Origin of the sequence: Mycolicibacterium flavescens (assembly GCF_001722335.1) — a bacterium.
Lineage (GTDB): Bacteria > Actinomycetota > Actinomycetes > Mycobacteriales > Mycobacteriaceae > Mycobacterium > Mycobacterium flavescens.
Map to the genome: position 1 here is coordinate 112,983 of NZ_MIHA01000015.1, position 52,088 is coordinate 165,070.

53 protein-coding genes and 1 pseudogene (1 of these 54 only partly in view) are annotated in these 52,088 nt (G+C 68.8%); 20 read left to right on the forward strand and 34 right to left on the reverse strand.

The window, feature by feature from the left end:
- A protein-coding gene (locus BHQ18_RS19770; RefSeq protein ID WP_011562218.1) for an MMPL/RND family transporter crosses the window boundary here: on the forward strand, positions 1–344 show its 3' portion. Its footprint begins 2,725 nt before the window's first position; only the last 344 of its 3,069 coding nucleotides appear in the window; its start codon lies beyond the left edge, outside the window; the stop codon is at positions 342–344.
- Between the two features lie 705 nt (positions 345–1,049).
- Positions 1,050–3,092: an ATP-binding protein gene (locus tag BHQ18_RS19775; protein WP_011562219.1), complete on the forward strand. Its 2,043-nt coding sequence runs from the start codon at positions 1,050–1,052 to the stop codon at positions 3,090–3,092.
- Between the two features lie 284 nt (positions 3,093–3,376).
- Here BHQ18_RS19775 and BHQ18_RS19780 read toward each other — a convergent pair whose 3' ends face one another.
- The 4 genes from BHQ18_RS19780 to BHQ18_RS19795 form a co-directional block, all read right to left on the reverse strand.
- The gene (locus BHQ18_RS19780; RefSeq protein ID WP_011768395.1) at positions 3,377–3,676 is read right to left on the reverse strand and encodes a hypothetical protein; all 300 of its coding nucleotides are present in this window, start codon (positions 3,674–3,676) and stop codon (positions 3,377–3,379) included.
- A 436-nt stretch (positions 3,677–4,112) separates the two neighbouring features.
- Complete coding sequence (locus BHQ18_RS19785; protein WP_234794243.1) at positions 4,113–5,219, reverse strand: protein kinase domain-containing protein; 1,107 nt, start codon at positions 5,217–5,219, stop codon at positions 4,113–4,115.
- Positions 5,216–5,692: a hypothetical protein gene (locus BHQ18_RS19790; protein ID WP_225503735.1), complete on the reverse strand. Its 477-nt coding sequence runs from the start codon at positions 5,690–5,692 to the stop codon at positions 5,216–5,218. Before BHQ18_RS19790 ends, BHQ18_RS19785 begins: the two co-directional genes overlap by 4 nt.
- Positions 5,693–6,301: 609 nt before the next feature.
- Positions 6,302–6,547 (reverse strand): hypothetical protein, encoded by a 246-nt coding sequence (locus BHQ18_RS19795; protein ID WP_205866144.1) that lies wholly within the window; start codon positions 6,545–6,547, stop codon positions 6,302–6,304.
- Between the two features lie 139 nt (positions 6,548–6,686).
- Here BHQ18_RS19795 and BHQ18_RS19800 point away from each other — a divergent pair, with 139 nt between their 5' ends.
- Positions 6,687–7,706, forward strand: coding sequence for an iron-containing redox enzyme family protein (locus BHQ18_RS19800; RefSeq protein ID WP_069415342.1), 1,020 nt, complete (start codon positions 6,687–6,689; stop codon positions 7,704–7,706).
- Here BHQ18_RS19800 and BHQ18_RS19805 read toward each other — a convergent pair.
- Together BHQ18_RS19805 and BHQ18_RS19810 are read right to left on the reverse strand one after the other, a co-directional pair.
- Entirely contained in the window at positions 7,686–7,934 is a 249-nt protein-coding gene (locus BHQ18_RS19805; protein WP_205866145.1) for a CDGSH iron-sulfur domain-containing protein, read from the reverse strand. The genes BHQ18_RS19800 and BHQ18_RS19805 overlap by 21 nt on opposite strands.
- The gene (locus tag BHQ18_RS19810; protein ID WP_069415343.1) at positions 7,931–8,626 is read right to left on the reverse strand and encodes a HemK2/MTQ2 family protein methyltransferase; all 696 of its coding nucleotides are present in this window, start codon (positions 8,624–8,626) and stop codon (positions 7,931–7,933) included. Before BHQ18_RS19810 ends, BHQ18_RS19805 begins: the two co-directional genes overlap by 4 nt.
- A gap of 136 nt (positions 8,627–8,762) precedes the next feature.
- Between BHQ18_RS19810 and BHQ18_RS19815 the strand changes: the two genes are divergently transcribed.
- Entirely contained in the window at positions 8,763–9,434 is a 672-nt protein-coding gene (locus tag BHQ18_RS19815) for a phosphodiesterase (RefSeq protein ID WP_069415344.1), read from the forward strand.
- Between the two features lies 1 nt (position 9,435).
- Here the strand turns inward: BHQ18_RS19815 and BHQ18_RS30150 are convergent, their stop codons facing one another.
- From BHQ18_RS30150 to BHQ18_RS19825, 3 genes are read right to left on the reverse strand one after another with little or no spacing between them, the layout of a single operon-like run.
- Positions 9,436–9,597, reverse strand: coding sequence for a hypothetical protein (locus tag BHQ18_RS30150; RefSeq protein WP_165614576.1), 162 nt, complete (start codon positions 9,595–9,597; stop codon positions 9,436–9,438).
- Positions 9,598–9,609: 12 nt separating this feature from the next.
- On the reverse strand, positions 9,610–10,596 hold the full coding sequence (locus tag BHQ18_RS19820; RefSeq protein WP_069415345.1) for an LLM class F420-dependent oxidoreductase: 987 nt from the start codon (positions 10,594–10,596) through the stop codon (positions 9,610–9,612).
- 48 nt (positions 10,597–10,644) lie between these two features.
- Positions 10,645–11,109: a GatB/YqeY domain-containing protein gene (locus BHQ18_RS19825; RefSeq protein ID WP_069415346.1), complete on the reverse strand. Its 465-nt coding sequence runs from the start codon at positions 11,107–11,109 to the stop codon at positions 10,645–10,647.
- 93 nt (positions 11,110–11,202) lie between these two features.
- Between BHQ18_RS19825 and BHQ18_RS19830 the strand changes: the two genes are divergently transcribed.
- From BHQ18_RS19830 to BHQ18_RS19850, 5 genes are all read left to right on the forward strand, one after another.
- A complete protein-coding gene (locus BHQ18_RS19830; protein WP_205866146.1) occupies positions 11,203–12,369 on the forward strand; it encodes a hypothetical protein in 1,167 nt (388 codons plus the stop codon).
- A 1-nt stretch (position 12,370) separates the two neighbouring features.
- Positions 12,371–13,021 (forward strand): DUF4129 domain-containing protein, encoded by a 651-nt coding sequence (locus tag BHQ18_RS19835; protein ID WP_069415348.1) that lies wholly within the window; start codon positions 12,371–12,373, stop codon positions 13,019–13,021.
- The gene (locus tag BHQ18_RS19840; protein ID WP_069415349.1) at positions 13,018–14,160 is read left to right on the forward strand and encodes a DUF4350 domain-containing protein; all 1,143 of its coding nucleotides are present in this window, start codon (positions 13,018–13,020) and stop codon (positions 14,158–14,160) included. The genes BHQ18_RS19835 and BHQ18_RS19840 overlap by 4 nt, the downstream gene beginning before the upstream one ends.
- Before the next feature lie 146 nt (positions 14,161–14,306).
- The gene (locus BHQ18_RS19845; protein ID WP_069415389.1) at positions 14,307–15,230 is read left to right on the forward strand and encodes an AAA family ATPase; all 924 of its coding nucleotides are present in this window, start codon (positions 14,307–14,309) and stop codon (positions 15,228–15,230) included.
- Positions 15,230–16,552, forward strand: a complete 1,323-nt coding sequence (locus BHQ18_RS19850; RefSeq protein ID WP_069415350.1) for a DUF58 domain-containing protein — start codon at positions 15,230–15,232, stop codon at positions 16,550–16,552. The genes BHQ18_RS19845 and BHQ18_RS19850 overlap by 1 nt, the downstream gene beginning before the upstream one ends.
- Here the strand turns inward: BHQ18_RS19850 and BHQ18_RS19855 are convergent.
- Positions 16,549–17,541 carry a stage II sporulation protein M gene (locus BHQ18_RS19855; protein WP_069415351.1) on the reverse strand — a complete coding sequence of 331 codons (993 nt, stop codon included), beginning with the start codon at positions 17,539–17,541 and terminating at the stop codon, positions 16,549–16,551. The two genes, BHQ18_RS19850 and BHQ18_RS19855, sit on opposite strands and share 4 nt — an antisense overlap.
- Before the next feature lie 29 nt (positions 17,542–17,570).
- Here BHQ18_RS19855 and BHQ18_RS19860 point away from each other — a divergent pair, with 29 nt between their 5' ends.
- Positions 17,571–18,413, forward strand: a complete 843-nt coding sequence (locus tag BHQ18_RS19860) for an RDD family protein (protein WP_069415352.1) — start codon at positions 17,571–17,573, stop codon at positions 18,411–18,413.
- Between the two features lie 85 nt (positions 18,414–18,498).
- On the opposite strand, the gene BHQ18_RS19865 is transcribed toward BHQ18_RS19860, so the two are convergent.
- Complete coding sequence (locus BHQ18_RS19865; RefSeq protein ID WP_069415353.1) at positions 18,499–19,833, reverse strand: carotenoid oxygenase family protein; 1,335 nt, start codon at positions 19,831–19,833, stop codon at positions 18,499–18,501.
- Between the two features lie 75 nt (positions 19,834–19,908).
- On the opposite strand from BHQ18_RS19865, the gene BHQ18_RS19870 reads away from it, so the two are divergent.
- Positions 19,909–20,430: a PadR family transcriptional regulator gene (locus BHQ18_RS19870; protein ID WP_109789347.1), complete on the forward strand. Its 522-nt coding sequence runs from the start codon at positions 19,909–19,911 to the stop codon at positions 20,428–20,430.
- Positions 20,431–20,437: 7 nt separating this feature from the next.
- On the opposite strand, the gene glpK is transcribed toward BHQ18_RS19870, so the two are convergent.
- Positions 20,438–21,955, reverse strand: a complete 1,518-nt coding sequence (gene glpK, locus BHQ18_RS19875) for a glycerol kinase GlpK (protein ID WP_069415390.1) — start codon at positions 21,953–21,955, stop codon at positions 20,438–20,440.
- A 37-nt stretch (positions 21,956–21,992) separates the two neighbouring features.
- On the opposite strand from glpK, the gene BHQ18_RS19880 reads away from it, so the two are divergent.
- Positions 21,993–22,784, forward strand: coding sequence for a methyltransferase domain-containing protein (locus BHQ18_RS19880; RefSeq protein ID WP_069415355.1), 792 nt, complete (start codon positions 21,993–21,995; stop codon positions 22,782–22,784).
- A 106-nt stretch (positions 22,785–22,890) separates the two neighbouring features.
- Here BHQ18_RS19880 and BHQ18_RS19885 read toward each other — a convergent pair whose 3' ends face one another.
- Both BHQ18_RS19885 and BHQ18_RS19890 read right to left on the reverse strand, forming a co-directional pair.
- Positions 22,891–24,051 (reverse strand): acyltransferase family protein, encoded by a 1,161-nt coding sequence (locus BHQ18_RS19885; protein ID WP_069415356.1) that lies wholly within the window; start codon positions 24,049–24,051, stop codon positions 22,891–22,893.
- A gap of 12 nt (positions 24,052–24,063) precedes the next feature.
- On the reverse strand, positions 24,064–24,897 hold the full coding sequence (locus BHQ18_RS19890) for an MBL fold metallo-hydrolase (protein WP_069415357.1): 834 nt from the start codon (positions 24,895–24,897) through the stop codon (positions 24,064–24,066).
- A gap of 112 nt (positions 24,898–25,009) precedes the next feature.
- On the opposite strand from BHQ18_RS19890, the gene BHQ18_RS19895 reads away from it, so the two are divergent.
- A complete protein-coding gene (locus BHQ18_RS19895; protein WP_069415358.1) occupies positions 25,010–26,491 on the forward strand; it encodes a glutamate-cysteine ligase family protein in 1,482 nt (493 codons plus the stop codon).
- A 200-nt stretch (positions 26,492–26,691) separates the two neighbouring features.
- Here BHQ18_RS19895 and egtE read toward each other — a convergent pair whose 3' ends face one another.
- From egtE to BHQ18_RS19935, 8 genes are all read right to left on the reverse strand, one after another.
- Positions 26,692–27,810, reverse strand: a complete 1,119-nt coding sequence (egtE, locus tag BHQ18_RS19900) for an ergothioneine biosynthesis PLP-dependent enzyme EgtE (protein WP_069415359.1) — start codon at positions 27,808–27,810, stop codon at positions 26,692–26,694.
- Positions 27,807–28,772, reverse strand: coding sequence for an L-histidine N(alpha)-methyltransferase (gene egtD, locus BHQ18_RS19905; protein WP_069415360.1), 966 nt, complete (start codon positions 28,770–28,772; stop codon positions 27,807–27,809). Before egtD ends, egtE begins: the two co-directional genes overlap by 4 nt.
- Positions 28,769–29,461, reverse strand: coding sequence for an ergothioneine biosynthesis protein EgtC (egtC, locus tag BHQ18_RS19910; protein ID WP_069415391.1), 693 nt, complete (start codon positions 29,459–29,461; stop codon positions 28,769–28,771). Before egtC ends, egtD begins: the two co-directional genes overlap by 4 nt.
- On the reverse strand, positions 29,461–30,747 hold the full coding sequence (gene egtB / locus BHQ18_RS19915; RefSeq protein WP_069415361.1) for an ergothioneine biosynthesis protein EgtB: 1,287 nt from the start codon (positions 30,745–30,747) through the stop codon (positions 29,461–29,463). Before egtB ends, egtC begins: the two co-directional genes overlap by 1 nt.
- Entirely contained in the window at positions 30,744–32,036 is a 1,293-nt protein-coding gene (gene egtA / locus BHQ18_RS19920) for an ergothioneine biosynthesis glutamate--cysteine ligase EgtA (RefSeq protein ID WP_069415362.1), read from the reverse strand. Before egtA ends, egtB begins: the two co-directional genes overlap by 4 nt.
- A gap of 113 nt (positions 32,037–32,149) precedes the next feature.
- The gene (locus BHQ18_RS19925) at positions 32,150–32,785 is read right to left on the reverse strand and encodes a sensor domain-containing protein (protein WP_109789353.1); all 636 of its coding nucleotides are present in this window, start codon (positions 32,783–32,785) and stop codon (positions 32,150–32,152) included.
- A 54-nt stretch (positions 32,786–32,839) separates the two neighbouring features.
- A complete protein-coding gene (locus BHQ18_RS19930) occupies positions 32,840–33,268 on the reverse strand; it encodes an organic hydroperoxide resistance protein (RefSeq protein WP_205866147.1) in 429 nt (142 codons plus the stop codon).
- Positions 33,269–33,314: 46 nt separating this feature from the next.
- Positions 33,315–33,665, reverse strand: coding sequence for a hypothetical protein (locus BHQ18_RS19935; RefSeq protein WP_069415364.1), 351 nt, complete (start codon positions 33,663–33,665; stop codon positions 33,315–33,317).
- A gap of 139 nt (positions 33,666–33,804) precedes the next feature.
- Between BHQ18_RS19935 and BHQ18_RS19940 the strand changes: the two genes are divergently transcribed.
- Positions 33,805–35,022, forward strand: coding sequence for an oxygenase MpaB family protein (locus BHQ18_RS19940; RefSeq protein ID WP_069415365.1), 1,218 nt, complete (start codon positions 33,805–33,807; stop codon positions 35,020–35,022).
- Here BHQ18_RS19940 and BHQ18_RS19945 read toward each other — a convergent pair whose 3' ends face one another.
- The 5 genes from BHQ18_RS19945 to BHQ18_RS19965 all read right to left on the reverse strand — a co-directional run bounded on the left by BHQ18_RS19945 (position 35,023) and on the right by BHQ18_RS19965 (position 40,026).
- A complete protein-coding gene (locus BHQ18_RS19945) occupies positions 35,023–36,111 on the reverse strand; it encodes a DUF4185 domain-containing protein (protein ID WP_069415393.1) in 1,089 nt (362 codons plus the stop codon).
- Between the two features lie 48 nt (positions 36,112–36,159).
- Positions 36,160–37,197 (reverse strand): aspartate-semialdehyde dehydrogenase, encoded by a 1,038-nt coding sequence (locus tag BHQ18_RS19950; protein ID WP_069415366.1) that lies wholly within the window; start codon positions 37,195–37,197, stop codon positions 36,160–36,162.
- A gap of 2 nt (positions 37,198–37,199) precedes the next feature.
- Complete coding sequence (locus BHQ18_RS19955) at positions 37,200–38,465, reverse strand: aspartate kinase (RefSeq protein WP_069415367.1); 1,266 nt, start codon at positions 38,463–38,465, stop codon at positions 37,200–37,202.
- 101 nt (positions 38,466–38,566) lie between these two features.
- On the reverse strand, positions 38,567–39,550 hold the full coding sequence (locus BHQ18_RS19960; protein WP_069415368.1) for a bile salt hydrolase: 984 nt from the start codon (positions 39,548–39,550) through the stop codon (positions 38,567–38,569).
- 23 nt (positions 39,551–39,573) lie between these two features.
- Positions 39,574–40,026: a hypothetical protein gene (locus BHQ18_RS19965; protein WP_234794245.1), complete on the reverse strand. Its 453-nt coding sequence runs from the start codon at positions 40,024–40,026 to the stop codon at positions 39,574–39,576.
- A 189-nt stretch (positions 40,027–40,215) separates the two neighbouring features.
- Here BHQ18_RS19965 and leuA point away from each other — a divergent pair, with 189 nt between their 5' ends.
- The gene (leuA, locus tag BHQ18_RS19970; RefSeq protein ID WP_069415369.1) at positions 40,216–42,042 is read left to right on the forward strand and encodes a 2-isopropylmalate synthase; all 1,827 of its coding nucleotides are present in this window, start codon (positions 40,216–40,218) and stop codon (positions 42,040–42,042) included.
- A 96-nt stretch (positions 42,043–42,138) separates the two neighbouring features.
- On the opposite strand, the gene BHQ18_RS19975 is transcribed toward leuA, so the two are convergent.
- On the reverse strand, positions 42,139–43,158 hold the full coding sequence (locus tag BHQ18_RS19975; RefSeq protein WP_234794246.1) for a DEDDh family exonuclease: 1,020 nt from the start codon (positions 43,156–43,158) through the stop codon (positions 42,139–42,141).
- An 84-nt stretch (positions 43,159–43,242) separates the two neighbouring features.
- On the opposite strand from BHQ18_RS19975, the gene BHQ18_RS19980 reads away from it, so the two are divergent.
- Both BHQ18_RS19980 and BHQ18_RS19985 read left to right on the forward strand, forming a co-directional pair.
- On the forward strand, positions 43,243–44,481 hold the full coding sequence (locus BHQ18_RS19980) for a Mur ligase family protein (RefSeq protein WP_069415370.1): 1,239 nt from the start codon (positions 43,243–43,245) through the stop codon (positions 44,479–44,481).
- A complete protein-coding gene (locus BHQ18_RS19985) occupies positions 44,474–45,190 on the forward strand; it encodes a type 1 glutamine amidotransferase (protein ID WP_069415371.1) in 717 nt (238 codons plus the stop codon). Before BHQ18_RS19980 ends, BHQ18_RS19985 begins: the two co-directional genes overlap by 8 nt.
- Here BHQ18_RS19985 and BHQ18_RS19990 read toward each other — a convergent pair whose 3' ends face one another.
- Genes BHQ18_RS19990 through BHQ18_RS20005 form a run of 4 tightly spaced genes read right to left on the reverse strand, consistent with a single transcriptional unit; the run spans position 45,191 to position 47,412 of the window.
- A complete protein-coding gene (locus BHQ18_RS19990; protein ID WP_069415372.1) occupies positions 45,191–46,015 on the reverse strand; it encodes a type IV toxin-antitoxin system AbiEi family antitoxin in 825 nt (274 codons plus the stop codon).
- 45 nt (positions 46,016–46,060) lie between these two features.
- Entirely contained in the window at positions 46,061–46,456 is a 396-nt protein-coding gene (locus BHQ18_RS19995; RefSeq protein ID WP_069415373.1) for a hypothetical protein, read from the reverse strand.
- 11 nt (positions 46,457–46,467) lie between these two features.
- The gene (gene recR, locus BHQ18_RS20000; RefSeq protein ID WP_069415374.1) at positions 46,468–47,079 is read right to left on the reverse strand and encodes a recombination mediator RecR; all 612 of its coding nucleotides are present in this window, start codon (positions 47,077–47,079) and stop codon (positions 46,468–46,470) included.
- Entirely contained in the window at positions 47,080–47,412 is a 333-nt protein-coding gene (locus BHQ18_RS20005; protein ID WP_069415375.1) for a YbaB/EbfC family nucleoid-associated protein, read from the reverse strand.
- A 112-nt stretch (positions 47,413–47,524) separates the two neighbouring features.
- On the opposite strand from BHQ18_RS20005, the gene BHQ18_RS20010 reads away from it, so the two are divergent.
- A complete protein-coding gene (locus BHQ18_RS20010; protein ID WP_069415396.1) occupies positions 47,525–48,274 on the forward strand; it encodes an Rv3717 family N-acetylmuramoyl-L-alanine amidase in 750 nt (249 codons plus the stop codon).
- A 7-nt stretch (positions 48,275–48,281) separates the two neighbouring features.
- On the opposite strand, the gene BHQ18_RS20015 is transcribed toward BHQ18_RS20010, so the two are convergent.
- On the reverse strand, positions 48,282–48,722 hold the full coding sequence (locus BHQ18_RS20015) for an SRPBCC family protein (RefSeq protein ID WP_069415376.1): 441 nt from the start codon (positions 48,720–48,722) through the stop codon (positions 48,282–48,284).
- Between the two features lie 71 nt (positions 48,723–48,793).
- On the opposite strand from BHQ18_RS20015, the gene BHQ18_RS20020 reads away from it, so the two are divergent.
- Entirely contained in the window at positions 48,794–50,173 is a 1,380-nt protein-coding gene (locus BHQ18_RS20020) for an FAD-binding oxidoreductase (protein WP_069415377.1), read from the forward strand.
- Positions 50,170–51,483 carry a class I SAM-dependent methyltransferase gene (locus BHQ18_RS20025; RefSeq protein ID WP_069415378.1) on the forward strand — a complete coding sequence of 438 codons (1,314 nt, stop codon included), beginning with the start codon at positions 50,170–50,172 and terminating at the stop codon, positions 51,481–51,483. Before BHQ18_RS20020 ends, BHQ18_RS20025 begins: the two co-directional genes overlap by 4 nt.
- A 7-nt stretch (positions 51,484–51,490) precedes the next feature.
- On the opposite strand, the pseudogene BHQ18_RS20030 reads toward BHQ18_RS20025, so the two are convergent.
- A pseudogene (locus tag BHQ18_RS20030) lies at positions 51,491–52,088 on the reverse strand (DNA polymerase III subunit gamma/tau); the annotation flags it as partial.

The following is a 52,088-nucleotide window of genomic DNA, read 5'->3' on the forward strand; positions in this document are numbered from 1 at the left end:
TACCACTGTTGGCATTCATTATCCTCGTCGCCGTCGGAGCCGACTACAACATGCTGCTCGTCTCCCGACTACGCGAAGAATCCGGAAGCAACATCCGCGTCGGCGTGCTGCGCACCGTCGCCAACACCGGCGCCGTCATCACCTCCGCCGGCCTCATCTTCGCCGTCAGCATGTTCGGCCTCATGGTTGGCTCGGTGGCCATCATGATCCAAGCCGGCCTCATCATCGGATTCGGACTACTGCTCGACACCTTCCTCGTACGCACCCTCACCGTGCCCGCCATCGCCACACTCCTACGCGAAGCCAGCTGGTGGCCCACCAAACCAAACACCAGCACAACCTGAACACCGCTTCGCGCCGTCGCCCATACGCGGGAAGTCAACAGGCATACGAATCAAAAAGGTGGCGACCGGCTGCCAACCAAACCCGTCAGCGTGGAATTCGCCCCGCCCGAATATGACCCCTACGCCAGTACAGCAGGCCGCTTATCGACGGACGATATTGCGTCCACACCCAATCGGGCACTGCGCAAGACACTGTTCTGCGAGGATTGCGAGGGCAATCAGCGGCATCGGTCCTTGCATTTAGAAGGTGCTCGTGGCCGGCGTCGTTGTAAGGGCGGTGCCGCGGAGTTCGTTATCGCAAGGGTCGCCCGCAGACATGAGCGGTGCAGCGATGCGATGGGTGGCGTCTGAGTCCTGGAAATTCGGGATTGACGGAAATGTTGACGAAACCGTCCGCCAGCAGCTGCTGTTTAACCGATACGCGGCGATGACCGCACAGCCGGGCGACTGAGTCCGAGTCGGACACCGAGGTTGACCACTGATACATCGGCACCTGGAAACTTGGCTCTGTTCACAGACGCAGATATCCACTGCCGAGGCAGCGTCGCTCCGGCGACAGCGATGTCAGTGCGGAGCTGTCGGCCATCAGTGAGACGATCACGATTGCGCCAGACATGCGCCAGGGTTTGGACCCCGCGGCGATACCCCGCCGGAGGCTGAACTCCGCCTATAGGCTTAGGCGCTCGACTGAGGTAGGGGGACACCATGGCACTGACCACCTCGCTGGCGGGTCGAGTCCGGAACACAAGCCTGCCCAAGAGTCACGCCCTGCTACCGCTCCTTGAGGCGATAGTGAACAGCATCCAGTCGATCGACGCACGGCCCAAAGACCCAAACCGTCCAGGGCGGGTCGACGTGAAGGTGCACCGCGACGCCCAGGCGGAGTTTGACTTCGGCGCCGCGGGTCCCGGTCGTGCTCCCATGAAGCCGATCGTCGGATTCACCGTGAAGGACGACGGCGTGGGATTCACGTCGGCGAACCTCTCCTCGTTCGAGACCCTGGACAGCGACTATAAGTCAGACCTCGGCTGCCGTGGCGTGGGACGGCTCCTCTGGCTCAAAGCATTCGACAGGGTATCGGTGCGCAGCACGTACGAGGACGAAACCGGCACACTCCGGGGTCGCCAGTTCAGGTTCTCGATCGACCGCGAGGTTGAGGACGACGGCGATACGGACGGGTTCACACAGCCCGGAGCTGAAGTGCACCTCGATGGGTTCAAGAAGACGTTTCAGCAGTACGCGCCGAAGGGTGTCGATGCCATTGCGCGTGAGGTGCTCGAACACTGCATCTGGTACTTCCTCCGGCCCGGAGGCGCGCCCGTGGTGGTGGTCGCGGACGACGACGAGGCGGTGTCCCTGGCCGACCTGATGGACGAGTTCGTGGACTCAAAGATGTCGTCGTCAACAATCGAGGTCGAGGGGCAACGGTTCGACATGCTGAACCTGCGCCTCAAGCCTTCCGCGCGCACCTCCGTCCCTCGCCTCCACTGGTGCGCGGCGAGCCGTGTCGTCATCGAAGAGAACTTGAACGGGAAGGTCCCAGGGCTTCATGGCAGGCTCAAGGACGGGGAGTCCGGTGAGTTCGTCTACGCGTGTTACCTGACGTCGGGCTACCTCGACGAACGCGTTCGGTCCGACCGGACGGCGTTCGATATCGCCGACCGTATTGAGGGCGACCAGCTCGGCGACGACCTCGCGCTGGACGACATCCGGGCTGCCGTGCTCCAGGAAATCGGGAACATGCTGAAGGAGCCGCTTGATTCAGCCCGCACACAAGGCAAGCAGCGGGTCCACGACTTCGTGAGCACACGCGCCCCGCGGTACCGGCCGGTGCTGGCCAGGATCGAGGAGCGCGGCATTACGGTCGACCCCTCGGTGAAGGATCAGGACCTCGAGCTCCAGCTCCATGGGCATCTACAGAAGATCGAGGCGGAAGCGTTCGTGCAGGGCCAGCAGATCTCCGCAGAGGCCGATTCCGAGCCGGCGGAGGATTACGCGGAACGTCTTGCTGCGTACCTCAGCACCGTCAGCGAGATCAATCAATCTGACCTGGCCGCATACGTGTCACGCCGCCGGACGGTACTGGATCTACTCGCGCGTCTGATCCGGGCGGACACGGACGGGAAATACAGCCGCGAAGACGCAATCCATTCACTGATCATCCCGATGCGAACGGAGTCCAACGACATCGCCACCGACGCGTCCAACCTGTGGATCATCGACGAGCGACTTGCCTTCCACGACTACCTCGCCTCTGATAAGACGCTCAAGAGCATGCCGATCACTGGGGACGAGTCCACCAAAGAGCCCGACATCCTCGCGACGCGGCTCGTCGACTCACCTGTACTCGCAGCTGAAGGAGAGAGACTGCCCCTGCCGTCGATCGTTGTGGTCGAGATCAAGCGCCCCATGCGCAAGGACGCCACCGAGGACAAGAACCCGATACAGCAGTGCCTCGACTACGTGAAGAGGGTTCGCGCCGGTGGTGTACTAACGGCGACCGGGAGGCCGATCCCGCCGACTCAGGACCCGCCGGCGTTCTGCTACATCGTCGCGGACCTGACGGACAAGATGATCGAGCGGTGCGAGGTCTCCAACCTGCGGCCGACCCATGACGGCCTCGGATACTTCGGCTTCAACGACAACGCCAAGGCCTACATCGAAGTCATGAGCTTCGACGGGCTGGTCAATGCGGCGACCGAGCGGAACCGCGCCTTCTTCGACAAGCTGGGCCTACCCTCGAGTTGACGACCCTGTAGCCCACGGTCGGGCGGCACCAGCTCTCACAGGCCATCTCCAACGATCCGTCAAACAGACGGATTCGGATGTGTCGTCGGACTCCAAGGACGGCGACACACCATCGCGTCGGTTAACTGGCCGCCGCGAACTTCTCTTGGCGGGCGTTCAGTTGGCGTCGAGTGCGGCATGGGCGCGTTGAAAAGACGGCTCGGGGGATTAGGTGGGCACTCACGCGAACTCGATCGAACCGCAACTAAACATCACCGCGGCATCGAAATCATTGATCCGGCCAATCATTGCTCGGGGTACCGGGACGCGAGCTCCTCAGCCCACTTCCAGGCGTAGCTCTTGTTCTTGCGGAAGCGAACCTTGTTGGCTACCTTTGGTATCCGCGAGATCAACTCCGAGGCTTCAAGATCCCTGATCGGGTCTTGAATGCTGCTCAGATACTCAAATCCCAGTTCGTCAGCGAGCTCGGAGAGGGCGAATTCTTTCCCGCCGCGGGCAATTCCCACCATCACCGACAGACGATGGGCCTGGCCGAACAACACGCGCGACAACTGCCGCAATTCGTTGCTTTCAGCCAGTGACACGGTTAGATCGTAACTGCAGCAATAACTACGCGTGACGCGTAACGCGTAGTAACTTTGAGCGCATGGACCAGCCGCTTCTGACCCCGAATGCGGTCGTACTGGTTGCGGTCGACGCCCTGCGGCGACACGCCGAACAGGTCGGCGCTGAATTACGCCGAGATTCATGGATTCGTCAAGCACTCATCGAGGAAGTGCTGCAGGCGCTTCCCTCCGGCCTTGCTCAACGGGCGTTACGCCGGTTAAAGCCTGACAGTCGCGGGGTAACCGAATCAGCCGCCGATGCCGTCTTCGACGACTTGACGCTGAACGGCTGGCTCGTCCCGAGAGGCGTGAGCCCTCAAGCAACGTGGGAAATCGACAGGAGCCGGCGGGATGAAATCGATGGATTGTCGGCGGCGCTCACCGAGTCAGAGCGGCGAGCAGTGGAGCGAGCAGCTCAGCGGACGATGGCCCTATCTGTCGCCTGGTCGAACAAGCTACGGGCACGGGATGAATCAAGAGCTTCGACATCGAGGTCGGCCAAGCCATAGCGGCGCCATCCATTGCCGCTGTTGATCTGCGTCGATAGACGGAATCCGCCCTTGCGTCGCTGAACGGCCTCAACGCGGACGCGGCGGCCGCGGTGGTGGCGGAACGGCGCTTCCCATCGAAGCGTGTCGGTCTCCGCCCAGTCGATGACACGGGCTCTAGACAGGGCATTGTCCATCTCGCTTGCAGTCTGAAAGCGTTGGCCGGGAACAGAATGCAAGGACTTGTTCAGGATTCGACGCAGTGATCGCGATGCCCAGATGGGGTGGCTACGCTCGGCCATCGACAGCGGAGAGACGCCTCGCAGCAGACGACGCACGACGTCAGACTTAGGGTACGCGTCATAGTCGAATCCGCCTTTGAGCAGCTCGAGCAGCACGAGCCCCATCGGATACAAGTCGCTTGCCCGGGTAAGAATGCCTGTTCCGACCAGTTCGGGCGGGCTGTACAGGGTGGGGATGTCCAGTGCCGGGGTGCGCCCGTCCTCGCCGATGCGGCCTGCGCAACCCAAGTCTCCTATCCTGGCGAGGAATTCGTCCTCGGTCAACAGGATGTTGGGGCTCTTTATGTCGCGGTGCAGGATGCCATGCACCTCGTGGAGGTGTCCCAACCCGCGCAATGCGGCTTGCACGATGCGTACTGTTTCCGTAGGGCCGAATCGCTCGCCGCGGATGAACGCGTCGGTCAGGCTGCCCCGTTTGTAGTACGGGGTGACGATCTCGATCACCCGCATCGGTTGCGGAAAGCCGTCTACAACCGGCGCAGCGAGGATCGGCACCACGTGGTCGTGCCGAATCTGTCGCAGGATTGCTGGCTCCGGCAGCACGTCATCGAGATTTGAGAGGTCGACCCGCTTTCCGACCTGCTCGCACTGCAGATTCTCATCCCACCAGACGCGCACCGGGTTGGAGCCTTCGGGCAGCGTCTGCAGGCACTCGAAGGCCAAACGGAGTGGACGGGAACGCTCGAGGCTCGGGATGTTGGGTTCACTCGGCATCTGAGCAGGCGCCGTCACGTCGTGCCTCCGACCAATGTGTAGGCAGCGGCATACGCCTCAGCCAATCCTGTCGTCCAGAACCTCGGCCGTTGGTCGAAGCCCAGCACGGCGAAGTTGAATGTGCCGAGCGACTTCGGTGGGCAACTGACCGCCGTTCCAATCGTCTCCGTGGTCAGGGTTTCATAGCCGACATTCAGCTCAGCGGCCGCGAACATGACCGCGCAGATCGCTGTTACCCGGGCGTAGACCTGGTTGTAATGCAGATTCCTGAACGCGCGCGTATGGACGAGCCCCACCGCATCTACCCGTGCGGCCTGGAGTTCCTGTTCCACCCGCTTGGCGAGGTCGCGGAGACTCTGCGCTTCGGGCAAGTCTGCAGGCGTCAGCTTAGGAGTCGTAACGGGCACTGGCGTCGCCGGTCCTTCATCGGAGCGTTCCACGACGGCCAGCAGCAGCGTCCCTGCCTCGACGTTGAACCCCGCAGCCCGCACAGATCTATTGTCCATGCCGTCAACCGCTCCGTGGTGCCGACTGGCTAACGAAATGCCACCGTGTTCTGGTCACCGCTCGAGCGAGTAGATGCTGACACGCCACCCCGGCGGGCGCGATCATTCATCGGAAATTTTGATCACTGTCGCGGTAGACGCGACCGCCCTTACTACTAGGAGTCCGGCTTGAGCGGATTGCTTCGACGTGTACGTACGTCTCGCACGTGACGTGCACCTCACACTGCGGGCTCAGAGGATGAAGTGGGACTGCTTGTCCGACTTCTCCTGATCACCAAAGCGTCGGCCATTGTCGATCAACTCCATTCGCTGTGGTCCGCAGTCAGTCCGCAGTTGATTCACATGCCGTCCGTGACACCCAACCCAACCAACACCGCTGACCTGCAGTTCCTCACGCTGCCCAACGACGTCAACTCAATCAAACTCGCTGGTGTCGTGGTTCGGGACGAAGAGGTCGTGGGTTCGAATCCCGCCACCCCGACTCGTGTGCCGCAAGTGAGAGGCCCCGACCGGTGCTCTGGTTCGGGGCCTTCTTGCTGTCAAAAATTGGCGATCAGCCCCGCCTCAAGCCTCAAAGGAGGCGTCAGGTGGAAGTCAGGCCAGGATGCCGACGCCGGGGCCGGGTTTGTTCTGCACCTTCGTGTAGACAACCACCGAGCTCAGCTCGAACACACCGATCAGGACCAGCGGCCAGACCGCGCCCCCCACGAGGCTGAGCAGAATCGGGTGCTCGCCAGGTGCGCGGTCGACCGCGAAGCGCCTACCGGCGATGTACAGGCCCTGTGAAACGATCACCCAGCCGCACAGATACAGACCTACAAAGAGTTCAACACTGAACATGTCATCGCCCCCTCGGCACACGACGTTGTAGGCGACTTACCCGCCCCACTTTAAATCCAAACCACCGCTATTGCCGCACGTCCGTGCCGTGACCCGCTGATATGGGTTTGACCGGCGCATACCCGGGTATCGAACAGGCGTGACTCTTCCGTCGACGCTTGTCGAACCTGCCCTGCCGAAGGCCGTCGGGCCGCTGTCCGCCGCGATCATCGAACTGCTGCAGCGCGGCCGCCCGTCCCTGCCTCTGCGTCCGATCGACGTGCCGATGTTCGACGCCGACCCGTACGGTCTGGACCTCCAGCTCGCGCTCTACATCTGCTACGAGTTGCACTACCGCGGTTTCGCCGACGTGAGTGCGCGCTGGGAGTGGAACCCCGCGCTGCTGCACCTGCGCGGCCGGTTCGAGGAGGCGTTCCTCGACGCGGTCCGCCAAGACGTCGGCGAGATCGGGCCCGACGAAACCGCCGAGGCCGAGATGGACAAGCTCTCGGTCGAGCCGGTCGACGGTGACGGCCCGTCCTACTACCTGCGCGACAAGGGCACCTGGGAGCAGATGCTCGAGTACTTCGTGCACCGCTCGGTCTACCACCTCAAGGAGGGCGACCCGCACGCGTTCACCATCCCGCGGCTCGCCGGCCACTCGAAGGCCGCGTTCGTCGCGGTCGAGTTCGACGAATTCGGCGGTGGCCGTGGCGATTACGTGCACCAGCACCTGTACGCGCAGCTGATGGACGCCGCCGGCCTGAACTCGTCGTACCTGGGCTATCTGGACAACGTGCCCGCCGACGCGCTGGCGTCGGTCAACCTGATGTCGCTGTTCGGCCTGCACCGCGAGCTGCGCGGAGCGTCGATCGGCCACTTCGCGTCGACCGAGATCACGTCCTCACCGGGGTCGCGGCGTCTGGTCGAGGCACTCAGGCGGATGGGCGCCCCGGATGCGTGCGTGGCCTTCTACCAGGAGCACGTGGTGGCCGACGCCGTCCACGAGCAGATCGTGCGCACCGATGTGGTGGGCGACCTGGTCGCCAGGGAGCCGCACCTGGATCGTGACGTGGTGTTCGGCATCCGCGCCCGCGATGTCGTCGAGGACCGGCTGGCCGATCACATGATGAAGTGCTGGACCGGGAACCGGTCCTCGCTACGCCGACCGCTCGACTGACGCGGTGGCCGACGCGTTCCGCTTGGCGGGCGCGTCGGCGCGTTTGCGGCACCGGTGACTGGTGTCGCACATCGGATAGTCCTTGCTGCGCCGGCACGTACAGATCGCCACCATGAATCGGTCCGAGGACACGACGCTGCCGTCGGGCATCTCGATGCGCACCGGGCCCTGCACCATCAGCGGGCCGTTGGGCACGACCCGCACGGTGCGCGGTTCGGCGTCGCTCACGGCTTGTCCGCCCGGATGACCAACAGCTCCTCCTCGCGGCGGCCGGGTTCCAGCCGGCCCGTCTCCTCCAGCCACTCGGCGCGCGAGGTCAGCACCGGGCCGAACGGGATCCACTGCCGGGCAACGATTTCGGCGTCGAGGCCACAGCTGGCGAGCGCGCCGAGCGTCTGGCGCGGATCGGAGAACTCCGATTGCACCAGCAGCAGCGAGCCACCGTGGTTGAGCAGCTGCGGCACCGACGCGCACAACGGGTCGAGCACGAGACGGCCATCGTAGCCGGCATCCCATGCCCGGGGCGGGCCCACGTACGACGGCAGCGGGTCGCAATCGGCCGACGGATCGTGCGGCACGTACGGCGGATTGCATGTCACCAGATCGAACGGGCCGAATTCGACTGCCCGCGCCCATGATCCGAGATGGACGTCGATATCGGCGCCCGCGGCGAGCGCGTTGGACCGCGCGCATCGCACGGCCTTGGGGCAAATGTCGAACGCCGTCACCGACGCGGCGCCCTGGCCGGCGGCACCGATCGCGACGACGCCGCTCCCGGTGCACAGGTCGACGACGTGCCGACCGCGCGCCAACCCGGCGCTGTCCATGACATCGATGAGCAGACGCGAATCTTCTTGGGGGACGTAAACGCCCTGGTCGGCGATAACCGGATCGCGGACATCGGTGTATGCGGTTGTCACGTCGGCCTTTCGACAAAATCTTCTGCTGCGCACAACCCGATGCGGCGCAGCACTGCCCCGAATTAATGCCCCCGTCGCGGTGAGGCTAAACGCGAGCCGCCGTTTTACCAGGCGATCCGACGGGCACCCAGCTACCGTGCAAGCCTCCGACATCGCCGCCCTGCCGATCCGTTTCGGCGCCGCCCTCCGTAGCCGCCGACTGTTCCACCCCTCGGGGGTGATGGCCGAGGGAATCCTCGAACGGGTCGCCCCCGAAGGCGACGGGCTGCCCATGCAGTCGTGCGACATCCTCGCGCGCGTCTCCAAGGGCGTCGGGTTGCCGGGCGCAGCCCCGGACGTCGCCGGGCTGGCCTGGCGCATCCCGCCGCCACCGGATCTGCGGTCGTGCGGACCGTGGGATGTGCTGTTGGCGTCCACGCTCGCAGGCAGTCGCATCGCCCTCGCGCCGGCGGCGTCCTGGACCGGCGCGACGTTCTCCAGCCTGATGCCGTTGCGCTACCACGACCGCTTGTGGTGGGTGCGGGCCCGGTTGGCGTCCGGGGTCGACGGGCCCGGGTTGTCGCTGGCCGCCATCGAGGAGGCGATCGCGACGACGAACGTGACGTTCGCGGTCGACCAGGCGCCGTCGACCGGCGGGTTCCGTCCGCTCGCGCGGCTGACGCTGCGCCACGTCGACCCCAGCTGTGATGACATCGCGTTCGACCCGGCCATGCACAGCGACCCCGAGGTCGAGTTGGCGCCGCGGTGGCTGGGCGACTTCCGCCGCTCGGCCTACCGGCGCAGCAGGCAGGGCCGCGAGGCCGAATAGATCAGGCGGTCGGTTCGCCGCCGGACTCGGCGACGTCCGGGGCGTTCTCCCGCGTCGCCATGCCGCCCTCGCCGCCTTCGTCGGTCGGGCCGGTGCGCTGAGCCTTCTGCTTGGCCCGCTCGTCGGCGTTGTCGTCGTCGTAGATGCCTTTTCCGGTGGGCATGGTCGGTCCCTTCTAGTTGGCTGCGCTGCGCAGCTTGTCGAGCAGCGGAGCGGCCGCTTCCTTGAGGAACTGCTCCTGGCCTTCGTCGCCGATCTGCACCATCGCGATGTCGGTGAACCCGGCCTCCCAGTACGCGCTGACCGACTCGACGATCGCGTCGAGGTCCGGCCCGCACGGAATCGACTCCGCGACGTCCTCGGGGCGCACGTACTGCGTCGCACCGTCGAACCCGGCGGTGGTCGGCAGGTCGGAGTTGACGGCCCAGCCGCCACTGAACCAACGGAACTGGTCGTGCGCCCGCGCGACGGCGGCGTCGCGGTCGGTGTCCCAGCAGATCGGGATCTGCCCGACGACGCGCGCGTCGCCGGGCAACCCGGTGGCCCGGCGGGCGTCATGCCATGCGTCGACGAGATCCTTGTCCGGTTGCACGGCGATCAGGTGGTCCGACAGCGGTGCGAACGTCTCGACCGACCGCTCACCGGAGACCGCGGTGGCGATCGCCACGGGTGTCTCGGGCAGATCCCACAGCCGCGCGGAGTCCACCTCGAAGTACTCGCCCTTCCAGTCGACGAGTTCACCGGTGAACAGCTCGCGGATGATCTGGATCGCCTCGCGCAGCATCTCCTGGCGGCGCGCGACGGTGGGCCACCGTTTACCGACCACGTGTTCGTTGAGGTTCTCGCCGGTGCCGAGCCCGAGTGTGAAGCGGCCGTCGGCGAGGATCTGCAGAGTGGCGGCCTTCTGCGCGACGACGGCCGGGTGGTAGCGCATCGTCGGGCAGGTCACGTAGGTGAACAGTTCGACGCGTTCGGTCGCGTGAGCCACCGCGCCGAGCACCGACCAGGCATACGGCGCGTGTCCCTGCGACGACAGCCACGGGAAGTAGTGGTCAGAGGAGACTTCGAAGTCGAATCCCGCCTCCTCCGCCGAAACCGCGTAGCGGACAAGCTCTTTAGGGCCGCTCTGCTCTGTCATCAGGGTGTAGCCGAACCGCGTCATGTGCGCGGGGTACCCGAGCCTTCGACGGCGAAAACGACTGCCGGTTCCTCACAGCCGGGCTTTGACCGCCGCCGACAACCGGGCGCCGTCGGCCTTACCGGCGGCGATCGCCGTCGCGGCCTTCATCACCAGGCCCATGTGTTTTGTGCCCGGCCGCTCCCCGATCTCCTCGGCGACCTGGGCGATGGCGGTGTCGGCCACGTCGGCGAGTTCGGCCTCGGTCAGCGGCGTCGGCAGGTACTCGTCGATGACCCGGGCTTCGGCGTGCTCGTTGGCGGCCAGTTCACCGCGGCCGTTCTGGGTGTAGATCTGGGCTGACTCGCCGCGCTTCTTGGACTCTCTGGCGAGCACCTTGAGGACGTCCTCGTCGGTCAACTCGCGGGACTCCTTGCCGGAGACCTCCTCGTTGCGGATCGCGGACAGCAGCATCCGCAGCGTCGCCGTGCGCAGCTTGTCCTGCGATTTCATCGCTGCCGTCAGGTCCGCCCGCAACCGCTCCTTGAGATCCGCCATGAGCCCAAGTTACGCCGCGCCCGACCGCCACAGGCCCTTGACGACCCCCCGACGACGTTGTCAATTCGCACCGTCCTCGACAGGATGGTGCCCATGAGTACCGACGCCGGCGGGTCCGGGACCCCAGGCCCGCCGTCTCAGTACCCACCACAACCGAACCCACCACCGGGTTACTGGCCGCCGCCGCCCGGATACGGATACGCCCCGCCTCCCGGCTACGGGCCGCCTCCGAGCTACGGGCCGCCTCCGGGATACGGGTACGCGCCGCAAAGCTGGACCCCGCCGCCGCTGAAGCCCGGCATCATCCCCCTGCGCCCGTTGACGCTGTCCGACATCTTCAACGGCGCGGTGTCCTACATCCGGGCGAACCCGAAGGCCACCCTCGGCCTGACCACGATCGTCGTGGTGATCACCCAGCTCCTCGCGCTCGTGCTGTCGGCGGGGCCGCTGGCGGCGGGCGGCGAACTGGCGCCGACGCTGACCGGCGAGCAGGTGTCGACGGGTGTGCTGATCAGCTCGTCGCTGTCGAGCCTAGCGGCGGTGGTCGCGACGGGGCTGGCGTCGATACTGCTCAGCGGGCTGCTCACCGTCGTCGTCGGCAGGGCCGTGTTCGGTTCGGGCATCACGATCGGCGAAGCGTGGCAGCGGCTTCGCAGCCGGCTGTGGGCGCTGATCGGGTTCTCTGTGCTCGAGGTGGTCGCCGCGGTGCTGCTGCTGGCCGTCGCGGTCGGATTGATCTTCTGGGTTGGGTTCGCCGCCGGTGGGCTGGCCGCCACGGTGATCGCGATCCCGGTGGTGGTCGCGACACTGGCCGCACTGCTGTTCTTCGGCACCATGCTGACCTTCGTGCCCGCGATCATCGTGCTGGAGCGCCTCGACATCATCAGCGCCGTGACCCGGTCGTTCAAGCTCGTCAAACGGGACTTCTGGCGGGTGCTGGGGATCCGGTTGCTCGCGATGATCGTCGCCCAGCTCATCGCGAGCGCGGTGGCGATCCCGTTCAGCCTCGGCGGGCAGATCATGCTGCTGTCCGTCGAGACCACCGCGCTGGCGATGCTCGCCCTAACGCTGCTGGCGGTGGGCGGCGCGATCGGCCAGATCATCACCGCCCCGTTCAGCGCCGGGGTGGTGGTACTGCAGTACACCGACAGCCGGATTCGCAGCGAGGCGTTCGATCTGGTACTCCAGACCGGTGCCGCTCACGGTCCTGCCGCCCCGTCCGATTCCACCGACCATCTCTGGCTGACCCGCCCGAACTGACGTGCCGACCATAGACATCGACAGCGATGCCGCTCATGACGCAGCGCAACGCGAACTCGCAAAGCCGATCTATCCCAAGCCTTCTCTGACCGACCGCATCGGCGAGTGGATCGACGACCTGATCTACCGGCTGGCCTCCGAAGGCGCCTCTGTCCCCGGCGGCTGGGTGACGCTGTCGGTGCTCGGTGTGCTGCTGGTGCTCGCCGTGCTGCTGGCGATCCGGACCGCACGACGGGCGGTGCGGTCCAACCGGAGCCGACCGGCGTTGTTCGACAGCCACGACATGTCCGCGGCCGAACACCGCGCCGCCGCCGAGCGCTGCGCCGAAGCGGGTGACTGGGCCGCGGCGATCCGGCACCGGCTGCGGGCGGTCGCCCGCCGCCTCGAGGAAACCGGCGTGCTCGACCCGGTGCCCGGACGCACCGCCACCGAACTCGCCCGCGACGCGGGCCGCGAACTGCCGCACCTGAACGCCGAACTCGCCTCGGCGGCGACGGCGTTCAACGACGTCACCTACGGTGAGCGGCCGGGCACCGAGACCGCCTACCTCGCCGTCGCGGACCTCGACGACCATCTCGGCACGCGCGCCGTCGCACCCACCACCGCGGACGCCGTAGCCGCCGCACCCGACGCCTGGGCCGAGGTGCGATGAGCGGACACACCGAAGCGATTCCTCGCACTCAGCGGTGGCGCACCACCCGCTGGGTACTTCTCGCGCTGGCGGTGATCATCGGATTAGGCGCTGTCACAGCGTATTTCACTGCACCACGCCCCGGCGGACACATGGACCCGACCGCGACTTCGCCGAACGGCGCGCGGGCGCTGATCACGCTGCTGCGCGAGCACGGTGTGGAGGTCGTCGAGGCCGCTGACATCGCGGCCGTCGAGGCGGCGGCGCGACCGGACACGCTGCTCGTCGTTGTGCAGACCTACCACCTCGTCGACGAGGCGATCCTCGATCGCCTCGCCGCACTGCCCGGCGACCGCCTTCTCGTCGAACCGATGTCACGCACCCGCGAAGCGTTGGCGCCGCAACTGAAACTGGGCAAGGGTGCCGCGTTCGGCGGCGGCGGACACCTGGACTGCGCCCTGCGCGAGGCGCAGCTGGCCGGCGCGGTGCAGTTCGGCGGCGCCAACGCCTACGAGGCCGACGACGACATCGCGTTGATCCGCTGCTACGGGGGCACCCTGGTCCGATTCAACGCCGACGGGCGCGACGTGACCGTCGTCGGCAATTCCGAGTTCATGACCAACGGCGGCCTGCTCAAGGAGGGCAACGCCGCGCTGGCGATGAATCTGGCCGGCACCAACCCGCGGATGATCTGGTACGCACCGCAATTCACCGAGGGCGCGGCCCAGGGTGGCGGGACGCTCGCCGACCTGATTCCCGAGCAGGTGGTCTGGCTGGGGTTGCAGCTGGTCGTGGTGGTGCTGCTGCTGGCCGTGTGGCGGGCCAGGCGGGTCGGCCCGTTGGTCGCCGAACCACTTCCGGTGGTGGTGCGGGCGTCCGAGACGGTGGAGGGCCGCGGCCGGCTGTACCGGTCGCAGCGGGCCCGCGACAGCGCGGCCGAGGCGCTGCGTGCCGCCGCACTTCAGCGGATGGCGCCGCGCCTGGGCTTCGGCGCCAACACCGACGCCGCCGCGATCGTCCAGCTGATCTCGAACCACAGCGGCGTCGATGCCCAGATCGTGACGCATACGATGTTCGGCCCGGTCCCCGCTGACGACGCCGAACTCGTCGCCCTCGCACGTGAACTCGACAACCTCGAAAGGCAGGTCGCACAGTCGTGACGGAGCCCACCCCAGACCAGGATCTCCCAGCAGAGGACGTCCCCGAGCAGGATCTCGCAGCAGAGGACGCGCCGGAGCAGGAACCGGAGGCGGATCAGGCGCCAGCGGATCAGGAGGCGGCGGATCAGGAGGCGGCGCGCACCGCGCTGCTGGCGCTGCGCGACGAGATCGCCAAGGCCGTCGTCGGCCAGGACGCCGTGGTCAGCGGGCTGGTCATCGCGCTGCTGTGCCGCGGCCACGTGCTTCTCGAGGGGGTGCCCGGCGTCGCCAAAACCCTGCTGGTGCGCACGCTCGCCGCCGCGCTGGCTCTGGACTTCAAGCGGGTGCAGTTCACTCCCGACCTGATGCCCGGCGATGTCACCGGCTCGCTCATCTACGACGCCCGCACAGCCGAATTCGAGTTCCGCTCGGGCCCGGTGTTCACCAACCTGCTGCTCGCCGACGAGATCAACCGCACGCCGCCGAAAACCCAGGCGGCGCTGCTGGAGGCGATGGAGGAGCGTCAGGTCAGCGTCGAGGGCGAGGCCCGCCTGCTGCCGGAACCGTTCATCGTGGCCGCCACCCAGAACCCGGTCGAATACGAAGGCACCTACCAGCTGCCGGAGGCGCAGCTGGACCGGTTCCTGCTCAAACTGCACGTCCCGCTGCCGAACCGTGAGCAGGAGATCGCGATCCTGGACCGCCACGTCGCCGGATTCGACCCGCGGGACCTGTCGACCGTGCAGCCGGTCGCCGGTGTCGCGGAGCTCAACGCCGGCCGCGAGGCCGTCCAGCAGGTCCTCGTGGGCGAGGAGGTACTCGGCTACATCGTCGACCTCGTTGCCGCGACCCGTAATTCGCCGTCGCTGCAGCTGGGTGTCTCACCGCGCGGAGCCACAGCGCTTTTGGGCACCGCCCGCTCGTGGGCCTGGCTGTCGGGCCGCAACTACGTCACCCCCGACGACGTCAAGGCGATGGCCCGGCCGACGCTGCGGCATCGCATCCAACTGCGGCCCGAGGCCGAACTCGAGGGCGCCACGCCCGACGGTGTGCTCGACGGCATCCTCGCGGCAGTGCCGGTGCCGCGGTAGTGGTTCTCACCGGGCGGGCCGCGCTGGTCGCAGGACTCTGCGTCCTGCCGATCACGGTGTCACCCTGGCCCGCAACCACTTTTGTCGCGCTGCTGGCCGGTCTGGCGCTGCTCGTCGGGTTCGACGCGGCGCTTGCCGGCAGCACCAGGCGGCTGACGTTCACGCGGTCCGGGGACGTCACCGCGCGGCTCGGTCAGCGGGTCGACGCGGTGCTGCTCGTCGAGAACACGGGGTCGCGGCGGGTGCGTGGGGTGATCCGCGACGCGTGGGCGCCGAGCGCGCGCGCCGAACCGCGCACCCACCCGGTGAAAGTTGATCCGGGTCAACGGGTTTCGTTGACCACCACGCTGTACCCGCTGCGGCGCGGCGATCAGGAGTCCGCGGCGGTCACCGTGCGGTCGATCGGGCCGCTGGGCATCGCGGGCCGGCAGAGGTCGCACCGGGTGCCGTGGCAGGTGCGGGTGCTGCCACCGTTCCTGTCCCGTAAGCATCTCCCGGCGCGGCTGGCCCGGCTGCGGGAGCTCGAAGGCACCACACCGGTGCTGATCCGCGGTCAGGGCACCGAGTTCGACTCGCTGCGCGAATACGTGATCGGCGACGACGTGCGCTCGATCGACTGGCGCGCGTCGGCGCGGCGCGCGGACGTGGTGGTACGCACCTGGCGCCCCGAACGCGATCAGCGGGTCGTCATCGTGCTCGACACCGGCCGCACCTCGGCCGGCCGCGTCGGTGTGGACCCCACCACCGACGACCCGTCGGGATGGCCGCGGCTGGACTGGTCGATGGACGCCGCGCTGCTGCTGGCGGCGTTGGCGTCGCGCGCCGGCGACCACGTCGACTTCCTGGCCCACGACCAGGTGCTGCGGGCCGGGGTGGTCAACGCCTCGCGCGCCGAACTGCTGGCCCGCCTGGTCGAGGCCATGGCGCCGATCGAACCGGCGCTGGTGGAGTCCGACGCCGCCGCGATGGTCGCCGCCGTCCAGCGGCGGGTCCGGCGGCACGCGCTGGTGGTGTTGCTCACCGACCTCAACGCCTCGGCGCTCGACGAGGGGCTGATGACCGTGCTGGCCCAGCTGACCGCCAGGCACAGCGTGCTGATCGCCGCGGTCGCCGATCCGCGGGTGGCCGATCTCGCGGCGGGCCGCGCCGACGCACCGCAGGTCTACAACGCGGGTGCGGCCGAGCGCAGCCGCAACGAACGCGCCGAGCTGGCGTCGCGGTTACGGCGCCGCGGCGTCGACATCGTCGACGCTGCGCCCGAGGACCTCGCGCCGGCGCTGGCCGACCACTACCTGGCGCTGAAGGCGACCGGGCGGCTCTAACCGGTCGGCACCAGGTCCGGTGCGTCCTCGAGGTCACCGGACTCACCCGCACGGGCGGCGCGGCGGCCCAGCACGAACACGTACACGAAGAAGCCGACCTCGGCGGCCACGCCGATCGCGATGCGGACCGCGGTGGGCAGCGGCGACGGCGTCACCAGCGCCTCGATCAGCCCCGAGATCAACAGCATCGCGACCAGGCCGCCGGCCACCGCCGCGATCGCGCGGCCCTGTTCGGCGAGCACCTGCCCGCGCGGCCGGTGCCCCGGCGAGATCACCGTCCACCCCAGCCGCATCCCGGCACCCGCGGCGACGAACACCGCGGTCAACTCGAGCAGACCGTGCGGGGTGATCAGGCCGAGGAAGATGTCGCCCTTGCCCGCGCCGAACATCAGCCCGGCGTTGACCCCGAGGTTGGCGGCGTTCTGCAACAGGATGTACGGAATCGGGATCCCCAGCACCACCGCGAAACCCAGACACAGCAACGCGATCCACGCGTTGTTCGTCCACACCTGCAGCGCGAACGACGCTGCGGGATGCTCGCTGTAGTACGACGCGAAGTCGTTGTTGACCAACTGGTCGATCTCGTCGGGGGTGCCGATGGTGGCGCGTACCTCCGCGCTGCCCGCCACCCACACCGCGATCACTGCCGACAGCACCAGGAACGCCGCGCCGGTGCTCAGCCACCACCATCGCGCGCGGTAGGCCACCACCGGGAACGACACGGTCCAGAAGCGGGCGAACTCACGCCACAGCGGTGCGTGCGCCCCGGTGACCGCTGAGCGCGCCTGCGCCACCAGGCCCGAGAGGCGGCCGACGAGCGCCCCGTCGGTGGAGTTGGTGCGCAGCACCGACAGGTGCGTCGAGACCCGCTGGTAGAGGTCGACCAGTTCGTCGACTTCCGCGCCGGTCAGGTGTTTGCGCCGCTTGACCAACTCTTCGAGCCGGTCCCAGGTGGGGCGGTGCGTCAGCACGAACGCGTCGACATCCACGCCTTCGGATCCTAGTAGCGTGGATGCCTATGGCCCGCCAGCAGGAACCCGTGGTGACCGGTGACGCGGTGGTCCTCGACATCCAGATCGCCCAACTGCCGGTGCGCGCGGTCTCGGCGCTGATCGACGTCACGGTCGTCGTGCTGCTGTATGTGACCGGCGTGCTGCTCTACACGCTGACGCTCACCCAGTTCGACACCGCGCTCTCGGCGGCGATCCTGACCATCTTCACCGCGCTCACCCTGCTGGGCTATCCGCTGATCTTCGAGACGGCCACCCGGGGGCGCTCGCTGGGCAAGATGGCGATGGGGCTGCGGGTGGTGTCCGAGGACGGCGGGCCGGAACGATTCCGCCAGGCCTTCTTTCGCGCTCTGGCCGGGGTGGTGGAGATCTGGTTGCTCACCGGCGGACCGGCAGTGATCTGCAGCCTGCTCTCCCCGAAAGGCAAACGCCTCGGCGACATCTTCGCGGGCACCATCGTGATCAGCGAACGCGCACCGCGAATTCCGGCCCCGCCGCCGATGCCGCCGCAACTGGCCTGGTGGGCGTCGTCGCTGCAGCTGTCCGGGCTTCGCGCCGAACAGGCCGAGCTGGCCCGCCAATACCTCACCCGCGCCGGGCAATTGGAACCCACGGTGCGCGATCAGATGGCCTACCGGATCGCCTCCGACGTCGTCGCGCAGATCTCACCGCCGCCGCCCCCGGGTGCGCCGCCGCAACTCGTGCTCGCCGCGGTGCTCGCCGAGCGGCACCGCCGCGAACTTGCCCGCCTGCAGGGGCCCGCCCCCCAGCCGCCGCAGTGGCCGAGCGCGCCACCGCCCTCGAGTCCCGCACCGGCGCCGTCGCCGGGCGGTTTCGCCCCGCCGGGATGAGTCACCACATCTGCAGGCCGACCAGCATCAGCGCGGCGCCCAGGACGCCGGTCGCCGTGCGCACGGGGTTAGCTACCGCGCGCGCTCAGGCGGGGATCCAGTTCCCGTGGAAGCCGTACGGAACACGCTGGGGTAGCTGGATTCTGGCGACCGGCGGCCCGGCGAAGTCGGTGGCGTCGATGATCACCAGATCGCTGCCGTCGCGCGCCGGGTCGTAGACGTAGCCGAGGTACCAGCCGCTGCTCTCGTCGGCCGGTCCCGACGTCGACGGCACGAACACCGCCTCGCCGGGGCCGCCGGGCGCGTCGGTGGTGCCGAAGGCGTGCTCGACTGAGTCTCCGGTGCTCAGGTCGTAGCGCACGAGTTTCGCGTCGCCGACGGTGACCGCGTACCGGGCGGGCAGCGTCGCCAACCGGTCGTCGATGCGGGGGAACTCGACCGCGCGGTCGTCGAGTTGACGCTCGGTGACCGCGCCGGTGGCCAGGTCGATCGTCCACGACCACAGCACCGCGTCGGCCTCGAACCCGCCGTTGTTCCGCCACAGCTCCGGGTAGCGGACTGCCTGCAGCACAACGGTATTGCCGACTTCGTAGGCGTTGGCGACGTGGAACACGTAGCACGGGTCGATGTCGAACCACCGGACTTCGCCGAACGGGTCGTCGCGGCGCAGCAGGCCGAACCGGGCGCCGTAGTCGTCGTCCCAGCGGTACGGCATGTCGTCGCCGCCCTTCATCGCGATGTCGAGGTCGAACACGATCGGCAGGTCCATGAAGATCGCGTACGACGGTGTGAGCGCGAAGTCGTGCATCATCGTCAGCGCCGGCACGTCGAGCGGACGGTTGACCGTCAGGTTCCCGTCGGCGTCCGCGCGGTGATAGGTGACGTGCGGGGCGAAGATGTTGCCGTAGCCGAAGAAGTGCAGTTCCCCGGTCGTCGGGCAGATCTTCGGGTGCGCGGTCATCGAGTCGGCGAGCTTGCCGCCGAAGTCGTAGGCGCCCACCGTTTCCAGGTCGTTGGTGATCTCGTAGGGCAGCGACGACTCGACCAGCGCCAGCGTCTTGCCCGCGTGGTTGACCACGTGGGTGTTGGCGACGCTGGCGCGCAGGTTCCGCGTGCCGTCGGCGTTGTAGAGCGGGAAGTCCTCGATGAAGCTCTCGGTGCGGACCCACCGGTTGCGGTACCACTTGGCCCGACCGCCTTCGATCCGCACACCGTGGATCATGCCGTCGCCGGTGAACCAGTGCGCGCTGGCCTGGCGCGGATTCGGCCCGTTGCGCAGGTACCAGCCGTCGAGTTCGGCCGGGATCGCACCCTGCACCGGCAGGTCGTGGGCGGTCAGTTCATCGGGGACGGGCGCGTAGTTGCCGCGTTCGAAGAACTTGTCGGTGCCGAACAGGGTGGAATCCGTGGTGTCGGTCATGGTGGCTCCTCACGTCGATAGGCCGACACTGACATGTCACAACTGACATGTCAAGAGTGGAGCTATCATCGGCGGGTGAGTTTGCGAATCGCGGCGCTCGGCCTGCTCGCGCAGCAGCCGGGCAGCGGATACGACCTGTTGCGGCTCTTCGAGCAGTCGATGGCCAACGTCTGGCCGGCCACCCAGAGCCAGCTCTACAGCGAGCTCAACAAGCTCGCCGACGGCGGGTTGATCGAGGTGTCCGCGATCGGCCCGCGCGGGCGCAAGGAGTACCGCATCACCGACGCCGGCCGCGCCGAGTTGCGGCGGTGGGTGAACAACCCGGCCGACGACCCGCCGTTCCGCAGCCCGCGGCTGCTGCGGATCTTCCTTCTCGGCGAGGTGTCGCCGTCGCAGGCCCGCGAACACCTCGCCGAGTTGGCCGGCCGCGCCGACGGCGAGATCGCCCGCCTCGAGAAGTTGCGAACCGAGATCGTCTCCGAAAATCCCGACGACGGCTTGTTCTACGGGCTCGCCGCCCTCGACTACGGCCTGCGGCTCAACGCGATGGAGGCCGAGTGGGCCCGCTCGGTGATCGACGCCATCGACGCCAGGTGATCCGGGATCACTCGACGTCGACCCAGTCCAGGGTCCGCTGCACGGCCTTGCGCCAACCGGCGTAGGCGAACTCGCGCTGTTCCTCACTCCACTGCGGGGTCCAGCGTTTGCCTTCCTGCCAATTGGCGCGCAGGTCGTCGGTGTTCTCCCAGAAACCGGTCGCCAGTCCTGCCGCGTACGCGGCGCCCAGGGCCGTCGTCTCGGCGACGACGGGCTTGACCACGTCCACACCGAGCACGTCGGCCTGGATCTGCATGCACAGGTCGTTGGCGGTGATGCCGCCGTCGACCTTGAGTACCTCCATGTGCACCCCGGAGTCGGCCTCCATCGCGTCCACGACGTCGCGGCTCTGGTAGCAGATCGCCTCCAGCGTCGCGCGGGCCAGATGCGCGTTGGTGTTGTACCGCGACAGCCCGACGATCGCGCCGCGCGCGTCCGAACGCCAGTACGGCGCAAACAGTCCCGAGAAGGCCGGCACGAAGTACACGCCGCCGTTGTCGTCCACCTGGCGGGCCAGCGATTCGCTCTGCGCAGCGCCGCTGATGATGCCGAGCTGGTCGCGCAGCCACTGCACCGCCGAACCGGTGACCGCGATCGAACCCTCCAGCGCGTAAACGGGTTTCGCGTCGCCGAACTGGTAGCACAGCGTGGTCAGCAGACCGTTGTCCGACCGGACGATCTTCTCGCCGGTGTTGAGCAGCAGGAAATTGCCGGTGCCGTAGGTGTTCTTGGCCTCACCGGCGTCCAGACACACCTGCCCGACCATCGCGGCCTGCTGGTCACCGAGGATCCCGGTCAGCGGCACCTCCCCGGCGACCGGCCCGTCCTGGCGCGTCGTCCCGTACGGCTGCGGGCACGACGACGGCCGGATCTGCGGCAGCATCTGCCGAGGCACGCCGAAGAACTCCAGCAGTTCGTCGTCCCAGTCGAGGGTCTCCAGGTTCATCAGCATGGTGCGGCTGGCGTTGGTGACGTCGGTGACGTGCACGCCGCCGCGGGTGCCGCCGGTCAGGTTCCACAGCACCCACGAGTCCGGCGTGCCGAACAGCGCGTCACCGTTCTCGGCGTCGCGGCGCACCCCGTCGACGTTCTCCAGGATCCACTGCAGCTTGCCGCCGGAGAAGTACGTCGCCGGCGGCAGACCCGCCTTGCGGCGGATGACGTCGCCGCGGCCGTCGCGGTCGAGCGCCGAGGCGATGCGGTCGGTGCGGGTGTCCTGCCACACGATCGCGTTGTAGTACGGCCGCCCGGTCTTGCGGTTCCACACCAGCGTCGTCTCACGCTGGTTGGTGATGCCCAGCCCGGCGAGGTCGGTGGCCGACAGGTTCGTGTTGTTGAGCGCCGACATGATCACCGCCGCCGTGCGCTCCCAGATCTCGACGGGGTTGTGCTCGACCCAGCCCGCCTTGGGCAGGATCTGCTCATGCTCGAGTTGGTGGCGTCCGACCTCGGCGCCGCCGTGGTCGAAGATCATGCACCGCGTGCTGGTGGTGCCCTGGTCGATCGCGGCGACGAAGTCGGCCAACGTCCACTCCCCTCTTGTCGGCGGTCCGTCGTCCATCATGGACTACATGACACGGGCGCCCGCTGAGATCGAACGGATGCCGCGGGGCGGGCCCGACGCCTCGTGCCTGGACCGGTTGTTGCAGACCGATCGCCCCGAGTACCTCGACAGCGCGTCGGACGGCGCGCGCAAGCGCGCGGTGATCGAGGCCCTGGAGCGCACCGGTGAGTGGTTCGGCAACACCGCACGCTTCGCCGAGATCGCCATGGCCGAGGTGGCCGACGTGCCCGATCCGGTGATCCTCGAACTCGGCGCCGGCCACGGCGGGCTGTCGCGCAGGCTGCTCGACTGGCATCCGACCGCACAGCTGACGGTGACCGATGTCGACGACTCCTCGGTCGCGGCGATGGCCGCCGGTGAGCTCGGGACGCACCCGCGCGCGACGGTCCGGCGGATGGACGCCGTCGCGATCGACGCTGGTGACCGCGAGTTCGACCTGGCCGTGTTCGCGCTGTCGCTTCACCACCTGTCGCCGTCGGCGGCCGCGCGGGTGTTCGCCGAAGGGACGAGGGTGGCGAGCACGCTGTTGATCATCGATCTGCCGCGGCCGCCGTCGCTGCTGCACCTGGCGCGGTTGGCCACGATGCTGCCACTCGCGCCGCTGGTGCCTTTCGTGCACGACGGCGTGATCAGCTCGCTGCGCACCTACAGCCCGTCGGCGCTGCGGGCGCTGGCCGAATACGCCGACCCCGCGATCGAGGTCGACCTGCGCGGCGGTCTGTTCAGCCCTCAGGTGGTGCTGGCCCGGCGCGGCGACGCCGAGGCGTCCCGGCCGAACGGCCAACGCTGATAACCGAACTCGATGAGGGCATCGAGCACGTCGTACAGACCCGGGTGCCGAACCAGCAGAGTTCCGATCAGCTTCACGGTCAAGGTCATACCCGCGAAGACGCCGGTCAAACCTGTTGCGTCCGCGGTCGGGTCAACCGATGCAGCAGCCATGCGGCCGGAATCGTCAGCGCGAGTGTCACACTGAACAGCACAACCACCGAACCGGTGTACAGGGGCCAGCCCAGCACCGACACCATCACGATCTCCATCACGATGACGTGTAACAGGAAGATCTCGTAGGAGATCTCGCCGAGCCACACCATCGGCCGGCTGCTCAGGATCCTGGAGTAGACACCCTTGTCACCCAGTGCCAGCGGCGCGACCACCAGTGTGGCGATCGCCGCGTAGCACATCACCTTGACCACGTCCTGGCCGAGATCGAGTGCGGGCGCGTCGATTCGCCCGCCGATCGGCGTCGACACCACCAGGTAGGTCACCACTGCCAACGGCACCGCGGCGACCGTGTAGCAGCGAAATCCTGTGCGCGCGAGCACAGTCAGTGCCATGCCGCCGACGAACCACACCAGGTAGTGCGGCAGCCACAGCCCGGCTCCGGCGGGCAGCCAGTCGGTGGTGTGGAGGACGACGAGCCACAGCGGGCTCAGCGCGCCGAGCAACGCCAACCCCGCCAGAAGCACACCGGGTCGCCAGCGGCGCCGGCACAGCAGCACCAGCAGCAGATACGCCAGCGCGGGCAGCGCCGCGTAGAACGCCACCTCGACCGCCAGGCTCCACATCTGCGTCAGCCCCTGGTGCAGGGTCGGTGTGCCGTAGATCTGGGTCAGGGTGAGGTGGCGAACCAGCCCGGTCCAGTGGTGGCCGGGATTGGGGTCGATGTCGCGGAATTCGTAGAGCAGGTAGGCCAGCAGCACCGTCACCGCATACGCCGGCATGATGCGGCGCACCCGGCTGCGGGCATAGCGGCGCACCCTCGGCGCGGGCGCGTCCGTCGCCGCGGCCCGCACCCACCCGGTGAACAACAGGAATCCCGACAGCACGAAGAAGATCGCGACACCGATCTCCATGCGCGCGAACATCATTCCGAGGTAGCCGCGGTGATACGCCCCGGTGCCGTAGGCGGCGTGGGTGCCCATCACCAACAGCGCGGCCACCGCCCGGATACCGGTCAGCGACGCGACCCGGTCGACCCTCGAGACCTGCTCGAGCCCACCCTGGTCGACGTCGCCCGGCGACGAACTCACCCGGCCAGTATGCCGGGTGGCCATCGAACCACCGCTCTAGACGACCACCGATGAACCTCGCTCGAGTTCGATGATCCGGTCGGCGAGCCCGCGACGTTTCATCTCCTCGACGAAGTCCGACAGCGGGGACGCGAACACCCCGTAGTCGTCGAAGTGCACCGGGATCATCCGCGGCAGGTCGAGCAGTTCGACGACGTCGGCGCCCTGCCGGCCGTCCATCGTCACCGTCAGCCCGAACGGCAGATGCCTGCCGAACGGCAGCCGCGTGCCGCCCAGGTGCAGCACGCCGACGTCGATCGAATCGAACCGCACTGGGATTTCCCGCAATTCGTCGACCATCAGCGTGTCACCGGAGACGTAGAGCCGGCAGCGGTTGGTGCCGTCGCTGAACTCGATCAGGCTGCCCATCACCGGCGGCAGGAACCGGTCGACCGGCGTGGGGGCGTGGCGGCCGGGCAACGCGGTCACGGTCACGGTGACCTCGCCCTTGGTGATGGTGTGGTGCTGCCAGGTCTGCAGGGCCAGCGCCCGGTCGAAGCCGCGGCGGATCAGCCGCTTCGCCGCGTGCGGGGTGGTGACCACCGGCAACGCGTGGTCGAGGCGGCTCTGCGAGACCCGGTCCCAGTGGTCGCCGTGCATGTGCGACAGCACGACCGCGTCGATGGCGGGCAGTTGGTCGATGTCGAGCGCGGGTCCCTTGAGTCGTTTGGACAGCAGGCCGTAGCCGAGGTAGGCGTGCTGGCCTTCGTGCAGGAAGTTCGGGTCCGTCAGCAGCGTTATCTGCTCTTCGCGCGAGCGCTCATCGCCGCCACCCCGGCCGCCGGAGATCAGCGTGGTCGCGGTGCCGATGAAGGTGACAGTGACGTCCATGGCCTCCGACTACCCCGGGTGCGACGGTTTATCCCGCTCGTCGGGCCGCGAACGTGCGCGAATGTCGACGAATCGCGGCGTGTCGGGGTGCAAACCCGCACGCTCGCCGACAATGGGGCGTGTGGGCGAGGAATTGAAGGGCACCGAGTTCAGCGGCGCGCATCGCCGCGAGTACCGCCGCAAGGTCCAGCAGTGCCTCGACGTCTTCGAGACGATGCTGGCGCAGTCGAGCTTCGACTTCGAGCGGCCGCTGACCGGTATGGAGATCGAGTGCAACCTCGTCGACTCCGCCTACCAGCCGGCGATGAGCAACGCCGAGGTGCTGCGGGCCATCGCCGACCCGGCCTACCAGACCGAATTGGGCGCCTACAACATCGAATTCAACGTGCCGCCGCGGCGGCTGCCCGGCCGCGCGGCGCTCGAGCTGGAAGACGAGGTCCGCGCCAGCCTCAACGCCGCCGAGGCCAAGGCCAACCGTCATGACGCGCACATCGTGATGATCGGCATCCTGCCGACGCTGATGCCCGAGCACCTGGCCGGCCGGTGGATGAGCGAGTCGACGCGCTACCAGGCGCTCAACGATTCGATTTTCACCGCCCGCGGCGAGGACATTCAGATCGACATCGCCGGGCCCGAGCCGCTGAGCCTGCAGACCGAGTCGATCGCGCCGGAGTCCGCGTGCACCAGCATGCAGCTGCACCTGCAGGTCTCGCCCGCCGACTTCGCGCAGAACTGGAATGCCGCGCAGGTGCTGGCGGGCCCGCAGCTCGCGGTCGGCGCGAACTCGCCGTACTTCTTCGGCCACGAACTGTGGTCCGAGACCCGCATCGAGTTGTTCACCCAGGCCACCGACACCCGGCCCGATGAACTCAAGGCCCAAGGCGTGCGGCCGCGGGTGTGGTTCGGCGAACGCTGGATCACCTCGATCTTCGACCTGTTCGAGGAGAACGTCCGCTACTTCCCGTCGCTGCTGCCCGAGATGTCCGACGAGGACCCGGTCCGCGAACTGGCCGAGGGCCGCACCCCGAAGCTCGCCGAGCTGCGGCTGCACAACGGCACCATCTACCGCTGGAACCGGCCGGTGTACGACGTCGTGCACGGCCGCCCGCACCTGCGGGTGGAGAACCGTGTCCTGCCCGCCGGGCCCACCGTCGTCGACATGATGGCCAACGCCGCCTTCTACTACGGCGCGCTGCGCACCTTGTCCGAGGAGGACCGCCCGCTGTGGACGAAGATGAGCTTCGCGGCGGCCAAACACAACTTCCTCGAGGCCGCGCAGCACGGGATGAACGCGCGGATGTACTGGCCCGGGCTCGGTGAGGTCACCCCCGACGAACTGGTGCTGCGCCAGCTGCTGCCGATGGCCGAGGAGGGACTGCGCCGCTGGGAGGTCTCCGCCGAGGTGCGCGACCGCTACCTCGGCGTGATCGAGGGCCGCGCCAAGACCGGCCGCAACGGCGCCACCTGGCAGGTGGACACGGTGCACGCGCTGCAGCGCGACGGCCTGGCCCGGCCCGCCGCGCTGGCCGAGATGCTGCGCCGCTACGGCGAGCAGATGCACAGCAACGAGCCCGTGCACACCTGGGGCAGCTAGTGTCGTGAGTCGTTAAATCGGGTGCAGTACATCGTCATGGGTCATCTGGGCCGCGAAATCTGCTTGAGGGTCGTTACCAGCGCGGTTTCACAGCCCTCGTGCAGATCTCGAAGAACGTCGACACCATGTGGCCGGTCCGAATCCCGCGCACTGCTGTGTCTGAACTTTCGACTCAGGACACCAGGTCAGCAGCGCCGCGTTCAGGCGCTGACCGCCGCCAGCGCGTCGACGAACCGGGCGACATCCTCGTCGGTGGCGTCGACGTGCGGCGTCACGCGCAGCACGGGTGAGGTCATCTCGAACGGTGCCCGCTCGACCCCCGCATAGGTGGTCACGATTCCGTGATCGGCGATCAGCCGCTTGCGCACCGTTTCCGGATCGGCGCCCCCGGTCGGGACCAGCGTGGTGATCGCCGAGGGCTCGTCGACCGGTTCGACGACCCGCCATCCCGGCAGGTCGGCGACCGCGGTGCGCGTCATCCGGCCCACCTCGGCGAGCCGCTCGCGCACGAGGGCCGGCCCGGCCGCCAGGTGCTCACCGAGTGCAACCGAGAAGCCCAGGCGCGCAGCGATGTTCGCTTCACCGTGCTCGAGACGCTGAAGCACCGACAACGCCGTGGGCCACTGCGGCGGAGGCAGGCGCGGCTGGAGTCGCTGCGCGAGGTCGGGCCGGACCGCCAGGAAACCCACGCCGCGTGGGCCGGCGATCCATTTGCGTGATGCCCCGAAGATCGCCGCGGGCGCGGTCGCGCAGTCCATGTGGCCGAGCGCCTGGGCGGCGTCGACCACCAGCGGCAGATCCAGGTCGGCGCAGACTTCGCTCATCGCGGCCAGCGGTTGCACCAGGCCCCGGTGGCTGGCCAGCGGGGTCAGGTGCACCAGGGCGGGCCGGTCGGCGGCCAGTGAGCGGGCGGCGCCCTCGACGTCGAGCCGGCCCGCGTCGTCGACGGGCAGCGGCCGCACCGCGAAACCGTTGCCGGCCATGATCGCCAGGTTCGGCCCGAATTCGCCGGGCAGGCAGGCGATCGTCCGCTCACCCGGCCACGCGGTGAGGAGCAGATCGAGCGCATGGTTGGCCCCCGTGGTGAACACGACGTCGGAGCCGGCGAGCCCGGTGAGCGCCCCGACCGCGGCCCGCCCGGCGTCCAGGGCCGGCGCGGCCGCCTCGGCGGCGACGTACGCGCCCACCTCGCCCTCGTGCCGCGCGTGCTGCACCGCGGCGTCGATGGCGGCCAGGCTCTGCCGCGAGCACGCCCCGCTGTCGAGATGCACACCTGCCACGGGTGGGCGCGCTTCGCGCCACCGCTGCGCGAGGCTCATATCGTCGACAGCGACAGGCCGAAATCCCCGGCGGCGTCGGTCCACCAGTGAGTGCGACGCAGCCCGGCCGCGGCCAGTTCGGCAGCCACCCCGTCGGGCCGGAACTTGCAGGACACCTCGGTCAGCATCTCCTCGCCGGCGGCGAAATCGACGGTCAGCTCCAGTGCGCGCACCACCACCCGCTGAGCGTCGGTGGCGCGCAGCCACATCTCGATCCGCTCTTCGTCGGCGTTCCACTTCGCGACGTGGTCGAAGGCGCCGAGGTCGAAATCGGCGTCCAGTTCACGGTTGAGCACCGCCAGCACGTTGCGGTTGAACGCGGCAGTCACGCCGGCGGAGTCGTCGTAGGCCCGCACCAGGCGGTCGGTGTCCTTGACCAGGTCGGTCCCCAGCAGCAACGTGTCGCCCGGTCGCAGCGTGCGGGCCAGCGAGGCGAGGAATTCGGCGCGCGGGCCCGGGGTGAGGTTGCCGATCGTCGAGCCGAGGAAGGCCACCAGTCGGCGGCCGACTTGCGGGATCTGCTCCAGGTGCTGCTCGAAATCACCGCAGACCGCGGCGATCCCGATGCCCGGGTACTCGGCGGCGATCGCGGCCCCGGCGGCGCTGAGCACGCTGGCGTCGACGTCGAACGGGATGAACCGGCGCAGCGAGCCGTGCTCGCGCAATGCGTCGAGCAGCATCCTGGTCTTCTCCGACGTGCCGCTGCCCAGTTCGACAAGCGTGTCGGCACCCGAGGCCGCGGCGATCTCGGCCGACCTCTCACGCAGGATCGCGGCCTCGGTGCGGGTCGGGTAGTACTCCGGCAGTCGGGTGATCTGATCGAACAGATCGCTGCCGACGGAGTCGTAAAACCACTTCGGCGGCAACGACTTCGGTGACTGCGTCAGCCCGTCGAGCACATCGCGGCGCAGCGCCGCGCCCGCCGAGTCGGCGGACAGGTGGTTCGACAGCGACAGGGTCATGTGGATCCTTTCAACGGGATCAGTTCGACTCGGTTCTCGGTGACCTCGACCAGGTGGCGGTCCGGGATCTCCTGCCACGCCGGATCGTCATCGTAGGGTTCGCTGGCCAGCACGACGCCGTCGCTGCGGCGCAGTATCGACAGAGTGTCTCCCCACGTGGTGGCCAGCATCCGAGACCCGTTGCCCGCCAGGATGTTCAGGCGTGCATTCGGGTCGGCTGCGGCCACGTCGACGATGGTGTCACCCAGAGCGTCGAGGCCGCGCTCGAAGATCGAGGCGGCCAGCAGCGCGCTGTCGTTGGTCGACTCGGCGGCTTTGGACGGTGGCAGCACGGCCCGGTCGACGAGCCCGTTGTGCGACAGCAGCCACCGCCCGTCGGTGAACGGCGCCGACGCCGTCGCCTCGATCGGCATGCCGATGCTCGCCGAGCGCACCGCGGCGACAATGCATCCGCTGCGAAGTGCCGGCGCCACCGACGCCAGCGATGCGTCACCCCATATCGGGGTCGCGCTGCGCCACCGCCGCGGTGTGGCACCGTCGAAGAACCCGACACCCCAGCCGTCGGCATTCATCAGGCCGTGCTTCTGCCGACGAGGCGAATATGATTGCACCAGAAGGCCGTTGGCGGGTTCGAAGATCAGCGAGGCCACCGACGCCGGTTCGCCGAGCCAACCGAGATGCCGGCACATCAGGTGTCCCACGCCAGCCGGACACCGGCGAAGATCTGCCGCCGGACCGGGTGGTCCCAGTTACGGAAACTCGGCCGCAGGATGCCCGCCGCGACCGCCCACGACCCGCCTCGCAGCACCTGGTAGTCACCGTCGAAGAAGGGTTGCGTGTAGCGGTCGTAGATCATCGGCGTGAAGCCGGGCCAGGGCCGCAGCGGCGAGCTGGTCCATTCCCAGACGTCGCCGAGCATCTGTTCGGCGCCGTAGGCCGAGGCGCCGGCCGGATACGCCCCGACCGGCGCGGGACGCCGCGCGTCGCCGCCCAGATTGGCCAGTGCGGCGGTGGGTTCAGAGGACCCCCACGGGTAGCGGCGCCGCGCACCGAGCGCCGGGTCCCAGGCGCAGGCCTTCTCCCACTCCACCTCGGTGGGCAGCCGCGCGCCCGCCCACGCCGCGTACGCCTCGGCCTCGAAGTACGTCACGTGCTGCACGGGTTCGTCGGGCGGGATCTGCTCGACGTGACCGAACCGGGTGCGGGTGCCGACCAGGTCCACCGAGAGGTTCCAGAACTGCGGTGCACTCAGATCGGCCTCGGTTCGGTGCGCCCAGCCGCGGTCGGACCACCACCGCCGCTCGTCGTAGCCACCGTCGTCGACGAATTCGCGCCATTCGGCGTTGGTGACGGGCACCCGCCCGATCCGGAACGCCGGCACGTCGACCACATGGGCGGGGCGTTCGTTGTCCAGCGAGTGCGGTTCGGTGACCGCGTCGACGCCGAGCACGAATTCGCCACCGGGCACCAGCACCGATGTGCCCGCGACGCCGGGCCGGCCCGCGGGCAGGGCCGCGCCGGAGTCCAACAGCGGCGGGCCGGCGCGCAGGTTGAGCGCCTGCAGCATGGTTTCGTCGTGCTGGTTCTCGTGGCTGATGACCAGCGCGAAGTTGAAGCCGGGGTCGTCGTCGGGCAGCGCGTCGAGGGTGTCGAGCACCTTCTCGCGCACCGTGCCGCAGTAGGCCCTGGCGTCCGACGGCGGCAGCAGCGGCAGGTCCACCCGGCTGGCGCGCGAGTTGACGAACGCGTCGTAGAGCCGTTCGACGTCGGGCGCGAGCATGCCCGGTCGGCGCGGGTCACCGTCGCGCAGCAGCCACAGCTCCTCCTGCTGACCGATATGCGCGAGATCCCACAGCAGCGGGCTCATCAGCGGACTGTACTGGCGACCCAGTTCGGCGTCGTCGAAGGCGACGAGCCGCAGCGTGCGCTCGCGGGCCTTGGTGAGTTCGCGCGCGATCGTTTCGCGTGACGTCACAGTTCCCCTCGTGCCAGTTGCGTGACCGCGGCCGCGATCCCGTGGTGGACGGCGCGGTCGCTGAAGTCGTCGGCCGGGCTGCGTCCCTGTTCGACCGAACGCACCAGCCGCTGCATCGATTCCTGCAGTTCGGTCGGCGCGCGCTCGGCGGCCGCGTGCACGCAGGTCTGCGCGGCCGAACGCAGGTGCCGGTCGGCGAGCCCGAGTTGGGCGGCCCGGTCCCATGCGGTGGCCACCGGTTCGGTGGCCAGCGCGGCGACGGCGGCGGCGTCCGGGTCGTCGAGCAGCGTGGTCATGGTGAACGCGACGGCGGGCCAGATGGCGTCGGGCACGCTGTCGAGGTAGCGGATCTCGAGCCACTGCCGCGGCCGGACCGGCGGGAACAGGGTGGTCAGGTGGTACTCGAGGTCGGCTGTCGTGGGCCGGCGCCCGGCCAACAGCACCCGGCCGTCGGCCCAGTCGGCGAACGGCACCCAGTCGGTGACCGGGCACGCGTCGGCGTCGGGATTGTTCACCAGCATCACCGGCGCCTTGAGCGCATAGCGGGCCCAGTCGCTGGCCGGGTCGTCGCCGCTGGTGCCGAGCACGGGCCCGCAGCGGGCCGAATCCAGTTGGCCCCACACGTGTTGGCGGGTGGACTGCCAACCGGCGAACCGACCGCCCAGCAGCGGCGAGTTGGCGGTGACGGCGATCATCGTGGGGCCCAGCGCGTGCGCGAGGCGGACCCGGTCGGCCCAGCCCTCGCGAGGCCCGGCGTCGAGGTTCACCTGGATCGACGCGGTCGACGTCATCATCGCCGCACCCGCCGCGGGAGTGCCGCTGGCGTCGAAGAACGCTTCCATCGCGCGGTACCTGGCGCCGGGGTTGACGCGCTGCGGCGGTCGGAGCGGGTCAGCGCCGAGCAACACCAGGCCGAGGCCGGCCCGGGCGAACGCCGCCCGCAGCACCGCGCGGTCGGCCGTCATCGCGGTGATCGCCGCGAGCACGCCGTCCAGCGGCGGTCCGGACAGTTCGACGGCGCCGCCGGGTTCCAGCGTGATCCGGCTGCCGCCGGGCAGCGGCCCGAGTCCCGCGATGACCTCGTTCAGCTGCGCCCAGTCCGGCCTGCGCATCGGATCGCGCAGGTCATAGCAGTGCGCCTCGATCTCGAGACCGACCCGGCCGACGGGTCCGTCGCGCAGGGAGCCGCCACCGGCATGCAGCGCGGCGCTGTAAGCACTGGTCAGCTCGACGGAGTCGGCGCGCGGTGGGTGCGCGTCGGCCACCTCGGACGTGATGGTGAAAGTCATTCCAACCATCCCCTTCCGGGTCTGGACCGCTCGCCCCCTCGTACATATCTTCCAGATGGCACCGACAAAGTCGCGCGTTTTTTGGATGACGCGTTCGTTACATGCCCGTGCCGTTATTGGCCGAGCGTGTTCTGCATCGCCCCGGCCAGCACGTTCACTGCCGGTCCACCGTTGCCGGATTGGCACACTTTTGCTTGGAGCAGAACATTTTCCCGCTTGCGGGTGGTGGTGAAGCAGCGCCGATCGGTGCCCGCTTCCTGCTTGACCCAGTCCGCCTCGGCGCCGGTCGTCGGCCCGGCGGTGAACGTCCACACCTGGGTGGTCAGGTTGTCCAGATGCATCGCGGTGGTCTGGCCGCTGCAGCCGGCGGTGCGGTCGACGACGCGGCGGAACGCGCGGTCGGCGGCGTCGGTGGTGGCGTACACGCCGACCGCCTGCTTGACCAGATGCGTCGCGTCGGACGGCGACTCCTGGGCGACCGCACCGTTGAACGACGCGAGATCGGGGTCGGCGTAGACGTCGGGCAACCCGATGTCGGCCCAGTTGTTGCAGGCCGGGTTGTCGACGGAGAAGTTCTGGCCGGGTTCGGTGAACGTCGACTCGAAACGCAGTGTGGCGCCGACGATATTGCTCACCGAGCCCTTCGGCAGCACGGCGTAGTTGACCACGCCGGGATCCGAGGGCCGCGCGGAGGCGGTACCCAGCGGCGCCACCGTCGACAGTGCGACGGCCGCCGCGGCGGTGACGATGGCGACCGGGAAGGCGGCCGGGCGCACTGCCCGGCCGCCCCGTGACCGCACGGCTTAGACCTTTGCGGCCAGCGTGACGTCGATGTTGCCGCGGGTGGCCTTCGAGTACGGGCACACCTCGTGTGCCTTCTTCATCAGCTCGTCGGCCGCGCTCTGCTCCATACCGGGCAGGTAGCCGATCAGGTGGGCGTTGATGGCAAACCCACCGGCCGGGTCCTTGCCGAAGCCGACCTGGGCGGTGATGCCGCTGGCGTCGTCGATGTCGATCTTCTCGTTCTTGGCGACCAGGCGCAGCGCGCCGAGGAAGCAGGCGGCGTAGCCGGCCGAGAACAGTTCCTCGGGGTTGGTGCCCTCACCGCTGCCACCCATTTCCTTCGGGTGGTTGGTGTTGAGGTCGATGCGCCCGGTCGAGGACTTCACGTGGCCCTCGCGGCCGCCTCCGCTTGCGGTGGACTCTGAGGTGAAAACGACTTCGATGCTCATGGGTCTGATCATGCCAGCCTCCGCGCGGACGGCAAGACGCCCCCGTCTAGGGCCGGGCCGGTGCGGTGGTGGTCGGCGGTTGCTCGGCGCCCGGGCCGTCGGTGCCACCACCGAACGGCGGACGGTTGAACTCGCCGCGCGGGCCCATCGGAAACATCGGCGGGGGTCCGCGGTGGAACATCACCGCGTCGCGGTCGTGGCCGCCGTGGTGGCCGCCGCGGTGACCGGCGGACTTCGCGCCCAGGACGAATCCGGAGAAGAAGATCACCGCGACGATGAAGACCACCCCCGCGACGATGCCGACCCAGGCCGCCACGCTGGTCAGCCGCGACGGTCGGTTCGGTGGGACGACGACGGGGGTGGTCGCCGGTTCGGGTGATGACGTTGTTTCGCTCATGACCGATATCGTGCGCGCATTTCTGATGTGCCGGACATGTGCCGCCTGTGAGCGAGCTGTGAGATGCGCTGATTGACATCGCCGGGCGGTGCGGCATAATTTTTGACTACACGCGTTGTCAACGAGCGGAAGTGAGGCGATGAACCGTCCCATCCCTGCGCGCCACCCCGATCGCCCCCGCCCGGTACCGGTCGCAATCCGGACCATGGCCCGCCTGCTGGGCATCGGCGCCCCGACACCGCAGGAGTGGCAGCGACTCGGTGAGCGGCTGACGGTCGGCGACGAACCGATCGACCGGCTCGTCGAGTGGATGGCCGGTGTCGGCATCTCGCAGACCCGGCCGCTGTTCGAGCAGGCGCTCGCCCACGGCATCGCGGCCGTACCGGACGCACCCGCGCCCCTGCGCGAGTTCTTCGCCGAGGTCGAGACGATGCCGGACTGGGTCGACCCGGCGAAGCTGCGCCGGGGTCAGCGCGCGCTGCGCCGCGGCGGGGCCGACGGCATGTACGTCGCGCGTGACGTGTCGCTGCTCGGCGGTTACCAGTTCTCGGGATTCAACAAGACCCTGCTGCGCACCGGCGCGCTGGAGAAGGGATCCAACAAGCGGTTCGCCGAAACCATGCAGTGGGCGATGGACGTCATCGCCGAGGGCGGGCTGGACCGGTTCGGGTCCGGGTACCGCTCGACGCTGCGGGTCCGGTTCATCCACGGCCTGGTGCGTCGACACGTCGGCGCGATGCCGGACTGGCGCGCCGACGAGTGGGGCGTCCCGATCAACCAGACCGACATGGCGGCGACGTTGATCGGCGCGCTCGTCGCACCCGCTATCGGCGCGGCCGGCATGGGAGTCGTGTTGCGGCCCAAGGACTACGATGCCGTCGCGCATCTGACCCGCTACGTCGGGTGGCTGATGGGAGTGGAGGACGAATGGCTGCCCCGCGGTTTCCGCGACAGCATCCGGGTGCTCTACCACACGCTCGGCGCACTGGCCGAGCCCGACGAGTCGTCGAAGCAGTTGGCGATGCCGATGGCCGACGATCCGATGATCTGGCACTACGACAACATGCCTGCGCTACGCCGGAGACTTGCCCGTGCGCAACATCTTTCGATCACCAGCGGCTTCCTCGGCCCGCGCACGATGCGCTCGCTGGGGCTGCGCCCGCACGTGCCGTGGTACCCGGTGTTGCGGCTGCCGGTCAACGTGGCCCGCAGCGTGGCCGCCGTCGCGGTGCCCGGCGGCCTCGAGCGGGCCACCGCCCGCGGCGAGCGTGAGCACCGGGCGCTGATGCGCAGGATCGTCGGCGACGACACCGCCACCATCGGCGAATCGGCCGAACACGTCAGCACCCTCGCCTGATCACGGTTTGTGCGGGTTGACCGCGAACTGGATGACCCGGTACGGCGCCCCGCCGCGCGGGCCGGTGTTCCACTGGCTGACGAACACCCGCACCTCGTCGAGCGTCGACCCCGGCGAGATGTAGCCGCCGTACGGTTGGGCCAGCCGGTTGTTCTCCGGCGGGCCGAGATGCTCCACCGGGTCGGGCCATTCGGCCGCGACGACGACCGTCGTCACCGGCGCGGAGCCCAGCGCCGTCGGGTCACCGGCCACCCGCATCTCCATGTTGCCGGTCGTGGCGTTGAAGTACGACAGCACGGTCTTGCCGTCGATCTGCCGGATGCTCATCTCCCCGATCCGGTCCGCCCACAGCGGCGTCGGCGGATGCCCCCACCCGGCCTGCGCCGACCAGCCCTGCCAGCTGCCGCGGTCCGGGAAGTCCTGCGGGGTGGCCCGATACAGCACCAGCGGTGCGCTGCGGTCGAAGTTGTTGGCCACGACGTACACCCAGCCGCTCGGCGAGTCCGGCCGCGGTATCGGATCGTAGTAGCCGCTGATCTGCGACTGCCGGCCCTCGGCGTAGGAGGCGTCGCGCACCGAATCCGGCACCGTCAGCCAATTGCCCTGCCCCGGTTCGGCTTTCACCAGCCGCGACGTCTGCGGGTCGAGTTCGCGGACCGTGGTGACCATCAGGTAGTTCTGCCGGTTGATCTGCACCACCCCGGCCGGCAGTTGCGACATTCCCGGCGGCGCCGGGTCGGCCAGCAACGGGGAGTCGATTCCGGTCACCCCGTCGTAGCGCACCCCGCCCGGATCGTCGATGGATTCGGTCTCGACGTGCAGCGCGATCGGCGAGTACCAGCCGCCGTACCCGACGCCCTGGCCGGCGAAGCTGTCGCCGCAGACCTGCAGGATGCCGCTCGGAAACTCCATGAACTCGCACAGATCCGTGGCGCCGACACCGTAGTCGCGGGTCAGCGTGCCGGTCCCGGCCGTCGGCCCGATGCGGATGACCTGTCCGGGCGCCAGCGGGCCGAGCACCGGGTCCGGCACCGGGACGGGTTGCGCGTACGCGCCGACCGCCGAAACGGTATTCCAGCAGAGAAAGATCGAGAAGAGCCCTGCCGGAATGCAGTTTCGGCGCAACTCAGGCGGAGGTCAGCGCTGGGCGAGCAGCTCGGCGATCTGAATGGTGTTCAGCGCCGCGCCCTTCCGGAGGTTGTCGCCGGAGACGAACAACGCCAACCCGCGACCGTCGGGCACGCCGGGGTCCTGGCGGATCCGGCCCACCAGGCAGTCGTCGACGCCCGCGGCGGCCAGCGGCGTCGGCACGTCGACCAGCGTCACGCCCGGCGCCGAGCCCAGCAGCTCGTTGGCCCGCTCAACCGAAAGTGGTTGCGCGAACTCGGCATTGATCGACAGCGAGTGTCCGGTGAACACCGGAACCCGAACGCAGGTGCCCGACACCAGAAGCTCCGGAATGCCGAGGATCTTGCGGCTCTCGTGGCGCAGCTTCTGGTCCTCGTCGGTCTCACCGGAGCCGTCGTCGACATACGAGCCGGCCAGCGGAACGATGTTGAACGCGATCGGCGCCACGTACTTGTTCGGCGCCGGGAACTGGACCGCCGACCCGTCGTGCACCAGCTGCTCGGCGCCGTCGATGACCGCGCGCGCCTGGGTGGCCAGTTCCTCGACACCGGCGAGCCCGCTGCCGGAGACCGCCTGGTAGCTGGACACGATCAGGCGGGTCAGCCCGGCCTCGTCGTGCAGCGGCTTGAGCACCGGCATCGCGGCCATCGTCGTGCAGTTCGGGTTGGCGATGATGCCCTTCTTCAGCGTCACGCCCCGCACGTCGCGGTCGAAGTTGACCTCGCTGACCACCAGCGGCACGTCGGGGTCCTTGCGCCACGCCGACGAGTTGTCGACCACCACGGCGCCGGCGGCGGCGAACCGCGGCGCCTGCACCCGCGACATCGTCGCGCCCGCGGAGAACAGCGCGATGTCCAGTCCGGACGGGTCGGCGGTCTCGGCGTCCTCGACCTCGATCTCCTGCCCGCGGAACGACAGCTTCTTGCCCTGCGAGCGTGCCGACGCGAAGAACCGCACCGACGACGCGGGAAAATCGCGTTCCTCCAACAGGGTTCGCATCACCTGGCCGACCTGTCCGGTCGCGCCCACCACTGCAATGTTGACCATTTCTATCGTCCCGTTCCCGCGTACACCATGGCCTGCTCGTCACCGCCGAGGCCGAACGCCTCGTGCAGCGCGGCGACCGCCTTGTCCAGGTCGGTGTCCTTGACCAGCACCGAGATCCGGATCTCGGAGGTGGAGATCAGGTCGATGTTGACGCCCACCTCGGCGAGTGCCTCACAGAACTTGGCGGTCACGCCGGGGTGGCTCTTCATTCCCGCGCCCACCAGCGACACCTTGCCGATCAGGTCGTCGTAGAGCACCTTGGAGAACCCGATCTCGTCCTGCAGCGCGGTCAGCTTCTCCACCGCGCCCGGCCCGCTGGCGCGCGAGCAGGTGAACGTGATGTCGGTCTTGCCGTCCTCGACCTTCGAGATGTTCTGCAGCACCATGTCGATGTTGACGTCGGCGTCGGCGACCGCGCGGAACACCTTGGCGGCGTATCCGGGGACGTCGGGCAGGCCGACAACGGTGACCTTGGCCTCGCTGCGGTCGTGGGCGACTCCGGTCAGGATGGCATCTTCCATGGGGATGTCCTCTATCGATCCTTTGACGAGGGTGCCGGGCTTGTCGGTGTACGACGAGCGCACGTGAATCGGAACGTTGTAACGGCGGGCGTATTCCACGCAGCGCAGCATCAGCACCTTGGCGCCGCACGCCGCCATCTCGAGCATCTCCTCGAACGTCACGGTCGAGAGGTGCTTGGCGTTGGGGACGATGCGCGGGTCGGCGGTGAAGATGCCGTCGACGTCGGTGTAGATCTCGCAGACGTCGGCGTTCAACGCCGCGGCCAGCGCCACCGCGGTGGTGTCGGACCCGCCGCGGCCCAGCGTGGTGACGTCCTTGCTGTCCTGGCTGACGCCCTGGAACCCGGCGACCAGCACGATCAGCCCCTCGTCCAGCGCCGACTGCAGCCGGCCGGGGGTGACGTCGATGATCTTGGCGTTGCCGTGTGTGCCGGTGGTGATCACGCCGGCCTGTGAGCCGGTGAACGAGCGCGCCTGGGCGCCCAGCGAATCGATGGCCATCGCCACCAGCGCGTTGGAGATCCGCTCGCCGGAGGTGAGCAGCATGTCCATTTCCCGCGCGGGTGGGGCCGGACTCACCTGTTTGGCGAGATCGAGCAGGTCGTCGGTGGTGTCACCCATCGCCGAGCAGACCACGACGACGTCGTTGCCCTGCTTTTTGGTCTCGACGATCCGCTCGGCGACGCGACGGATCCGCTCGGCGTCGGAGACCGAGGATCCGCCGTACTTCTGCACGACGAGCGCCACTGAACAAGCCTTTCAACCGTGGGGAGGATCCCACCAAGGATAAGGGCTGCGCGCTCCTGATTTTCCCCGCCGGTCGCGGGGCCGGCCGGAAAAGCCCGTGATCAGGGCACTCCGAGGAACGGGAACGGGTCGGCGGGCTCGAACCGCGCGCTGGCGTCGCCGGCGTAGATCGTCTTCTCGCCCTCGCCGAGCGACAGCCGCAGGGTCGGGGCGCCCGGCGAGAAGTCGAGGTTGCCCAGTTCCACCCAGAACGTGTTCGGCGACAGCGCGGATTCGAAGAAGTAGCGCAGCGCCTTGTGGTCGACGACGGTGCGCCACCGGGTGGTCGAGATGTTGGGCTCGTCCTCGGTGGCGATGCCGTACGGCACCGACGCGTTGCGCACGACGCTGAACACGGTGGCGGCCGACAGCAGCGGGTCGTCGGTCTTGGGCACGGTGTTGATGTAGAACGACGCCCGCACGAACCGGTCGGCGGCGCGGTTGGTGCCCGGCAGCATCACCGTCCCGCCGATCTGCTCCCAGTACTCGGTGATCGCCAGTTGCTGGTCGAAGGTCGGCGAGTTCGTCATCACCTGGTACTGCCTGCCGTGGTGGATGACCTGCTGCCCGTCGATGTACTCGACGATCGCGCTGTCGCCGGTGCGGTCCGACATCGCCAGGTGCAGGGTGGCCATCCGGCCCTGGCCCGGCACCTCGGCGGTGGCGACGCGCAGCGGTGTCGCGCTCAGCGCCTGCACGGCCTCGGCGACGGTGGCGTAGTTGTCGAGCACGTACTGCCCCCACAGCGCCAGCGAGACCGCGGGCCCTTCGGCGGTCTCGGCCGGGTACTGCGATTCGGCCAGCCACAGCAGGTTCACCGCGAGTCCGGCCTCGTTCACGCCGTCGGTCGTGCTGATGTCGTAGCCGGTGGCCACCACGCTGCCGTACTTCGCCGTCCACTGCGCGGAGTTCGCCCCGGCCTGACCTGTTCGCTGGACCCCGCGGGGCAGCGCCCACAGGTTGGTGCCTATCTCGGCCTTCCAGTCCATGGAGCGGCCGGTGATGATGCGGTCAGAGGTACCGAGGTAAACGACGCGGGTGCACACGGTAAGTCAGCTTAGGTGGCCGATCAGCCGGCGCAAGCATTTGCCAACTCACCGAGCCGTCGCTGCAGCTGATCGTCGAGCGCCGACATCTCGTAGACGATCTGGGGCGCCGGCCCGCCGGGTGCCTGCGCGGCGGCGTCGGCCCGCAGCTGCGGCAGCTTGCGCACGAACGCGCCGGCCAGGTCCGCGGCGTCGATCGCGGTGAACCGCAACCCGGGGTCGTCGATCTTGCGGGCGCGCTCGGCCAGCCCGTCGGCCCACTCCCGGTAGGCGAGCTCGTCGGCCGCGGTCGGCAGGTCCTCGGCGTTCTCGCTCTTCTCGCGGATCAGGTCGCCCTGCGCGGTGTTGAATTCGAGCAGCTCGATCACCGGCCCGCACTCCGCGGGCGGTTTCTGCAACTGGGTGTAGACCAGCGCTACGACGGCCAGCACGGCGAAGCCGATCGCGATCCACCACCGGCGGTTGAGCCTCTTCACCGTCTGAACTCTAGCCAGCGGCCGATTTCGCCCGGTTTGGTGAGGTCGAACCTGCGGAGTACAGTTGGCCGGGTGCAGCGGGTGCTCCTTCTCGGCAGCCGCGACGGGGTCTGATCAGACCGGCTTCCCGTCGCGGGTGTTCGCGATGCGCCGGTCGAGTCCCCTCTCAGAACTCCCGGAGCGATCACCGTGACTACTTTCTCGAAAACCACGCCGGATTCCCCTGACGCGTTCAGCTGGAACTCCGGTGCCCGCCAGATCACCAAACCGGCGGGCCCACCCCATCCCGGCCAGCCGGGCTGGAACACCCAGCGCGGCTCGGCGATGCCGGTCAGCCGCTACCGCAGCTTCGCCGACGAGGTCGAGCGCATCACGCTGCCCGACCGCACCTGGCCCGACAAGGTCATCGACACCGCGCCGATGTGGTGTGCGGTCGACCTGCGCGACGGCAACCAGGCGCTGATCGACCCGATGAGCCCGGTGCGCAAGCGCCGCATGTTCGATCTGCTGGTCCGCATGGGCTACAAGGAGATCGAGGTCGGGTTCCCGTCGGCCAGTCAGACCGACTACGACTTCGTCCGCGAGATCATCACCGAGGGCGCCATTCCCGACGACGTGACGATCCAGGTGCTGACGCAGTGCCGGCCGGAGCTGATCGAGCGCACCTTCGAAGCGTGCGCAGGCGCGCCGCGCGCGATCGTGCACTTCTACAACTCGACGTCGATCCTGCAGCGCCGCGTGGTGTTTCGCGCCGACCGCGACGCGGTGAAGAAGATCGCGACCGACGGCGCGCGGATGTGCGTCGAGGAGGCCGCGAAGTACCCGGACACGCTGTGGCGCTTCGAGTATTCGCCGGAGTCCTACACCGGCACCGAGCTGGAGTACGCCGTCGACGTGTGCAACGCCGTCGCCGAGGTCGTGCAGCCGACACCCGATGTGCCGCTGATCGTGAACCTGCCCGCGACCGTGGAGATGGCCACCCCGAATGTCTACGCGGATTCGATCGAGTGGATGCACCGGCACCTGACCCCGCGCGACAGCATCATCCTGAGCCTGCATCCGCACAACGACCGCGGAACCGCCGTCGCCGCAGCGGAATTGGGGTATCAGGCCGGTGCGGACCGGATCGAGGGCTGCCTGTTCGGCAACGGTGAGCGCACCGGCAACGTATGCCTGGTGACGCTGGGCATGAACATGTTCTCCCGCGGCGTCGACCCGCAGATCGACTTCTCCAACATCGACGAGATCCGGCGCACGGTCGAGTACTGCAATCAGCTGCCGGTGCACGAACGTCACCCCTACGGCGGAGATCTGGTGTACACCGCGTTCTCCGGCAGCCACCAGGACGCGATCAACAAGGGCCTGGACGCGATGAAGGTCGCGGCGGACGAGGCCGACGCCGATGTCGACGACATCCTGTGGCAGGTGCCGTATCTGCCGATCGACCCGAAGGACGTCGGCCGTACGTACGAGGCCGTGATCCGGGTGAACTCGCAGTCCGGCAAGGGCGGCGTCGCCTACATCATGAAGGCCGACCACGGTCTGGTGCTGCCGCGGCGGCTGCAGATCGAGTTCAGCCAGGCGATCCAGGCGATCACCGACGGCGAGGGCGGGGAGGTGTCCCCGAAGGAGATGTGGGACGTCTTCGCCGAGGAGTACCTGGCGCCGGTGCGGCCGCTGGAGCGGATCCGGCAGAAGGTCATCGCGGCCGAGGTCGACGGCGGCACCGACACGGTCGAGGCGGTCGTCAAGGTCGACGGCGTGGAACGCGAGATCGTCGGCGCGGGCAACGGCCCACTGGCGGCGTTCGTCGACGCGCTGGGCGCGATCGGGTTCGACGTGTCGGTGCTCGACTACTCCGAGCATGCGCTGTCGGCGGGTGAGGAGGCGCAGGCCGCCGCCTACGTCGAGACGTCGATCGACGGAAAGACCGTGTGGGGCGTGGGCATCGCGACGTCGATCACCACCGCGTCACTGCGGGCGGTGGTTTCGGCGGTCAACAGGGCCGCACGCTAGCTCTCGGGACTCGCCGAGCGTCGAAACTTTCGCGCGAAAACGGCCGAAACCCACCACAAACCCGACGCTCGCGGTGCAGGGGCCGCACACCGAACGCTAGAACAGCGCGAACTGATCGCCGGCCAGCGTGGTGTCGGTGAACTCCTCGATGCCGGTGCCGCCGACCACACCGTCGAGCAGCGCCAACAGTTCCTCGTCGGCCAGCAGCGGCACGCCGAGCTCGCAGGCGTGGAATCCCTTGCCCTGTTCCGGCCGGGGCTCGTTGCACACCACCAGCGACGTCTCCACGTCGACGATGTCCGTGTAGGCCAGCCCGGCGTCCAGGATCCGCTCGATGAGCTCCTCATGGGTGCGCTTGACCTCCGACGAAAGCGCCACCCGCATGCCCTGCACCAGCGGACGCCCGGCGATGTAGCGCCCCGGATTCAGATACGCGCACGGCAACCGCGACGCCACCGCCTTGAGCGGGCGCAGCTCGTCGTGGGTGATTTGTCCGTTCGGCCAGCTTCGCCGCGTCACCGGATGCACCGGCAACCACACCTTGCGTTCCCGGGCGCGCACCAGCACCGGCTTGAGGATCTGCGCGAGCACCAACGCGTCGTCGAGCGCGTCGTGCGGTTTCATCTGGTCGACGCCCCAGTGCGCGGCCAGCGTCTCCAGCCGCAGGTTCGCGGTCCCCAGATCCAGCCTGCGCGCCAGTTCGACCGTGCACATCACGGTGTCGGTGGGCAGCTGCCGGTTCACGAGTTCGGCCTCGGCCGCCAGAAACGCGTAGTCGAAGCCGACGTTGTGCGCCACCAGCGTGCGCCCGTCGAGCAATTCGACCAGGTGGTCGGCGATGTCGGCGAACGTCGGCTGCCCGTCGAGCATCTCCGCGGTCAGGCCGTGCACATGCGTGGGACCCGGATCGACGCCGGGGTTGAGCAGGCTGTAGAGGCTGTGTTCGACGTTGCCGTCGTCGCCGAGGGCCAGCGCCGCGATGCTCACGATGCGCGCCTGTCCGGGCCGGAACCCCGACGTCTCGACGTCGACGACCGCCCAACCCGACCCGGCGTCCTGCGCCGGCCGGCCCCAGGACGGGGTGAGCCGGCGACATCCGGGCTGGATCTGGCTCACCTCGTCAGGATGGCACGGTGCTGTGACAAACCCGGGACCTCGTCGAATCGCCTGCCAGCGTGTCGGCTACCTAAACTGCCGGGGATGGTCACCACTCGAGCACGGGTCGCTCTCGCCGCCGGCGCGGGCGCGCGGTGGGCGTCGCGGGTCACCGGCCGCGGGGCGGGCGCGATGATCGGCGGCCTGGTCGCGCTGGCGCTGGACAAGTCACTGCTGCGTCAGCTCGGCGGCGGCCGGCGCACCGTCGTCGTCACCGGGACCAACGGCAAGTCGACGACGACCCGGATGGTGGCCGCGGCGCTGCGCACGGTCGGTTCGGTCGCGACCAACGACACCGGCGCGAACATGGATGCGGGTCTGGTCGCCGCGCTCGCCGGGGCAAGGGACGCCCCGCTCGCCGCGCTCGAGGTCGACGAGATGCACGTGCCGCACGTCGCCGACGCCGTCGACCCGCAGGTGGTCGTGCTGCTGAACCTCTCGCGCGACCAGCTGGACCGCGTCGGCGAGATCAACCACATCGAGCGCACGCTGCGCGGCGGGCTGGCCCGGCACCCGTCGGCAGTCGTGGTGGCCAACTGCGACGACGTGCTGATGACGTCGGCCGCCTACGACAGCCCGAACGTGGTGTGGGTGGCGGCGGGCGGCGGCTGGGCCAACGACTCGGTGAGCTGCCCGCGCTCCGGCGAGATCATCGTGCGCGACGGGCGCGACTGGCGTTCCACCGGAACCGATTTCAAGCGGCCCAGTCCGCAGTGGTGGTTCGACGAGACCAATATCTATGGTCCCGAAGGCCTTTCACTTCCGATGACGCTCGCCCTGCCCGGCACCGTCAACCGCGGCAACGCCACCCAGGCGGTCGCCGCGGCGGTGACCATGGGTGCGGACCCGGCGGCCGCGGTGGCGGCGGTCTCCGCGGTCGACGAGGTCGCGGGCCGGTACCGCACTGTGCGGCTCGGCCAGCACACGGTGCGCGTGCTGTTGGCCAAGAACCCCGCCGGCTGGCAGGAGGCGCTGTCGATGGTCGACAAACACGGTGCGGGCGTGGTCATCTCGGTCAACGGTCAGGTCCCCGACGGCGAGGACCTGTCGTGGCTGTGGGACGTGCGCTTCGAGCACTTCGACGACACCCAGGTGGTCGCGGCCGGTGAACGCGGTACCGACCTTGCGGTGCGGTTGGGGTACGCCGGCGTCGAGCACACCCTGGTACACGACACGATCACCGCGATCGCGTCCTGCCCACCGGGTCACGTCGAGGTGATCGCGAACTACACCGCGTTCCTGCAGTTGAACCGCGCCCTGGAACGGCGGGCTGACCATGGCTGAGTCGACGGTGCGGATCGGGCTGGTGCTGCCCGACGTGATGGGCACCTACGGTGACGGCGGCAACTCGCTGGTGCTGCGACAGCGCCTGCGGCTGCGGGGAATCGACGCCGAGATCGTCGAGATCACGCTGGACGATCCGGTGCCCGCCGAACTCGACCTGTACACCCTCGGCGGCGCCGAGGACTACGCGCAACGCCTGGCCACCAAGCACCTGCTGCGCTATCCGGGGCTGCAGCAGGCGGCCGGCCGGGGTGCGCCGGTGCTGGCGATCTGCGCGGCCATCCAGGTCCTCGGACACTGGTACGAAACCTCGTCGGGGGAACGCGTCGACGGGGTCGGCCTGCTCGACGTCACCACCTCACCTCAGCAGGAACGCACGATCGGTGAGCTGGTGTCCGAACCGCTGCCGGCCGGGCTCTCCGACCGGCTGACCGGCTTCGAAAACCACCGCGGCGGAACGACTCTCGGTCCCGATGCGGCTCCGCTGGCGAAGGTGGTCAGCGGTGCCGGCAACCGCGCCGGCGACGGGTTCGACGGTGCGGTGCAGGGCAGCGTCGTCGCGACCTACCTGCACGGGCCGTGCCTGGCCCGCAACCCGCAGCTGGCCGACCACCTGCTGGCCCAGGTGGTCGGGGAACTGGCGCCGCTGCACCTCGACGAGGTCGACCAGCTCAGGCGCGAACGGCTGGCCGCCCCCCGCCGCGTCTGATCACGCGGCGAACTCCACGAAGCAACCGCGCCGGGCCAACGCCACCTCCACCCGTTGCAGCCAACTCTCCACCGACTCCCACTCCGGCACGCGAATCACGATCCAGCCCAACGCCTCCAGCATCCTCTGCTGGGCCGCGTCCTCGGGGGCGAACGTCAACGCCACCCGGTACTCCGGCCACCCGATCTCGAGGTGCGCGACGGGCAAGGTGTCCACCAGCACCGGCACCTGGGTCTGCGGTTGCGGACATCCCGCATCGATCAACAGCAGCCGCGCGTGGCTCTCGACGGGTCGGGCCGCACCGCCGTCGACGAGCGGAAGCAGCTCGCGCAGTTGCTTGGTGCCCGACGCCCGCGGGTAGCGCCGCATCAGGGCGCGTATCTCGTCGAGCGGCAGCGGCCGATCCCACATCATCGCGTCCAACCGGGCCAGCGCCGCCCCGCGGTCGAGACGGCGCCCGATGTCGAACGCGGTGCGCGCCCGCGTCGTCACCGGCAGCCCTCCGATGCGGATGACCTCGTCGTCTGCGAAAACCTCTCTGCGGGGCAGCAATCCGGCCTGCGCGCCGCACCTCGCACCCAACACCTCGATGGGATGCGCCGGATCCACCCACGCCGCGCCGTGCAGCGCCGAGGCGACCACCCCGGCGACCACGCCCTTGCGCCTTGCCGCCAGCCACGCCGCGATCGCCCGGTCCCGCAACGTCAGCTCGCGCCCGTTGGCGGCGTAGACACCGCGAAACACCGGACGGTACCGCGATCTCAACTCGTGGCGGGTCACCCGCCCCGCCGCGACGGCCTCTCCGCCGATGATGACCTCGACCATGCCTGCATCTTGCCCGCCGGCACCGACACCTCCGCGGCAGAAACCTCAGAGCCCCAGGTCGCGCAGGAACTCCGGCTTGTACGTCTCCAGGAACATGTACTGCGGAGCCGGCGGCGCGACCTCGGGTGCGTCGTCGGGCACCTCCCGGCCGGTCTGCGGGTCCACCCACTCCTGGGCGGCGCCGTCCCAGCGACTCACGCGCAACCGCGCGTCGACGCCGTCGTCGGCGACCAGCGCGCGCACGGTGCGCTCGGCTTCCTGCGCGTCGGCCAGCGTCTGGGTGTAGAGCTGGATGCGGTCCCCGTCGCGGGTGACGGTGACCCGCGAACCGAGTCGCTTTCGGGCGTCGTCGTCGACGTCGAGGGTGCGCAGCTTCTCCCAGAACGAGAGGTGCTGATCACCACCGAGTTCGACCTCGACCTTGAACTCGTCACCCGGCATACATGCCCTCCTCAGGCCATTGCGCGCCGGCCGGCCAGCGCGCGGCCCAGCGTCAGTTCGTCGGCGAACTCCAGATCGCCACCCATCGGCAGCCCGGAGGCGATCCGCGTCACGGTCAGCCCCGGGATGTCGCGCAGCATCCGCACCAGATACGTCGCGGTGGCCTCACCCTCGGTGTTCGGATCGGTCGCGATGATCACCTCGGTGACGTCGACGCCGTCGACGCGTTCACCGATCCTGTTGAGCAGCTCACGGATTCGCAGTTGTTCGGGCCCCACCCCGGACAGCGGGTCCAGCGCGCCGCCCAGCACGTGGTAGCGGCCGCGGAACTCACGGGTGCGTTCGACGGCCTGCACGTCCTTGGGTTCCTCGACCACGCACACCAGCGACGCGTCGCGCCGCGAGTCCGAGCAGATGCGGCAGCGGTCCTCGTCGGAGACGTTGCCGCACACCGCGCAGAACTTCACCCCGTCGCGCACCTTGTTCAGCACGGCGGTCAGCCGGTCGATGTCGGGCGGCTCCACCGACAGCAGGTGAAAGGCGATCCGCTGCGCGCTCTTGGGCCCGATACCGGGCAGTTTGCCGAGCTCGTCGATCAGATCCTGGACAGGTCCCTCGAACAATTACATTCCCGGCAGACCGAGGTTGCCCATCCCGCTGGCCAGCGGGCCGAGCCGGTCGTGGGCGAGGATGGTGACCTGCTTGGCGGCGTCGGCGATGGCGCCGACCACCAGGTCCTGCAGCGTCTCGACGTCGTCCGGGTCGACGACCTTGGGATCGATCGCCACCGCGACCACCTCGCCGCTGCCCTTCATGGTGACCTGCACCAGGCCGCCGCCGGCCTGACCGTGCACCTCGGCGTTGGCCAGCGCCTCCTGCGCCTCCATCAACTGCTGCTGGACCTGCTGCGCCTGCGCGAGCAGCGCCGACATATCGGGTTGGCCCCCTGGTTGCATGGCTGGTCCCCTTGCGTGTTCGTTGCGGTCCGGTATCGACTTGGTCTCGCCTGACCCGCGAGCGGCGGTTTGATCTTCCAGCGTAGTCGCGAATGCCGTTACGGTGACGCCCGTGCCCACCCGCCTGCGTGTCGGCCATTTTCTGGTCGCCGGTCTGCTCATCGTCGCGTCGACCCTCGTCGTCCCGGCCCCACCGGCTTCGGCCGCACCGACAAGCATCGCGGGCAAGATCGTGTTCCTCGACCCCGGCCACAACGGCGCCAACGACGCCTCGATCAGCAAGCAGGTGCCGACCGGGCGCGGCGGCACCAAGGACTGCCAGGCCAGCGGCACCGCCACCGACGACGGCTTCGCGGAGCACACCTTCGCCTGGGAGACCACGCTGCGGGTCCGGCAGGCCCTGCACAACCTCGGGGTGCGCACGGCGATGTCGCGCGGCGACGACACCGGGGTGGGGCCCTGCGTCGACGAGCGCGCGGCGATGGCCAACTCGCTGCGCCCCGACGCGATCGTCAGCATCCACGCCGACGGCGGACCGCCGACCGGTCGCGGGTTCCACGTGCTGTACTCGTCGCCGCCGCTGAACGACGCGCAGGCCGGACCGGCGCCGAGGTTCGCCGCGATCATGCGCGACCAGTTGCAGGCCTCGGGTTTCGTGCCGTCGACCTACATCGGCTCGGCGGGGCTCAACCCGCGCTCGGACATCGCCGGGCTCAACCTCGCGCAGTACCCGTCGATCCTCGTCGAACTCGGCAACATGAAGAACCCGGTCGACTCGGCGCTGATGAAGACGCCCGCCGGCCGGCAGAAGTACGCCGACGCGGTGGTGCGCGGAATCGCCGGCTTCCTCGGGGCCGGTTGAGCGCCGGTCAGCGGCTCTCGACGTGCTTCTTGAGGTTCTCGAGCACCTCGGCCTGGATCTTGCGCAGCCCCAGCGGCGCGAATGTCTTCTCGAAGAAGCCGCCGATGCCGCCGGCGCCCTGCCATGACGTCTTGACCGTGACCGTCGACCCCGTACCCGCGGGCGCGACCGTCCAGTTCGTGAGCATCGACGAGTTCGCGTCCTTCTCGATCACCGTGTGACCCGCCACGTCGACGGTCGCCTTCACGTCACGCACCCGCGACTTGGTCGCCTGCAGCTTCCAGGCCGCGACGGTGCCCGCGCCCTGCCCGCCCTCGAGCACGTTGTACCCGCTGTAGTGCGACGACAGGATCTTCGGACGCACGGTCGCGTAGTCGGCGACGGCCGCCAGCACGGTCTCCGGCGGCGCGTCGATCGTCACGGTGCTGGACGCGCTGACCTGTCCCATGTCCTGCAAGCTCCTCGTTCGAAGGGGGTTGTGCGGTCGCATCGGGTGCCACCGCGGACTAGCGTATATGCGTGTCTGTTGCCCGAACCGACGCACGTGCTGTTCAGGCCGAGGGCGTACAGCGGCTCCTGGACAGTTACCGTGCGATACCGCCGGACGCCACCGTCCGCCTGGCCAAACCCACCTCCAACCTGTTTCGGGCCCGCGCCGCGACCACCGCCAAGGGGCTCGACGTCTCCGGGCTGACCGGGGTGCTCGACGTCGACCCCGATGCGCGCACCGCCGACGTGGCCGGGATGTGCACCTACGAGGACCTGGTCGCGGCCACGCTGCCGTACGCGCTGAGCCCGCTGGTGGTGCCGCAGCTCAAGACGATCACGCTCGGCGGCGCGGTCACCGGGCTCGGGATCGAGTCGGCCTCGTTCCGCAACGGCCTGCCGCACGAGTCGGTGCTCGAGATGGACATCCTCACCGGCACCGGCGAGGTGCTCACCGCATCCCGGGACCGGCACCCCGACTTGTTCCGCGCGTTCCCCAACTCCTATGGCACGCTCGGCTATTCGGTTCGGCTGAAGATCGAGCTGGAACCGGTCAAACCGTTCGTGTCGGTGCGCCACCTGCGGTTCGGCGACCTCGACGAGTTGACCGCGGCGATGGAGCGCATCGTCGAGACGGGCAGCCACGACGGCTCACCGGTCGACTACCTCGACGGTGTGGTGTTCAGCGCCGACGAGAGCTACCTGACCCTCGGTGTCCGGACCGCGACACCCGGACCGGTCAGCGACTACACCGGCCAGCAAATCTACTACCGCTCGATCCAGCACGACCAGCACGAGAAGCAGGACCGCCTGACGATCCACGACTACCTGTGGCGCTGGGACACCGACTGGTTCTGGTGTTCGCGCGCGTTCGGTGCGCAGGACCCGAGGATCCGGCGGTGGTGGCCACGGCGCCTGCGGCGCAGCAGTTTCTACTGGAAGCTGATCGCCTACGACCAGCGCTTCGACATCGCCGACCGCATCGAGATCCGCAACGGCCGCCCGCCCCGCGAGCGCGTCGTGCAGGACGTCGAGGTGCCGATCGGGCGGTTGCCGGAGTTCCTGCGATGGTTCCTCGACAACGTGCCGATCGAGCCGATCTGGTTGTGCCCATTGCGACTTCGTGACAACGGCGGGTGGCCGCTGTATCCGATCCGACCCGACCACACCTACGTCAACGTCGGCTTCTGGTCGTCGGTGCCGGTCGGCCCCAGCGAGGGTCACACCAACAGGCTCATCGAACGCAAGGTCAGCGACCTCGACGGGCACAAGTCGCTGTACTCCGATGCGTACTACAGCCGCGACGAGTTCGACGAACTCTACGGCGGCGAAATCTACAAGACCGTAAAGAAGGCCTACGATCCTGATTCACGGCTCCTCGACCTGTATGCGAAGGCGGTGCAACGAAGGTGACGACATTCAAGGAACAGGGAACCTCGACGCAGTCCAGGAAGTACACACTCGCCGAGATCCTGGAGATCTTCGCGGGCGGCCGACTCCCCCTGAGGTTCTCCGCCTACGACGGCAGCACCGCCGGACCTGAGGACGCGCCGCTGGGCCTGGAGTTGCTGACGCCGCGCGGCACAACGTATCTGGCGACCGCCCCGGGTGATCTGGGACTGGCGCGGGCGTACGTGTCCGGCGACCTGGCCACGCACGGTGTGCATCCAGGCGACCCCTACGAGTTGCTGCGCGCGCTGGCCGACAAGATGGACTTCAAGCGCCCGCCCGCACGGCTGCTGGCCAACATCGTGCGCTCGATCGGCATCGAGCACCTCAAGCCGATCGCACCGCCACCGCAGGAGGCGCTGCCGCGCTGGCGTCGGATCGCAGAGGGGTTGCGGCACAGCAAGACCCGTGACGCCGAGGCGATTCACCACCACTACGACGTGTCGAACACGTTCTACGAGTGGGTGCTCGGCCCGTCGATGACCTACACGTGTGCGTGCTACCCGTCGCAGGACGCCACGCTGGAGGAGGCGCAGGACAACAAATACCGCCTGGTGTTCGAGAAGCTGCGTCTGCAACCGGGCGACCGGCTGCTCGACGTCGGCTGCGGCTGGGGCGGCATGGTCCGATACGCCGCCCGCCACGGGGTCCGCGTGATCGGTGTGACGCTGTCGAAGGAGCAGGCGTCGTGGGCGCAGAAGGCGATCGCCGAGCAGGGCCTGACAGATCTGGCCGAGGTGCGTCACGGCGACTACCGCGATGTACCCGAATCCGGTTTCGACGCGGTGTCGTCGATCGGGTTGACCGAGCACATCGGTGTGCACAACTACCCGTCCTACTTCGGTTTCCTGCGCTCCAAACTGCGCACCGGGGGGTTGCTGCTCAACCACTGCATCACCCGCCCGGACAACCGGTCGATGGCGGGTGCGGGCGGTTTCATCGACCGTTACGTCTTCCCCGACGGTGAGCTCACGGGTTCGGGCCGCATCATCACCGAGGCGCAGGACGCCGGCCTGGAGGTGCTGCACGAGGAGAACTTGCGCCACCACTACGCGATGACGCTGCGCGACTGGTGCGCCAACCTCGTCGAGCACTGGGACGAGGCGGTCGCCGAAGTGGGCCTGGCCACCGCGAAGGTGTGGGGCCTCTACATGGCCGGGTCGCGGCTCGGCTTCGAGACGAATGTGGTTCAGCTGCACCAGGTTCTGGCGGTCAAGCTGGACAGCGACGGCAGCGACGGCGGGTTGCCGCTGCGGCCGTGGTGGACGCCGTAGCGGGACGTCAGCCGTCGATGCGGCGCGCGCCCAGTTCGGTCTGCAGCAGCTCCAGCGCGGCCTCCTCGGGGTCGCGGCGCGGCGTGTCGGATGTGTCGGCGCTGGCCTCGGCCAGCATGTCCTCCTCCTCCTGATCGCGCTGCGGCGCGTCGGCGGTGGCCGCCTCGGGCGGTGGTTCGGCGGCCGGCGGCGGCGCCGCGCCGGTCTCGCAGCGGATCTTCCAGTTCACGCCGAGCGCATCCTTGAGCGCCTCGCGGATGACGTCGGCGTTGCGCTGTTCGGACAGCCGTTTGGCCAGCGGCGCCGACTCGTGGCTGAGCACCAGGGTGTCGCCCTCGACGGCACGCACGATCGCCCCCGACAGCATCACCTCGGTGGTGCGGCTGCGCTCGCGGACCTTGTCGCGCACCGTCGACCACATGCTGCGCACCGCAGCGGCGTTCGGTTCACCGGTGACGGTCGCGGGCGGCGGAGCGGCCACCACGGGGTCCGACGGCGGGCGCACCGGCGGCGGTGACGGCGGCTTGGGGTCCTGCGCGGGCGGCTTCGGGTCCTGCGCGGGTGGCGGCGGTTCGGCCCGCGGCGGCGGCGGTGGCTCGGGGGCC

Bases quoted from the DNA above. Each gene is read 5' to 3' on its own strand.
- BHQ18_RS19775 (WP_011562219.1), top strand. From the start codon at position 1,050: ATGGCACTGACCACCTCGCTGGCGGGTCGAGTCCGGAACACAAGCCTG.
- BHQ18_RS19795 (WP_205866144.1), bottom strand. From the start codon at position 6,547: ATGTTCAGTGTTGAACTCTTTGTAGGTCTGTATCTGTGCGGCTGGGTG.
- BHQ18_RS30150 (WP_165614576.1), bottom strand. From the start codon at position 9,597: ATGCCCACCGGAAAAGGCATCTACGACGACGACAACGCCGACGAGCGG.
- BHQ18_RS19820 (WP_069415345.1), bottom strand. From the start codon at position 10,596: ATGACGCGGTTCGGCTACACCCTGATGACAGAGCAGAGCGGCCCTAAA.
- BHQ18_RS19825 (WP_069415346.1), bottom strand. From the start codon at position 11,109: ATGGCGGATCTCAAGGAGCGGTTGCGGGCGGACCTGACGGCAGCGATG.
- BHQ18_RS19830 (WP_205866146.1), top strand. From the start codon at position 11,203: ATGAGTACCGACGCCGGCGGGTCCGGGACCCCAGGCCCGCCGTCTCAG.
- BHQ18_RS19840 (WP_069415349.1), top strand. From the start codon at position 13,018: ATGAGCGGACACACCGAAGCGATTCCTCGCACTCAGCGGTGGCGCACC.
- BHQ18_RS19860 (WP_069415352.1), top strand. From the start codon at position 17,571: ATGGCCCGCCAGCAGGAACCCGTGGTGACCGGTGACGCGGTGGTCCTC.
- BHQ18_RS19865 (WP_069415353.1), bottom strand. From the start codon at position 19,833: ATGACCGACACCACGGATTCCACCCTGTTCGGCACCGACAAGTTCTTC.
- BHQ18_RS19880 (WP_069415355.1), top strand. From the start codon at position 21,993: ATGGACTACATGACACGGGCGCCCGCTGAGATCGAACGGATGCCGCGG.
- BHQ18_RS19885 (WP_069415356.1), bottom strand. From the start codon at position 24,051: ATGGCCACCCGGCATACTGGCCGGGTGAGTTCGTCGCCGGGCGACGTC.
- BHQ18_RS19890 (WP_069415357.1), bottom strand. From the start codon at position 24,897: ATGGACGTCACTGTCACCTTCATCGGCACCGCGACCACGCTGATCTCC.
- BHQ18_RS19895 (WP_069415358.1), top strand. From the start codon at position 25,010: ATGGGGCGTGTGGGCGAGGAATTGAAGGGCACCGAGTTCAGCGGCGCG.
- egtE (WP_069415359.1), bottom strand. From the start codon at position 27,810: ATGAGCCTCGCGCAGCGGTGGCGCGAAGCGCGCCCACCCGTGGCAGGT.
- egtD (WP_069415360.1), bottom strand. From the start codon at position 28,772: ATGACCCTGTCGCTGTCGAACCACCTGTCCGCCGACTCGGCGGGCGCG.
- egtC (WP_069415391.1), bottom strand. From the start codon at position 29,461: ATGTGCCGGCATCTCGGTTGGCTCGGCGAACCGGCGTCGGTGGCCTCG.
- egtA (WP_069415362.1), bottom strand. From the start codon at position 32,036: ATGACTTTCACCATCACGTCCGAGGTGGCCGACGCGCACCCACCGCGC.
- BHQ18_RS19930 (WP_205866147.1), bottom strand. From the start codon at position 33,268: ATGAGCATCGAAGTCGTTTTCACCTCAGAGTCCACCGCAAGCGGAGGC.
- BHQ18_RS19935 (WP_069415364.1), bottom strand. From the start codon at position 33,665: ATGAGCGAAACAACGTCATCACCCGAACCGGCGACCACCCCCGTCGTC.
- BHQ18_RS19940 (WP_069415365.1), top strand. From the start codon at position 33,805: ATGAACCGTCCCATCCCTGCGCGCCACCCCGATCGCCCCCGCCCGGTA.
- BHQ18_RS19950 (WP_069415366.1), bottom strand. From the start codon at position 37,197: ATGGTCAACATTGCAGTGGTGGGCGCGACCGGACAGGTCGGCCAGGTG.
- BHQ18_RS19980 (WP_069415370.1), top strand. From the start codon at position 43,243: ATGGTCACCACTCGAGCACGGGTCGCTCTCGCCGCCGGCGCGGGCGCG.
- BHQ18_RS19985 (WP_069415371.1), top strand. From the start codon at position 44,474: ATGGCTGAGTCGACGGTGCGGATCGGGCTGGTGCTGCCCGACGTGATG.
- BHQ18_RS19990 (WP_069415372.1), bottom strand. From the start codon at position 46,015: ATGGTCGAGGTCATCATCGGCGGAGAGGCCGTCGCGGCGGGGCGGGTG.
- BHQ18_RS19995 (WP_069415373.1), bottom strand. From the start codon at position 46,456: ATGCCGGGTGACGAGTTCAAGGTCGAGGTCGAACTCGGTGGTGATCAG.
- BHQ18_RS20005 (WP_069415375.1), bottom strand. From the start codon at position 47,412: ATGCAACCAGGGGGCCAACCCGATATGTCGGCGCTGCTCGCGCAGGCG.
- BHQ18_RS20015 (WP_069415376.1), bottom strand. From the start codon at position 48,722: ATGGGACAGGTCAGCGCGTCCAGCACCGTGACGATCGACGCGCCGCCG.